At 69.3% G+C, this 52935-nt stretch carries 52 protein-coding genes and 1 riboswitch (1 of these 53 cut by a window edge); of the genes, 37 read left to right on the top strand and 15 right to left on the bottom strand.

The features are described from left to right. The 5 genes from CQ393_RS11650 to CQ393_RS11630 all read left to right on the top strand — a co-directional run. Nucleotides 1-2181 (top strand): TonB-dependent receptor (locus CQ393_RS11650; RefSeq protein WP_153191714.1); only part of this gene is annotated, 2181 nt, incomplete at its 5' end. Between the two features lie 168 nt (nucleotides 2182-2349). After that, complete coding sequence (locus CQ393_RS11645; RefSeq protein ID WP_153191713.1) at nucleotides 2350-2916, top strand: TetR/AcrR family transcriptional regulator; 567 nt, start codon at nucleotides 2350-2352, stop codon at nucleotides 2914-2916. Next, nucleotides 2913-4565 (top strand): MFS transporter, encoded by a 1653-nt coding sequence (locus tag CQ393_RS11640; protein WP_153191712.1) that lies wholly within the window; start codon nucleotides 2913-2915, stop codon nucleotides 4563-4565. Before CQ393_RS11645 ends, CQ393_RS11640 begins: the two co-directional genes overlap by 4 nt. A gap of 139 nt (nucleotides 4566-4704) precedes the next feature. Next, nucleotides 4705-5718, top strand: coding sequence for an HlyD family secretion protein (locus CQ393_RS11635; RefSeq protein WP_228114495.1), 1014 nt, complete (start codon nucleotides 4705-4707; stop codon nucleotides 5716-5718). 102 nt (nucleotides 5719-5820) lie between these two features. Continuing rightward, a complete protein-coding gene (locus CQ393_RS11630) occupies nucleotides 5821-7521 on the top strand; it encodes an amidohydrolase (RefSeq protein WP_153191710.1) in 1701 nt (566 codons plus the stop codon). Between the two features lie 363 nt (nucleotides 7522-7884). On the opposite strand, the gene CQ393_RS11625 is transcribed toward CQ393_RS11630, so the two are convergent. Continuing rightward, the gene (locus CQ393_RS11625; protein WP_153191709.1) at nucleotides 7885-8373 is read right to left on the bottom strand and encodes a Fur family transcriptional regulator; all 489 of its coding nucleotides are present in this window, start codon (nucleotides 8371-8373) and stop codon (nucleotides 7885-7887) included. 16 nt (nucleotides 8374-8389) lie between these two features. After that, nucleotides 8390-9793, bottom strand: a complete 1404-nt coding sequence (gltX, locus tag CQ393_RS11620; protein WP_153191708.1) for a glutamate--tRNA ligase — start codon at nucleotides 9791-9793, stop codon at nucleotides 8390-8392. 251 nt (nucleotides 9794-10044) lie between these two features. Here gltX and CQ393_RS11615 point away from each other — a divergent pair, with 251 nt between their 5' ends. After that, nucleotides 10045-10872 (top strand): trypsin-like serine protease, encoded by an 828-nt coding sequence (locus CQ393_RS11615; protein WP_153191707.1) that lies wholly within the window; start codon nucleotides 10045-10047, stop codon nucleotides 10870-10872. Nucleotides 10873-11092: 220 nt separating this feature from the next. Here CQ393_RS11615 and CQ393_RS11610 read toward each other — a convergent pair whose 3' ends face one another. After that, a complete protein-coding gene (locus CQ393_RS11610; protein WP_153191706.1) occupies nucleotides 11093-11533 on the bottom strand; it encodes a copper chaperone PCu(A)C in 441 nt (146 codons plus the stop codon). Between the two features lie 37 nt (nucleotides 11534-11570). On the opposite strand from CQ393_RS11610, the gene CQ393_RS11605 reads away from it, so the two are divergent. The 4 genes from CQ393_RS11605 to CQ393_RS11590 all read left to right on the top strand — a co-directional run bounded on the left by CQ393_RS11605 (nucleotide 11571) and on the right by CQ393_RS11590 (nucleotide 15239). Beyond that, nucleotides 11571-12353, top strand: a complete 783-nt coding sequence (locus CQ393_RS11605; protein ID WP_153191705.1) for an enoyl-CoA hydratase/isomerase family protein — start codon at nucleotides 11571-11573, stop codon at nucleotides 12351-12353. Between the two features lie 198 nt (nucleotides 12354-12551). After that, a complete protein-coding gene (gene tesB / locus CQ393_RS11600; protein WP_153191704.1) occupies nucleotides 12552-13451 on the top strand; it encodes an acyl-CoA thioesterase II in 900 nt (299 codons plus the stop codon). Nucleotides 13452-13453: 2 nt separating this feature from the next. Further along, entirely contained in the window at nucleotides 13454-13963 is a 510-nt protein-coding gene (locus tag CQ393_RS11595; protein WP_153191703.1) for a DUF2007 domain-containing protein, read from the top strand. A 67-nt stretch (nucleotides 13964-14030) separates the two neighbouring features. Further along, nucleotides 14031-15239, top strand: coding sequence for a sigma-70 family RNA polymerase sigma factor (locus tag CQ393_RS11590; protein ID WP_153191702.1), 1209 nt, complete (start codon nucleotides 14031-14033; stop codon nucleotides 15237-15239). A gap of 76 nt (nucleotides 15240-15315) precedes the next feature. Here the strand turns inward: CQ393_RS11590 and CQ393_RS11585 are convergent, their stop codons facing one another. Further along, nucleotides 15316-15882: an EF-hand domain-containing protein gene (locus CQ393_RS11585; RefSeq protein WP_153191701.1), complete on the bottom strand. Its 567-nt coding sequence runs from the start codon at nucleotides 15880-15882 to the stop codon at nucleotides 15316-15318. Nucleotides 15883-16078: 196 nt separating this feature from the next. On the opposite strand from CQ393_RS11585, the gene CQ393_RS11580 reads away from it, so the two are divergent. Next, the gene (locus CQ393_RS11580; RefSeq protein WP_153191700.1) at nucleotides 16079-16828 is read left to right on the top strand and encodes an arginyltransferase; all 750 of its coding nucleotides are present in this window, start codon (nucleotides 16079-16081) and stop codon (nucleotides 16826-16828) included. Nucleotides 16829-16876: 48 nt separating this feature from the next. Beyond that, nucleotides 16877-18076, top strand: a complete 1200-nt coding sequence (locus tag CQ393_RS11575; protein ID WP_153191699.1) for an endonuclease/exonuclease/phosphatase family protein — start codon at nucleotides 16877-16879, stop codon at nucleotides 18074-18076. 136 nt (nucleotides 18077-18212) lie between these two features. Here CQ393_RS11575 and purT read toward each other — a convergent pair whose 3' ends face one another. Then, the gene (purT, locus tag CQ393_RS11570) at nucleotides 18213-19397 is read right to left on the bottom strand and encodes a formate-dependent phosphoribosylglycinamide formyltransferase (protein ID WP_153191698.1); all 1185 of its coding nucleotides are present in this window, start codon (nucleotides 19395-19397) and stop codon (nucleotides 18213-18215) included. Between the two features lie 121 nt (nucleotides 19398-19518). Between purT and CQ393_RS11565 the strand changes: the two genes are divergently transcribed. The 9 genes from CQ393_RS11565 (at nucleotide 19519) to CQ393_RS11525 (ending at nucleotide 25492) form a co-directional block, all read left to right on the top strand. Continuing rightward, entirely contained in the window at nucleotides 19519-20400 is an 882-nt protein-coding gene (locus tag CQ393_RS11565) for an SPFH domain-containing protein (protein ID WP_153191697.1), read from the top strand. Between the two features lie 10 nt (nucleotides 20401-20410). After that, nucleotides 20411-20695 (top strand): hypothetical protein, encoded by a 285-nt coding sequence (locus CQ393_RS11560; RefSeq protein ID WP_153191696.1) that lies wholly within the window; start codon nucleotides 20411-20413, stop codon nucleotides 20693-20695. Beyond that, nucleotides 20695-20877: an Arc family DNA binding domain-containing protein gene (locus tag CQ393_RS11555; protein WP_343199945.1), complete on the top strand. Its 183-nt coding sequence runs from the start codon at nucleotides 20695-20697 to the stop codon at nucleotides 20875-20877. The genes CQ393_RS11560 and CQ393_RS11555 overlap by 1 nt, the downstream gene beginning before the upstream one ends. Next, a complete protein-coding gene (locus CQ393_RS11550; RefSeq protein ID WP_153191695.1) occupies nucleotides 20874-21056 on the top strand; it encodes a DUF4177 domain-containing protein in 183 nt (60 codons plus the stop codon). The genes CQ393_RS11555 and CQ393_RS11550 overlap by 4 nt, the downstream gene beginning before the upstream one ends. A gap of 1 nt (nucleotide 21057) precedes the next feature. Further along, on the top strand, nucleotides 21058-22353 hold the full coding sequence (locus CQ393_RS11545) for an alpha/beta fold hydrolase (RefSeq protein ID WP_343199944.1): 1296 nt from the start codon (nucleotides 21058-21060) through the stop codon (nucleotides 22351-22353). Next, nucleotides 22350-23147 carry a CPBP family intramembrane glutamic endopeptidase gene (locus CQ393_RS11540; RefSeq protein ID WP_153191694.1) on the top strand — a complete coding sequence of 266 codons (798 nt, stop codon included), beginning with the start codon at nucleotides 22350-22352 and terminating at the stop codon, nucleotides 23145-23147. The genes CQ393_RS11545 and CQ393_RS11540 overlap by 4 nt, the downstream gene beginning before the upstream one ends. Nucleotides 23148-23224: 77 nt before the next feature. After that, nucleotides 23225-23731, top strand: coding sequence for a PH domain-containing protein (locus tag CQ393_RS11535; protein ID WP_228114483.1), 507 nt, complete (start codon nucleotides 23225-23227; stop codon nucleotides 23729-23731). A 246-nt stretch (nucleotides 23732-23977) separates the two neighbouring features. Then, nucleotides 23978-24775 (top strand): M15 family metallopeptidase, encoded by a 798-nt coding sequence (locus CQ393_RS11530; protein ID WP_153191692.1) that lies wholly within the window; start codon nucleotides 23978-23980, stop codon nucleotides 24773-24775. Nucleotides 24776-24883: 108 nt separating this feature from the next. Then, complete coding sequence (locus CQ393_RS11525) at nucleotides 24884-25492, top strand: hypothetical protein (RefSeq protein WP_153191691.1); 609 nt, start codon at nucleotides 24884-24886, stop codon at nucleotides 25490-25492. Here the strand turns inward: CQ393_RS11525 and CQ393_RS11520 are convergent. From CQ393_RS11520 to CQ393_RS11500, 5 genes are all read right to left on the bottom strand, one after another. Continuing rightward, nucleotides 25426-26100, bottom strand: coding sequence for a DNA-3-methyladenine glycosylase (locus tag CQ393_RS11520; protein WP_153191690.1), 675 nt, complete (start codon nucleotides 26098-26100; stop codon nucleotides 25426-25428). The two genes, CQ393_RS11525 and CQ393_RS11520, sit on opposite strands and share 67 nt — an antisense overlap. Before the next feature lie 5 nt (nucleotides 26101-26105). After that, entirely contained in the window at nucleotides 26106-26477 is a 372-nt protein-coding gene (locus CQ393_RS11515) for a DUF423 domain-containing protein (RefSeq protein ID WP_153191689.1), read from the bottom strand. 172 nt (nucleotides 26478-26649) lie between these two features. Further along, on the bottom strand, nucleotides 26650-27780 hold the full coding sequence (locus CQ393_RS11510) for an SRPBCC family protein (RefSeq protein ID WP_153191688.1): 1131 nt from the start codon (nucleotides 27778-27780) through the stop codon (nucleotides 26650-26652). 341 nt (nucleotides 27781-28121) lie between these two features. Continuing rightward, nucleotides 28122-28763, bottom strand: coding sequence for a response regulator transcription factor (locus tag CQ393_RS11505; protein ID WP_054666964.1), 642 nt, complete (start codon nucleotides 28761-28763; stop codon nucleotides 28122-28124). Beyond that, complete coding sequence (locus CQ393_RS11500; protein WP_153191687.1) at nucleotides 28763-29959, bottom strand: sensor histidine kinase; 1197 nt, start codon at nucleotides 29957-29959, stop codon at nucleotides 28763-28765. Before CQ393_RS11500 ends, CQ393_RS11505 begins: the two co-directional genes overlap by 1 nt. Nucleotides 29960-30121: 162 nt before the next feature. Here CQ393_RS11500 and CQ393_RS11495 point away from each other — a divergent pair, with 162 nt between their 5' ends. From CQ393_RS11495 to CQ393_RS11475, 5 genes are read left to right on the top strand one after another with little or no spacing between them, the layout of a single operon-like run. Next, a complete protein-coding gene (locus tag CQ393_RS11495) occupies nucleotides 30122-30724 on the top strand; it encodes a GNAT family N-acetyltransferase (RefSeq protein ID WP_153191686.1) in 603 nt (200 codons plus the stop codon). A 1-nt stretch (nucleotide 30725) separates the two neighbouring features. Further along, nucleotides 30726-31496: a septum site-determining protein MinC gene (minC, locus tag CQ393_RS11490; RefSeq protein ID WP_153191685.1), complete on the top strand. Its 771-nt coding sequence runs from the start codon at nucleotides 30726-30728 to the stop codon at nucleotides 31494-31496. Nucleotides 31497-31531: 35 nt separating this feature from the next. Beyond that, entirely contained in the window at nucleotides 31532-32341 is an 810-nt protein-coding gene (minD, locus tag CQ393_RS11485; RefSeq protein ID WP_153191684.1) for a septum site-determining protein MinD, read from the top strand. Nucleotides 32342-32343: 2 nt separating this feature from the next. Beyond that, complete coding sequence (gene minE, locus CQ393_RS11480; RefSeq protein ID WP_153191683.1) at nucleotides 32344-32601, top strand: cell division topological specificity factor MinE; 258 nt, start codon at nucleotides 32344-32346, stop codon at nucleotides 32599-32601. Nucleotides 32602-32639: 38 nt separating this feature from the next. Continuing rightward, nucleotides 32640-33128, top strand: coding sequence for a hypothetical protein (locus CQ393_RS11475; RefSeq protein ID WP_153191682.1), 489 nt, complete (start codon nucleotides 32640-32642; stop codon nucleotides 33126-33128). 519 nt (nucleotides 33129-33647) lie between these two features. Here the strand turns inward: CQ393_RS11475 and CQ393_RS11470 are convergent. Together CQ393_RS11470 and CQ393_RS11465 are read right to left on the bottom strand one after the other, a co-directional pair. Further along, nucleotides 33648-34925 (bottom strand): HAMP domain-containing sensor histidine kinase, encoded by a 1278-nt coding sequence (locus tag CQ393_RS11470; protein WP_153191681.1) that lies wholly within the window; start codon nucleotides 34923-34925, stop codon nucleotides 33648-33650. Continuing rightward, on the bottom strand, nucleotides 34922-35614 hold the full coding sequence (locus CQ393_RS11465; protein ID WP_153191680.1) for a response regulator transcription factor: 693 nt from the start codon (nucleotides 35612-35614) through the stop codon (nucleotides 34922-34924). Before CQ393_RS11465 ends, CQ393_RS11470 begins: the two co-directional genes overlap by 4 nt. 291 nt (nucleotides 35615-35905) lie before the next feature. Here CQ393_RS11465 and CQ393_RS11460 point away from each other — a divergent pair, with 291 nt between their 5' ends. The 8 genes from CQ393_RS11460 (at nucleotide 35906) to CQ393_RS11425 (ending at nucleotide 45510) form a co-directional block, all read left to right on the top strand. Beyond that, entirely contained in the window at nucleotides 35906-37540 is a 1635-nt protein-coding gene (locus CQ393_RS11460) for a glycosyltransferase family 39 protein (RefSeq protein WP_228114493.1), read from the top strand. Nucleotides 37541-38438: 898 nt separating this feature from the next. Continuing rightward, complete coding sequence (locus CQ393_RS11455; RefSeq protein ID WP_153191721.1) at nucleotides 38439-39071, top strand: phosphatase PAP2 family protein; 633 nt, start codon at nucleotides 38439-38441, stop codon at nucleotides 39069-39071. After that, nucleotides 39068-40738: a phosphoethanolamine--lipid A transferase gene (locus CQ393_RS11450; protein ID WP_153191678.1), complete on the top strand. Its 1671-nt coding sequence runs from the start codon at nucleotides 39068-39070 to the stop codon at nucleotides 40736-40738. The genes CQ393_RS11455 and CQ393_RS11450 overlap by 4 nt, the downstream gene beginning before the upstream one ends. A 111-nt stretch (nucleotides 40739-40849) precedes the next feature. After that, nucleotides 40850-41284, top strand: coding sequence for an EamA family transporter (locus CQ393_RS11445; RefSeq protein WP_153191677.1), 435 nt, complete (start codon nucleotides 40850-40852; stop codon nucleotides 41282-41284). 162 nt (nucleotides 41285-41446) lie between these two features. After that, nucleotides 41447-43444 carry a M2 family metallopeptidase gene (locus CQ393_RS11440; RefSeq protein ID WP_343199943.1) on the top strand — a complete coding sequence of 666 codons (1998 nt, stop codon included), beginning with the start codon at nucleotides 41447-41449 and terminating at the stop codon, nucleotides 43442-43444. A 302-nt stretch (nucleotides 43445-43746) separates the two neighbouring features. Beyond that, on the top strand, nucleotides 43747-44079 hold the full coding sequence (locus CQ393_RS18240) for a hypothetical protein (RefSeq protein ID WP_153191676.1): 333 nt from the start codon (nucleotides 43747-43749) through the stop codon (nucleotides 44077-44079). A 553-nt stretch (nucleotides 44080-44632) separates the two neighbouring features. Continuing rightward, nucleotides 44633-44947, top strand: a complete 315-nt coding sequence (locus tag CQ393_RS11430) for a hypothetical protein (RefSeq protein ID WP_153191675.1) — start codon at nucleotides 44633-44635, stop codon at nucleotides 44945-44947. A gap of 200 nt (nucleotides 44948-45147) precedes the next feature. After that, the gene (locus tag CQ393_RS11425; RefSeq protein WP_153191674.1) at nucleotides 45148-45510 is read left to right on the top strand and encodes a GFA family protein; all 363 of its coding nucleotides are present in this window, start codon (nucleotides 45148-45150) and stop codon (nucleotides 45508-45510) included. Nucleotides 45511-45596: 86 nt separating this feature from the next. On the opposite strand, the gene CQ393_RS11420 is transcribed toward CQ393_RS11425, so the two are convergent. Further along, on the bottom strand, nucleotides 45597-46013 hold the full coding sequence (locus tag CQ393_RS11420) for a hypothetical protein (protein ID WP_153191673.1): 417 nt from the start codon (nucleotides 46011-46013) through the stop codon (nucleotides 45597-45599). Between the two features lie 83 nt (nucleotides 46014-46096). Then, nucleotides 46097-47320 carry a multidrug effflux MFS transporter gene (locus CQ393_RS11415; protein WP_153191672.1) on the bottom strand — a complete coding sequence of 408 codons (1224 nt, stop codon included), beginning with the start codon at nucleotides 47318-47320 and terminating at the stop codon, nucleotides 46097-46099. A 473-nt stretch (nucleotides 47321-47793) separates the two neighbouring features. Continuing rightward, nucleotides 47794-47902: riboswitch (glycine riboswitch) on the top strand. A 106-nt stretch (nucleotides 47903-48008) separates the two neighbouring features. Between CQ393_RS11415 and gcvP the strand changes: the two genes are divergently transcribed. The 3 genes from gcvP to CQ393_RS11400 all read left to right on the top strand — a co-directional run bounded on the left by gcvP (nucleotide 48009) and on the right by CQ393_RS11400 (nucleotide 51725). Then, nucleotides 48009-50894 (top strand): aminomethyl-transferring glycine dehydrogenase, encoded by a 2886-nt coding sequence (gcvP, locus tag CQ393_RS11410; protein WP_153191671.1) that lies wholly within the window; start codon nucleotides 48009-48011, stop codon nucleotides 50892-50894. 173 nt (nucleotides 50895-51067) lie between these two features. Then, a complete protein-coding gene (locus tag CQ393_RS11405) occupies nucleotides 51068-51289 on the top strand; it encodes an AbrB/MazE/SpoVT family DNA-binding domain-containing protein (RefSeq protein ID WP_153191670.1) in 222 nt (73 codons plus the stop codon). Nucleotides 51290-51296: 7 nt separating this feature from the next. After that, nucleotides 51297-51725, top strand: coding sequence for a type II toxin-antitoxin system death-on-curing family toxin (locus CQ393_RS11400; RefSeq protein WP_153191669.1), 429 nt, complete (start codon nucleotides 51297-51299; stop codon nucleotides 51723-51725). A gap of 39 nt (nucleotides 51726-51764) precedes the next feature. On the opposite strand, the gene CQ393_RS11395 is transcribed toward CQ393_RS11400, so the two are convergent. After that, nucleotides 51765-52935: the 3' portion of a M1 family metallopeptidase gene (locus CQ393_RS11395; protein WP_153191668.1), read on the bottom strand. It continues 1493 nt past the right edge of the window; only the last 1171 of its 2664 coding nucleotides appear in the window; the start codon falls outside the window, past its right edge — the gene reads right to left on this strand; it ends in the stop codon at nucleotides 51765-51767.

Genomic DNA, 52935 nt, shown 5'->3' with positions numbered 1-52935 from the left:
CGCCCCGCGCTGTTCCTGGCGCTCGCCGCGGCCCTTCCCGCCGCCCAGGCCGCCGCCGACAACGACGGGCAGAGCCACCACCTGACCGAACTCTCCGCGGTCAAGGTCACCGCCTCCCCGCTGCAGAGCGACGCCGAATCGCTGGCCCGCCCGGTGGCCGTGCTGACCGGCGAGGAACTGGACGCACGCAAGGGCGCCACGCTCGGCGACACCATCGCGCGCATGCCCGGCGTGCAGACCACCTACTTCGGTCCCGGCGTGGGCCGCCCGGTCATCCGCGGGCAGGAAGGCCCGCGCGTGGCGGTGGTCGCCAACGGCGTCGGCAACATGGACGCCTCCACGGTCAGCGCCGACCACGCCACCAGCATCGAGCCGTTCCTGGCCGACCAGATCGAGGTGCTGAAGGGCCCGGCGACCCTGCTGTTCGGCAGCGGCGCCATCGGCGGCGCGGTCAACGTGGTCGACGGGCGCATCGCCCGCGACCTGCCCGACCATCCCCTGAGCGGCCGCGCCGAACTGCGCGGCAACAGCGTCAACAACGAGCGCAGCGGCATGTTCCGCCTCGACGGGGTCAGCGGCGACAACCTGGTGCTGCACGTCGACGGCCTGGTGCGCAATGGCGACGACTACCGCATTCCCGGCTACGCGATCGACCCCGCCGCGCTGGACGACGGCCATGACCATGACGACCACGACGACCACGGCGACGAACTCGGCCCGCGCGGCCGCCTGGAGAACAGTTCCACGCGCACCCGCGCCGGCGGCGTCGGCGCCACCTGGCTGGGCGCGTCCGGCTTCCTCGGCGCGTCGCTGGGCACCTACCGCAGCAACTACGGCATTCCCAACGGCGCCCATGTCCATGCCGACGACGATCACGGCCACGATCATGACCACGACGACCACGACCATGGCGACGAGGAAGGCGAAGGCGAGCACGACGTGCGCATCGACATGGTGCAGAACCGCTTCGACGTGAAGGGCGGCCTCTACGATCCGCTGCCGTTCCTGCAGAGCGTGACCGTGCGCGCCGCCTGGACCGATTACGAGCACACCGAACTGGAAGCCGGCACGCCGTCCACGCGCTTCACCAACAAGGGCGTGGAAGGCCGCGTGGAAGCGGTGCAGCAGCCGCTGGCCGGCTGGAACGGCGCGTTCGGCCTGCAGTTCGGCGACAGCGATTTCGGCGCGCAGGGCGAGGAGGCCTTCGTGCCGGATACCCGCACCCGGACGCTGGGCCTGTTCGTGCTGCAGGAAAAGCAGTTCGGCCCGCTCAAGCTGGAACTGGGCGGCCGCCACGACCGCGTCCGGCTCAGCCCCGACGACGGCCTGCGCGGGCGCGACTTCGGTGCCACCAACCTGTCGGCGGCGGGCATCTGGACGGTCAACGACCACTTCGACCTGCGCTTCGGCGTGGACGGATCCGAGCGCGCGCCCACCAACGAGGAGCTGTACGCGGCCGGCGCCCACATCGCCACGCGCTCGCTGGAGATCGGCGACGCCAACCTGGACACCGAGCGCGGCCACCGCATGGAACTGGGCCTGCACGCGCACAGCGACCGCATCGACGTCTCGGCCGCGATCTACCAGACCAGGTTCAAGGACTTCATCTATCTGGCCGACACCGGCGTGGTCGAACAGGGGCTGCCGGTCCGGGTCTGGACCCAGCACGACGCCACCTTCAAGGGCGCCGAGGCCGAGGCCATGTTCCACCTGGCCGAAGGCGACAGCGGCGACTGGGACCTGCGCGTGTTCGGCGACTACGTCAAGGCCGAACTGGACGGCAGCGGCAGCCGCCGCGCGGACATCGCCGTACCGCACGGCAACCACAGCCACCGCTACAGCGTGGACCTGGCCAACGGCGGTTACCTGCCGCGGATCTCGCCGGCACGCGTCGGCGCCGACCTGCGCTGGGCACGCGACGGCTGGCGCGCCTCGGTGGGCGCGATCCGCTACGGCAGCCAGAAGGACGTGGCGCCGAACGAGGCGCCCAGCGCCGGCTACACCCTGGTCGACGCGCACCTGGCGTACCGCTGGGACCGCAGCGGCAGCAACGCCTACGAGCTGTTCCTGGACGGCAGCAACCTGACCAACCGCGAGGCCCGCCCGCACACCTCGCTGCTGCGCGACTACTCGCCGCTGCCCGGCCGCGGCGTCGCCTTCGGCATCCGCGCCTGGTTCTGACCGGAAGCGCCGCCGGAGAGTGCATGAGGAAGGGGCCGCAAGGCCCCTTCCTCTTTTCCGGGCCGGTGCATCCGGGCCGGCTCGCCGACCTGAATGGCCGCTTTGCCGGACACGGCGTTTCACATCGCGCTCATTGTAAGCGGACACTTTTGTCCGGATCATGTGCGCATGACCTCGATCCGTTCCGATGCCGCCGCGCGTCGCGCCCAGTTGCTGGACGCGGCCGACGCCGTGTTCGGCGAACACGGCATCACCGCGCCGCTGGACCTGGTGGTGGAACGCGCCGGCGTCGGCCGCGCCACGCTGTACCGCAATTTCCCCGACCGCGCCGCGCTGATCGAGGCGATGCTCCAGCGCACGGTCGAGAAGATCCAGGCGCACGTGGCCGAACTGGGCGAGCGCGAGGACGCCCTGTTCGAGCTGATCGGCGGCATGGCCCGGCGCATCGTGCTCTCGCCGGCACTGGCCGACTACTGGCGCGCCGTGGACCAGAACGACCCGCCGATCCGCGCCGCCCGCCAGCGGGTGCTGAAGCTGATGGAGCCGGCCCTGCGGCGCGCGCGCGCCGCCGGCCTGTGCCGGGCCGACCTGGAACTGGCCGACCTGTCGCTGGTATCGAGCATGCTCGGCGCCGCGCTGCGCGGACGCACCCGCGCCGACCGCGCCCGCCTCGCCACACGCGCGCTGGAGCTGCTGCGCCCCGGCCTGGCGGCATCCGCCGGAGCGGACGCATGAAACCGCTCAAGCCGATCCCCGACTGGGAGGAGCACGAAAAACCCACCCTGCCCGGCTCCGCCTCGATGCCCTGGCACCCGCCGCACCGGCGCGTGGCCTACGCGGCGGTGGCGGTACTGGTGGCGATCACCGGCGGCCTGGGCAACGCGCTGCTCAGCGCCAACCTGCCGTGGATCCAGGGGCAGATGGGCCTGCAGCCGGCCGAGGCGAACTGGCTGGTGGCCGCCTACATCATGGTCAACGTCACCGCCAACCTGCTGGTGTTCAAGTTCCGCCAGGAATACGGCATCCGCCTGTTCGCCGAACTGGGCCTGGGCGTCTATGCCGCGCTGGCGGTGCTGCACCTGGCCGTGGGCGGGCTGGCGACCACCATGCTGGTGCGCGCGGCCAGCGGGTTCGCCGGCGCGGCCTGCACCACGCTGGGCACGCTGTACATGCTGCAGGCGCTGCCACGGAAGTACGTGGGCAACCTGCTGGTGGTCGGCGTGGGCCTGTCGCAGCTGGCGGTGCCGCTGGCGTGGCTGGTCTCGCCGGGCCTGCTGGACCACGGCGAGTGGCACAACCTCTATTTGTTCGAGGCCGGGCTGGCGCTGTGCGCGTTTGCCGCGGTGGTGATCCTCAAGCTGCCGCCGGGCATCCAGATCAAGGTGTTCGAGCCGCTGGACTTCGTCACCTTCGCCCTGCTCGCGCCGGCGCTGGCGATGCTGGTCATCGTGCTCAGCCAGGGCTACCTGCACTGGTGGTTCGACACGCCGTGGCTGGGCTGGCTGCTGGCCGCGGCGACAGTGCTGATCCTTGCCGCGTTCCTGATCGAGCACTACCGCCGCAACCCGCTGCTGCAGATCCGCTGGCTGATGGGCCCGACGATGCTGCGCTTCATCGCCGGCGCGTTTCTGATCCGCTTCCTGACCAACGAGCAGTCCTACGGCATGGTCACGATGATGCGCACGCTGGGCATGGGGCCGGACCAGATGGCGCCGCTGTTCGCGGTGATCCTGCTCGGCGTGCTGGTGGGCATCGCCGCCGGCGCGCTGACCTTCGGGCCGAAGGCGCTGATCCCGCAGCTGCTGGCCTCGATCATCCTGCTCGGCAGCGCCGCCTTCCTGGACCAGCACCGCACCAGCCTGGACCGGCCGATGGATTTCGCACTGAGCCAGTTCCTGGCCGCAGTGGGCAGCGGCATGTTCATGGGCCCGCTGATGCTGATGGGCATCCGCCAGGCCATGGCGCGCGGGCTGGACCACATCGTGTCCTTCATCGTGGTGCTGTCGTTGACCCAGACCTTCGGCGGCCTGGCCGGCTCGGCCCTGCTGGGCAGCTACCAGCTGCACCGCGAGCATGTGTATTCCAGCCAGCTGGTCGGCCAGCTGGACCCGGCCGACCCGGTCGTCGCCCAGCGCCTGCGCACGCAGCAGCAGGGCTACGCCCGCCTGATCACCGACCCGGTACAACGCCAGGCGCAGGCCGCCGCGTCGCTGGCGCAGGCCGCCAGGCGCGAGGCCAACGTACGCGCGTTCAACGACGTGTTCGCGCTGAGCGGCTGGCTGGCCATCGGCTTCCTCAGCTGGCTGCTGCTGGAAGTGCTGTTCCGCAATCCCACCGTAAAAAAAGCGATACGGCCGGCCGCGGCCGCCACGCCCTCCAGATGAAGCAACCGACATGAGCGACAAGCAGGAAAACCCCGGCACCCCCGACGAGCCGATCACCGACGCCAGCGATGGCGAGGCGGCCGCGGCGTCGACGCCGGTCTCCAAATACAACACGCCCAGCCGCACCAGCGTGGTGGTGATGGTCGTCATCGCCCTGGTCGGGCTGACCCTGATCCTGCGCGCCTGGCAGCTGTGGCCGTTCAACAGCAGCCACGTGCATACCGACGATGCCTACGTGCGCGGCCAGGTGACGGTGCTGGCGCCGCAGGTCAGCGGCTACGTCACCGAGGTGCTGGTGAAGGACTTCGACCACGTGAAGCAGGGCCAGCCGCTGCTGCGCATCGACGAGCGCAGCTACCGGCAGAAGGTCGACCAGGCCGAGGCGGCGCTGGCCGATGCGCGCGCGCAGCTGGCCAACTCCGACCAGAGCCAGGCGCAGAACCGCGCGCAGATCGCCTCGGCGCGCGCCACCCTGTCGGCCGGCCAGGCCGAGCAGCAGCGCAGCCGCGCCGAACTGCAGCGCTACGAGACGCTGGCCGCGCAGCAGCTGGTGTCCAGCAGCGACCGCGACAGGCTGCGCGCCGGCGCGCAGTCGGCCAGCGCCGGCGTGGCGCAGTCGCAGGCGGCCATCCGCATCGCCGAGGAGAACCTCACCGCCACCCGCGTCGCCCGCCAGGGACTGGAAGCCAAGGTCGCCAGCGCCGAGGCGGCGCTGGAACTGGCGCGGATCGACTTGGACAACACCGTCATCCGCGCCCCGCGCGACGGCCAGCTGTCCGAGGCCTCGGTGCGGCTGGGCCAGTACGTCACCGCCGGCACGCAACTGCTGTTCCTGGTGCCGGACAGCCTGTGGATCGTGGCCAACTTCAAGGAAGGCCAGACCTGGAAGATGGCCATCGGCCAGCCGGCGACCTTCCGCGTCGACGCCTTCCAGGGCCAGCGCCTGCACGGCCGCATCGAGCAGATCGCCCCGGCCACCGGCTCGGAGTTCTCGGTGCTCAAGCCCGACAACGCCAGCGGCAACTTCACCAAGGTGGTGCAGCGCCTGCCGATCCGCATCGCCATCGATCCCGGCCAGCCGCTGGCCGCGCGCCTGCGCCCGGGCATGTCGGTGGTGGTGGAAGTGGATACGGCCGCCGAACCGCGGCGCTGAGGCCGGCCGCGCGCACCGGCAGCGCGGCCGGCGCGGCACTCACCGCGCGCATGCCGGCGCCGCGCTAGGCTGCCGCCTGGTCCGTCGCCGCGGAGCGCGTGCATGAAACCCCTGCTGGTCCTGCCGCTCCTGGCGGCATTGCACGGCGCCGCCGACGCGGCGGACACGCTGTATACCGGCGGGCCGATCGTCACGATGGACGACCGGCAGCCGCAGGCCGAAGCCGTGGTCGTGCGCGATGGCGACATCGCCTTCGTCGGCACGCGCGCGGACGCGCTGTCTTTCAGCCCGGGCGCGCGTCAGGTAGACCTCCAGGGCCGCACCCTGGTACCGGGCTTCATCGACAGCCATGGGCACGTCTCCGGCGTCGGCCTGCAGGCGCTGTCGGCCAACCTGCTGCCCGCCCCGGATGGCGACGGCAACGCGATTCCCGCGCTGCAGGACATCATGCGCCGCTTCCGCGCCGCGGCCACGCTACCCGGCGGCTACAGGGTTCTGATCGGCTTCGGCTACGACGACTCGCAGCTGGCCGAAAAACGCCACCCGACGCGTACCGAGCTGGATGCCATCGCCACCGATATCCCAGTGATCCTGATGCACCAGTCCGGGCACCTGGGCGCCTACAACAGCAAGGCGCTGGAACAGGCCGGCATCAATGTCGATACGCCCGACCCGGAAGGCGGGGTGATCCGCCGCGAGCCCGGCAGCCGCGTTCCCGACGGGGTGCTGGAGGAAAGCGCGCACACTCTCGCGCTCGCGCGGCTGATGCCTGCGTTGAGCATCGAACAGGCCATGGCCATGCTCGAAGCGGGCCAGGCGCTGTACATGAAACATGGCTACACCACCGCGCAGGACGGCAAGACCGACGCCGGCACGCTGGCGATGCTGCCGATGGCCGGCAAGGCGGGCAGGCTGAAGATCGACGTCGTCGCCTACCCCGACATCCAGGTGGCGCTGGACAGCCCGGCGATGCGCGGCCCCTATTACGGCCCGGACTACATCGACCACTTCCGCATCGGCGGGGTGAAGATCAGCCTGGACGGTTCGCCGCAGGGCAAGACCGCGTGGCTGAGCCAGCCGTACTACAAGGCGCCCGCGGGCGAGAAAGCCGAATACGCCGGCTACCCCGCCTACAGCGACGCGCAGGCCGATGCACTGATCGGCAAGGCCTGGGGCAACGGCTGGCAGGTACTGGCGCATGCCAACGGCGACGCCGCCATCGATCAGTTCATCCGCGCCGTGGCCGCCGCCGAAGCCGCGCATCCGGACAAACGCCTGCTACCGGTGCTGATCCACGGCCAGACCCTGCGCCGCGACCAGGTGGGCGAACTGCGCCGGCTCGGCATCTTCCCCTCGCTGTTCCCGATGCACACCTATTACTGGGGCGACTGGCACCGCGACTCGGTGCTGGGACCGAAGCGCGCGGAGAACATTTCGCCCACGCGCTGGGTGCTGGACGCGGGCATGGTATTCACCTCGCACCACGATGCGCCGGTGGTGTTCCCCGATGCGATGCGCGTGCTCGACGCCACCGTCAACCGCACCACCCGCAGCGGCCGCGTGCTCGGCCCGGCGCAGCGGGTCACGCAGGAACAGGCGCTCAAATCCATCACCCTGTGGGCCGCGCGGCAGTACGCGGAAGAGGCCCGCAAGGGCTCGATCGAAACCGGCAAGCGCGCCGACCTGGTGGTGCTCTCGGACAATCCGCTGACCATCGCGCCGGCCAACCTGCACACCATCCAGGTGCTGCGGACCATCAAGGACGGCAACGTCGTCTACAACGCCGAGGAGCGAGAGAAGTAAGGCCGCGGGTCGGCGCCGGGCATCGCATGACGAGCGGGATCGCCAGCCGCGCGCCTTCCGCGCAATCGTTCCCAGCGTGGCCGCCGGCGCCGCCCATCCCCACGATGACGATCACCAAGATCAGCGCCACCACACCGACCATCGCCGCGGTCGGCAGGGATGGCCGGTGATCGAACAGGCTGCGGCAGCCCGGAGCAGCACTGCCCAGGCTGGGGCACGAATCAAAGAACACGGCGAAGCAGACGACCCAGCACCATGGCAGCGGCCATCACACTCCACAGAACCCGCGGGCTCCGCGGGGAAATCCTCAGGGCGCGGCGCGCTGCCCGCGGCAGACCGCGCGTTCCGCCGCCCGACCGTCGCTCACCCGGCGCAGTCCGCGCACAGGCCGTGCACTTCCAGCGTCTGCGCCTGCGGCTTGAAGCCCAGTTCGCGGGCGCGCGTTTCTAGCTGGCGCACGATGTCGCGGTCCTCCAGCTCGACCGCGCTGTGGCAGCGGTCGCAGATCAGGAACGGCACCGAATGCTGGTTGCTGCTGGGGTGGTGGCAGGCGACGAAGGAATTGACCGAGGACAGCTTGTGCACAAAACCATTGGCCATCAGGAAATCCAGCGCGCGGTACACCGTGGGCGGGGCGTCGGCGCCGACGCCCTTGCCCTCGCGCACCCATTCCAGCAGTTCGTAGGCCTTGACCGGCTTGCCGGCCTCGGCGATCAGCCGCAACACGTTGGCGCGGATCGGCGTGAGCCGCAGGCCGCGCTCGCGGCACACCCGCTCGACCACCGCGATGAAGCCCGCCGCGTCGTCGACGTGGTGGTGGGGCGCGGTACAGCTGTGCTCGTGTGCGGTCATGTCTGCCTCGGCCGAATCAGCCCTTCGGAACCTTGATGAGTGCGGCGTCGATGCGTTTCAAGGCTTCCTCGCGGCCGGCCAGGTACACCGTGTGCGAGATGTCCGGACTGACCTGGGTGCCGGTGATGGCCACGCGCAGCGGCTGGGCGACCTTGCCCATGCCGATCTCCAGCGCAGCGGCGGTGTCGTGCAGGGCGACGCCGACGCTCTCGGCGGTCCACTGCGGCAGCGCCGCCAGCAGTTCGCGCGCCTTGCCCAGCGCCACCTCGGCGCCGGCCTTGAAATGCTTGGCCACGGCGGCCTCGTCGTACTCGGTCAGCGGCGTGTACCAGACCACCGCCTTCTCGGCCATTTCCTTCAGCGTCTGCACGCGCTCGCGCAGGGCAATGACCACGTCCGCCGGCGCCGGGCCGGCGGCCACGTCCAGGCCCAGCTTCTGCAGCTGGTAGACCAGGTGCGGCACGATGCTGGCCGGCTCCCCGGTCTTCAGGAAGTGCTGGTTGACCCAGCCGAGCTTGGCCATGTCCAGGCGCGAGGCCTTGGAGTTGCAGTTGGTCACGTCGAACAGGTCGATCAGCTCCTGGCGGCCGAACAGCTCCTGGTCGCCGTGCGACCAGCCCAGGCGCGCCAGGTAGCTCAGCAGCGCATCGGGCAGGTAGCCGGCGTCCCTGTACTGCATCACGTCGGCTGCGCCGGTGCGCTTGGACAGCTTGGCGCCCTGCTCGTCCAGGATCATCGGCATGTGGCCGAACTTCGGCACCGGCGCGCCGATGGCCGCGTACAGGTTGATCTGGCGCGGGGTGTTGTTGATGTGGTCGTCGCCGCGGATGACCTCGGTGATGCCCATGTCCCAGTCGTCCACCACCACCGCGAAGTTGTAGGTGGGGTAGCCGTCCGGACGGAAGATGACCATGTCGTCCAGTTCGCTGTTGGCGATCTCGATGCGGCCCTTGATCAGGTCGTCGAAGGCGACCACGCCGTCCAGCGGATTCTTGAAGCGGATGACGCGGTTCGGGTCGTCCCGGTACGGCAGGCCCAGGTCGCGCGCGGCGCCGTTGTAGCGCGGCTTCTCCTGCTTCGCCATCGCGGCCTCGCGCATGGCGTCCAGTTCCTCGCGGGTTTCGTAGGCGTAGTACGCCTTGCCGTCGGCGACCAGCTGTTCGGCCACTTCCCGGTAGCGCGCCACGCGGTCGGTCTGGTAGATCGGGCCTTCGTCGTAGTCCAGGCCCAGCCAGTCCATAGCCTCCAGGATGGCGTCGATCGCCGCCTGGGTGCTGCGCTCGCGGTCGGTGTCCTCGATGCGCAGCACGAATTCGCCACCGCGGTGGCGGGCCTCCAGCCAGCAGTACAACGCGGTGCGGGCGCCACCGATGTGCAGGTAGCCGGTGGGACTGGGGGCGAAGCGGGTGCGGACGGTCATGACGTACGTGGAAGTGGGAACCGGCGCATTTTACCGCGTGATCGCCGCGGCAAGCCTTTTCCCCTACGTGCCGGCGGATCGTGCGCCCGGATCCATGCCGCGCGGGACGGGCGCAGGGGCCGTGCGTCGCAGCGGCGCAGGAAATACGATGGCGGCGAAGGGCAGCCGGGAACGCCGCCGGCTCGATCCGGAGAACCGGCCCGCACCGGCCTCCTCGACGCTCCATCCCCGTCCGCCCCGGAATATCGCCCATGCCCCGATTCGCCTGGCTCCTGCTTCTGCTCGCCGTTTCTTTCAGTGCCAGCGCCGTCGTGATCCGGCACGACGTCGACGATGCGAAGTACCGCATACCCGCCTCCGACTTCCCCGCGCTCGTCGACATGCCCGGCGAAGGCCATGGCGTATTGATCGCGCCGCGCTGGGCGGTGACCGCCGCGCACACGCTCCCGATGCATTCCCGGCTCGGCCAGGTCGTGATCGACGGCCAGCCGCGCGAGGTCGAACGTGTCGTCGTCCATCCCGGGTACAGGACGCTGCCGCAGGCGCTGGTCGACCAGACCATGGCCAGCGGCGAGGCGATGCTGATCGTGGTGTTCCTGGCCGGCTCGGACGACATCGCGCTGATCGAGCTCCGGCAACCGGTGGCGGACGTTGCGCCGGTCGCGCTCTATGCGCGCGGCGACGAGCCCGGCCGGATCGCCCAGATCGTGGGCAAGGGCGCCACCGGCACCGGCGCGGCCGGGCACGATCCCGCCGGTCCGAACCGTACCGCGCTCCGGCGCGCCTTCAATACCGTCACCAGCGCCTACGACCGCTGGCTCTGCTATGTCTTCGACGAGCCGCCGGCGGCGCTGCCGCTCGAGGGCATGCTGGGGAACGGCGACAGCGGCGGCGCCGTGCTCATCGAGGACGGCGGCCAGTGGCGCGTGGCCGGCCTGGGATCGTGGAAGGTGATCGCGGGCGATCTGCGGACCGCGCGGCCCGGACGTTATGGCCAGACCGCCTGCAATGTCCGGCTGGGTCACTATGCCGGCTGGATCGAAGAGGTGATCTCCGGGCGGACGCACGCAGGAAACTGAGCACCGCGCCCGACTGCGCCGCGCTCTCCCGGTGTAAGCGCTTCCCGCTCAGGGCCTGCGCACCACCAGCTCGCCACGCACCTTAGTCAGACCACCTGCGATATCCGGCTGGGCCACTAATGCCGGCTGGATCGAAGAGGTGATCTCCGGGCGGACGCAAGCGGGAAACTGAGCGCCGCGCCCGGCTGCGCCGCGCTCTCCCGGTGTCAGCGCTTCCCGCTCAGGGCTTGCGCACCACCAGCTCGCCGCGTACCTCGGTGCCGTCGGACAGGCCCAGCCACAGCGGCACGCGCTGGCCTTCCTGCAGCGGGCCAGCGCCGTCCATCAGCATCAGATGCAGGCCGCCGGGCTTGAGCTCGACGCCCTTCCCCGCCGCCACCGGCAGACGCTCGACCTCGCGCATGCGGCTGACGCCATCGACCAGGGTGGTCTCATGCAGGGACACCGCCTTGAACGCCGCGCTGCGCACCGAGGTCACTGCCACGTCCGCCTTGCAGGTGTTGTCGATGCGGCCGAAGCCGCCGGCCATGTGTGCCATCGCCGGGTAGCGGATCCAGCCGTCGCTCAGGCGCACGCACGCGGACTCCGTCGCCTGCGCCGCGACGCTCGCGGCGAGGCTTGCCGCCGCCAACAGTACGCACGCGAATGGTTTGGTTATCATCGGACCATCGACTCCCTGCCGTAATCGAGGCCGCAGCATGACAACGCTCATCGACACGATCAACCACGGCCCCATCCGCGAACTGCGGCTGGCGCGGCCGCCGGTCAACGCGCTGGATACCGAACTGTGCCGCGCGCTCATCGCCGCGATGAACCAGGCCATGGCCGACGACGTGCAGGGCGTGGTGCTGTCCGGCAGCGAACGCGTGTTCACCGGCGGCATGGACGTGCCCTACCTGCTGCGCCACGGCGAGGACCGGCACAAGCTGCTGGACAGCTGGCAGGCGTTCTTCGGGGCGGCCCGCACCCTGGCCGAAAGCCGCATCCCCGTCGTGGCCGCGCTCACCGGGCATTCCCCGGCCGGCGGCTGCGTGCTGGCACTGTGTTGCGACTACCGGGTGATGGCCCGCAGCGTCGATCCGGCCAGGCCTTTTCTGATCGGCCTGAACGAAGTGCAGGTGGGACTGGTCGCGCCGGAAGGCATCCAGCGGCTGATGCGGCGCGTGGTCGGCCCCCATCGCGCCGGCGTGCTGCTGGCTGGCGGCCAGCTGGTCAGCGCCGAGCGCGCGCTGGAGATCGGGCTGGTCGACGAACTGGCCGATGGTGCTGGCGCCGTGGCCGCGCAGGCCATCGCCTGGCTGCAGGCGCAGCTGAAACTGCCGCGCCAGCCGATGCTGCAGACCCGCGCCATCGCCCGCGCCGACCTGCACGAGGCGATGCAGCCGCAGCACATCCAGCTGGAACGGTTCGTCGAGGCCTGGTATTCGGCCGACGCCCAGGCGGCGCTGCAGGCCCTGGCCGCGCGGCTGGGCAAGAGCTGAAGCTCCGCCTGCGTACGCACACGCATACCCGTAGGAGCGACTTCAGTCGCGATGGGGCGTTACCGGCAAAGCCCCATCGCGACTGAAGTCGCTCCTACGACGGCAACGGCAACAGCTAACGGCGGCGGGTTGCGCCGTGCCACGGCACGGCGGCCCCGCCCGCTATAATCCCGGCCCTCGCCACCCGGGCCCGCCATTTTGTCCACCAGCGCCGAACCCGTCGTCACCGAACTGATCGACCTGCTGTCGCTGGAGCGGCTGGAGGACAACCTGTTCCGGGGCCAGAGCCGCGACATCGGTACCAAGTACGTGTTCGGCGGGCAGGTGCTGGGCCAGGCGCTGGCCGCCGCCCAGGCCACCATCGACAACGGCCGCCACGTGCATTCGCTGCACGCCTATTTCCTGCGCGCCGGCAACATCGACCACCCGATCATCTACGACGTGGACCGCACCCGCGACGGCGGCAGTTTCTCGGTGCGCCGGGTCACCGCGATCCAGCACGGCAAGGTGATCTTCTTCTGCGCGGCCTCGTTCCAGCAGGCCGAACACGGCGCCGAGCACCAGCACAAAATGCCCGAAGTGCCGCAGCCCGAAGACATCGAACCCAACCGCCCGCTGCCGCCGGAAGTGCTCGAGCGCCTGCCGGTGAAGGTGCAGCGCTGGCTCTCGCGCGGCGGCCCGTTCGAGTTCCGCCACGTATACCCGCGCGACGAACTCAACCCGCCCAAGCGCCCGCCCTACCACCAGGTGTGGCTGCGCCTGAACGAACGCGTCGGCGATGCGCCGGAACTGCACCAGGCGCTGCTGGCCTACGCCTCGGACTTCCACCTGCTGGGCACGGCCACCTTTCCGCACGGCATCAGCTACTACCAGCCGCACGTGCAGATGGCCTCGCTCGACCACGCCCTCTGGTTCCACCGCCCGTTCCGCGTGGACGACTGGCTGCTGTATTCGCTCGACAGTCCCAGCGCACAGGATGCGCGCGGCCTGGCGCGCGGCCAGTTCTTCACCCGCGAAGGCGTGCTGGTGGCCAGCACCGCGCAGGAAGGGCTGATCCGCGTCGCGCCGCCGGCCGCCGGCGAAGGCGGCAAGGAATAAGCATGCGCAAGATATTCACCAGCCAGCGCGTGGAAAACGCCGAGGGCGTGGCCAACATGCTGCGCGAGGCCGGCATCGAGGTGCGCCTGACCAACGGCCGTTCGTACCACAGCAAGCGCCGCGGCCAGTTCAGTTACCTGGACAGGAAGAACGACGCGCAGCTGCCGACGGTCTGGGTGGTGCGCGCCGACGACCAGCCGCGCGCCCGCGAGATCCTGCGCGACGCGCGCCTGCTCGACACCACCCGCCGCGACCATCCGGTCGCCGAGTACGCCTTCCGCGACACGCCGGCGCCGTCCGGCGGCCGCGGCTGGGCCTGGCGCATCCGCATCGCCCTGCTGGTGGTGATCGCCGGCGTGGCGCTGGTGGTCATGCTGCGCCATCGCGGCACGCAGGCGCCGCCGCCCGCCCCGGCGCCGCAGGTGCAGCCGGCGCAGGACGAGGACGGCTTCCGCGTGCGCATCCAGCCCAGCGCGCCGGCACCCGCCCCGGCACCGGCCCCCAAACCCTGACCCGCGGCGGGGCGGTCACATCGGCCCGCGGCCTCCGTCCTGTCCTGCAGACCAACGGGAGCCGCCCATGACCGCCGCCACGCTCGAATCCCTGCTGCACCACGAACTGCCCGCCGCCCGCGGCGGCTGCACGCAGTCCTATGGACGCATCGTGCTCGCCTGCCAGAACACGGTGACCGCCATCGCGCTGGCCATCACCCGCGACGTGCAGGCCAGCGAGGACATCGCCCAGGAAGCCTTCATCAAGGCCTGGCAGCAGCTCAACCAGCTCAACAACGCGGCCAGCTTCCTGCCCTGGCTGCGGCAGATCACCCGCAACCTCGCCCGCGACTGGCTGCGCGCCAACCGCAACCGCCCGCTCAGCGGCGAAGCGGCCGAGATCGCCATCGGCATGGCCGCCGACCCCACACCCGGCGCCGCCGAGGCGATGGCGCGCGTGGAAGAGGAACTGGCCGCCGAGGAAATCATCTCCGCCCTGCCCGAGGACAGCCGCGAAGCGCTGCTGCTGTTCTACCGCGAAGGGCAGAGCTCGCAGCAGGTCGCCGCGCTGCTGGGGTTGAGTGACGCGGCGGTGCGCAAGCGCCTGTCGCGCGCCCGCGCCACCGTGCGCGAGGAAATGCTGCGCCGCTTCGGCGAGTTCGCGCGCAGCAGCGCGCCGGGCACCGCGTTCGCCGCGACGATCGGTTCGCTGCTGATGGTGGCCGCGCCGGGCACCGCCAGCGCCGTGGTGATCGGCAGCACCGCCGGCCTTGCCGGCGCCGGCAAGCTCGGTGCCGGCGGCATGGGCGCCACCGCCGTGGGCGGCGGGGCGGCAGGCGGCTCGCTGGGCATGCTCGCCAACACGTTGATGGCCGACGGCTTCCACTTCGGCCTGGCGCTCGGCGCCACGATCGGTGGCACCGCGGCCGCCTGGCTGGGCGGGTTGTACCTGCTGCGCTACGCCGAATCGTCGGCCGAGCGTGCCCGGATCCAGCATTTCATGCGCCTGCACACCACCACCGCCGCCGTGTTCTGCGGCAGCACGCTGCTGGTCGTGGTGCTGCAGTTGGGCCTGGTCACGTCGCTGACGTCGCTGCTGCTGGGCATGTGCGCGATCAACTACCAGTACCTCGTCACGCTGCCGCGGATCATGGGGCCGATGCTCGCCCGCGACGCCGCCCGCCATGGCCGCAGCGGTCCCACCCGTGTGTACAAGAGCCTGTTCGGCCGCAGCGCGGTGGCCATGTCCAGTGCGCTGGTCATCGCCGCGGTGCTGTTCGTGCTGCTCAAGCGCTGACGGCGCCCCCGACGCCTGTAAAGAAGAACGCCCCGCCGGCAGGCGGGGCGTTCTTCGATCGGCGACTGCGCGGCGGTTACTTCGCTGCCGGCGCCTGCACCGGGCGCGGACCACGCGCGCCCATCTTCGCGCGCGCGGCCTCCAGTTCGGCCGGGCTCAGCTTGCCGTCCTTGTCGGTGTCGGCGTTGCCGAACCATTCCTCGCGGCGCTGCTTGGCGCGTGCCTCGCGGTCGGCCTGGTCGATGAAGCCGTCCTTGTTCACGTCCATGCGCTCGAAGAAGGCCTGGTGCTCGGCGGCGCTGATGCGGCCATCGTGGTTGGTGTCCATCATGCGCAGGAAGCCCTCGCCGCGCTGCCCGCGATGATGGCGCGCCATGCCGCGGTGGCCGTCGCCGCCCCGGGCATGCCAGCGCGGCATCTCCTCGCGCGAGAGCTTGCCGTCCTTGTTCCTGTCCAGCTCGTCGAAACGCTGCGCCAGACGCGGATGGGCGGCGGCTTCCTGGCGGTCGATCGCGCCGTCGCCGTTGGCATCCAGCTGCGCCCGGGCCGGCTTCTGCTGCGGCGCGGTGGCGGCCAGGGCGACGCCGGTAACGGAAGCGGCCAGCAGCACGGCCAGCAGGATCAGGGGTTTGCGGTGGGTCATGGTCTGGCTCCGGTAGTGGATGAAAGGACGCATCGCTGCGCCTTGTCGACATCAACGTGCCAGCAGCCGCGGCGTTGACCGCGCACCGGACGCATTCATCGGGCGGACAGGTGACGCCCATCGGCAATCCTGCATGGCCGGCGGAAACAGCGGCGACGGCGCACGTCGTGAGACCGCCTGCCGCTATGCTTGCGGCATGGCTTTGCACGGCGACTCCACCGAAGAACTGCGCCTGTTCCAGACGGGCGAACACCCCTGCGGCTATTTCCCCGAACGGCGCGCGCGCGACCTCGTGCTCGACCCGCAGGACAGCCGGCTCGGCGAGCTGTACCCGATGGCGTTGGGCTGGGGCTTCCGCCGCTCCGGCGACCTGGTCTACCGGCCGCACTGCCAGCAGTGCCGCGCCTGCGTGCCGGTGCGGGTGCCGGTGGAGCGCTTCGTGCCCGACCGCAGCCAGCGCCGCTGCCTGGCGCGCAACGGCGACCTGGAATGCCGGGTGCTGCCGGCCGAGCGCACCGACGAACAGTTCGCGCTGTACCGGCGTTACCTCGCCGCGCGGCACGCCAAGGGCGGCATGGACGACCACGGCCCGCACGAATTCGACCAGTTCCTGATCGGCGGCTGGTCACACGGGCGTTTCCTGGAAATCCGCACCGCGGCCGGCCGTGGCCGGCTGCTGGCGGTCGCCGTCACCGACGTCACCCCGCTGGGTCTGTCGGCGGTGTACACCTTCTTCGATCCGGACGAACGCGCGCGCGGGCTCGGCACCTACGCGATCCTGCAGCAGATCGACTGGGCGCGGCGCACGCACCTGCCGCACCTGTATCTGGGCTACTGGATCGAGAACCATCGCAAGATGGACTACAAGCGCCGCTACCGGCCACTCGAGCACTTCGACGGCAGGCGCTGGCGCGAAGTGGACGCGCCCGGGGACGGCGCGCCCTAGCGCACCGCTGCCATCACGCCTTCATCGTCCGGATGCGAGAATGCCGGCATGAACAGACACACCCTGCTCCTGACCCTGACGATGCTCTGCGCCGCCTGCACCAGCACCGCCCCCGCCGCTCCGGACACACCCTCCGCCAAGCAGCTGCGGCTGGCGACCTACAACACCTCGCTGTACTCGGACGACGCCGGCGGCCTGATCGCCGAGCTGGAAGGCGACAGCGCGCATGCGCGCAAGATCGCCGCGGTGCTGCAGCAGGTCCGCCCGGACCTGGTGCTGCTCAACGAGTTCGATTTCGACGACGCCCACCGCGCCGCCGACCTGTTCCAGCAGCGATACCTGGAGGTGCCGCAGGCCGGCGGCGGCGCGGCGTTGCGGTATCCCTACCGTTACCTGGCCCCGGTCAACACCGGCGTGCCCAGCGGCCTGGACCTGGACAACAACGGCACCGTCGGCGGCAAGGGCCGCGAGCGCGGCAACGACGCCTGGGGCTACGGCCTGCACCCGGGCCAGTACGGCATGCTGGTGCTGTCGAACTACCCCATCGACGAGAAGGCGGTACGCAGCTTCCAGCTGCTGAAGTGGAGCACGCTGCCCGGCGCGCTGCGGCCGGTCGACCCGCAAACCGGCAAGCCGTTCTGGAACGACGCGACCTGGTCGCAGCTGCGGCTCTCCTCCAAGTCGCACTGGGACGTGCCGGTGCGCACGCCGCTGGGCACGGTGCACGTGCTGGCCTCGCACCCGACGCCGCCGGTGTTCGACGGCAGGGAGAGGCGCAACGCCGCGCGCAACCATGACGAGCTGCGGCTGTGGAAGGAGTATCTCGACGGCGGCGACAAGCCGTGGCTGTGCGACGATCAGGGCCGCTGCGGCGGGCTGGCGGCGGATGCGCGTTTCGTGATCGTCGGCGACCTCAACAACGACCCGGTCGACGGCGACGGCCGCCACGACGCCATCCTCGAACTGCTCGAACACCCGCGCGTGCTGCGCTACCCGACCCCGACCAGCGCCGGCGGCGAGCAGACCGGCCTGGCCTATGCGGAAAAGGGCCTCGTGCGCCGCGGCGCGCCGCAGCACGCCACCGGCGATTTCGGCCCGCGCTCGGGCACGATGCGGCTGGACTACGTGCTGCCCTCGACGGGCTTTGACTACATCGGCAGCGGCGTGTTCTGGCCGGCCGGCGACAGCCCGGAAGCGAAGATCGCCAACGGCAGCGACCACCATCTGGTGTGGGTGGACGTGCGCTGAGACTTCGCCGCCGCGATCCAAGCAATGGGAAACGCCGGCAACGCCGGCGTTTTTGCTTTTGCAGGAGCGCACCTCGGTGCGCGACGGGCATTACCGGGAAAGCCCGACCGCGCACCGAGGTGCGCTCCTACAAGTTTCAGCGCAGCTCGATGCCGATGGCCTCGGCCGCCTCGCGCGCGATCGCGCGGGCCTGGTCCACGTCGGCCGCGCGCGCCAGGGTGACGCCGACGCGGCGCTGGCCCTGCACCACCGGCTTGCCGAACAGGCGCAATGCCGTGTCCGGCACGCGCAGCGCGGCATCGACGCCACTGAACAGCGGCACGCCGTTGCCCTGCGCCAGCATCGCGCACGAGGCCGACGGGCCATGGTGGCGGATGGCCGGAACCGGCAGGCCGAGGATCGCGCGCGCATGCAGCGCGAATTCGCTCAGTTCCTGCGACGCCAGCGTCACCAGCCCGGTGTCGTGCGGACGCGGGCTGACCTCGCTGAACCACACCTCGTCGTTCTTCACGAACAGTTCGACGCCGAACACGCCCCAGCCGCCGAGGTCGTCGGTGATGGCGCGCGCCACGTCCTGCGCGCGCACCAGCGCCGTGGCCGACATCGCCTGCGGCTGCCAGCTCTCGCGGTAGTCGCCGTCCTGCTGCAGGTGGCCGATCGGATCGCAGAACGACGTGCCTCCGGCGTGGCGCACGGTCAACAGGGTGATCTCGTAGTCGAAGTCGATGAAGCCCTCGACGATGCAGCGTCCGGCGCCGGCGCGGCCGCCGGTCTGCGCGTAGTCCCAGGCCGGGCCGACGTCGGCCTCGCTGCGTACCGTGCTCTGGCCCTTGCCCGAGGACGACATCACCGGCTTGACCACGCACGGCAGGCCGATGGCCTGCACCGCGGCGCGGTATTCGGCTTCGGTGTCGACGAAGCGGTAGGGAGAGGTCGGCAGGCCCAGCGTCTCGGCCGCCAGCCGGCGGATGCCTTCGCGGTCCATGGTCAGCCGCGCGGCGCGTGCGGTGGGGATCACCCGCAGGCCCTGCGCGGCTTCCAGTTCCACCAGGGTCTGGGTATGGATGGCCTCGATCTCGGGCACCACCAGGTGCGGCTGCTCCTGGGCGATCACCGCGCGCAGCGCGGCCGGATCGAGCATGTCGATCACGTGGCTGCGGTGCGCGACCTGCATCGCCGGCGCATCCGCATAGCGGTCCACGGCAATGACTTCCACGCCGAAGCGCTGCAGTTCGATCGCCACTTCCTTGCCCAGTTCGCCCGAGCCGAGCAGCAGCACGCGGGTGGCGGAAGGCGACAGCGGGGTACCAAGCGAGGTCATCGGGCGGATCCGGGCGGGAACAGGGGCGCACATTCTAGCCGCGGCCCTCTCCATCACCCCCTCTTGCATGTTGATATCAATTTGATATCTTTCATCGCAACCACCACGGAAGACGCGCGCCATGAAAGAGAAAGCCATCGGTTCCCTGCCCGGTATCTCCACCCTGCTGGGCTCGCTCCTGCTGATGCTGGCCGGCGCCGCCGCCCTGGTCTACGCGGTGGTGCTGGCAAAGTCCGGGGCCGGGGGCGCCGGCCTGCTGGTCGCCGGCGGCGTCGTGCTGCTGATCGCCGGCCTGCTGTTCAGCTGCGGCCTGTACATGGTCCAGCCCAACCAGGCCGCGGTGCTGAGCCTGTTCGGCAAGTACGTGGGCACGGTCAAGGACAACGGCCTGCGCTGGAACAACCCCTTCTTCACCAAGAGGAAGGTCAGCCAGCGCGTGCGCAATTTCGAGAGCGGCAAGCTCAAGGTCAACGAACTGGACGGCTCGCCCATCGAGATCGCCGCGGTGATCGTGTGGCAGGTGGTGGACGCCTCCGAGGCGGTCTACAACGTCGACGATTACGAGAGCTTCGTGCACATCCAGTCCGAATCGGCGCTGCGCGCGATGGCCACCAGCTACCCCTACGACCAGCACGAGGACGGCCAGCTGTCGCTGCGCAGCCACGCCAGCGAGATCTCCCAGCACCTGAAGGACGAACTGGCCGAGCGCCTGGCCGATGCCGGCGTACAGGTGTTGGACGCCCGCATCAGCCACCTGGCCTACGCCCCGGAAATCGCCCAGGCGATGCTGCAGCGGCAGCAGGCCAACGCGGTGATTGCCGCCCGCCAGCGCATCGTCGCCGGCGCGGTGGGCATGGTCGAGATGGCGCTGGCCGAACTGCAGCGCAGCGGCGTGGTCGAGCTGGACGAGGAACGCAAGGCGCAGATGGTCGGCAACCTGCTCACCGTGCTGTGCTCGGACCGCGGCACCCAGCCGGTGGTCAATACCGGCTCGCTGTACTGAGGCACCGCGCATGAATGACGTGCTCGCCCCGCTGATCATTGCCCTCACCGGCCTGCCGGCGCTGGGCATCGCCGCCTGGAGCAGCCGCGACGGCAGCCGGCACGCGCGCGGCCTCGGGCTGCGCTGGGCGCTGATCGCGCTGAGCCTGTTCGTCGGCGCCATCGGCCTCTATCTGGCCGCCGGCAACCGCATGGCCACCTATGGCGTGGCGATCGCGCTGGTGGTGGCCGTCAACGCGCTGGGCGTCGCGCTGGTCCTGCACCTGCGCCGCGCACCGGCGGGGACGGGCCGGTAGTGAGCGAGAAGAAGGCCTACCCGCTGCGCATCAACGCCGACGTGCTGGCGGCGGCGCAGCGCTGGGCCGACGACGAGCTGCGCAGCCTCAACGCACAGATCGAGTACGTGATACGCGACGCCCTGCGCAAGGCCGGGCGGCTTCCCACACCGAAGAAAGAATCCAGCGAGGAAGAACCATGAGCACACATTGGAAGTATCTCGTCGTCAAAGTGAAGACCGGCATGCTTGGCGACGTGAAGATGGAAACGCTGCAGGAAGAACTGGACAAGCACGGCCGGCTCGGCTGGGAACTGGTCAACATCGTGCATGCCACGCCGACGATTTCCTCGCCAACCCTTGTCTTCAAGAAGGAAGCCTGAGGTGCGGCGCCTGCAGGCATGGATCGCCGGCCTCACGCTCGCGATATCGGTCACCGCATCGGCTGCCGAGTCTCCCGCCGCCCTGGCCATGCGCCTGCTCGACCAGCTAGACGCCGGCCAGTACGCGGCCGCCGAGGCGACGTTCTCGCCGCAGATGAAGGCCGCGGTCCCTGCGCACAAGCTCAAGGCCATGTGGGAGTCGCTGCCCGTGCTGCTGGGCGCGGCGGGTGCGCGCGGCGAAGCGACCGTCAGCGAGGCCGACGGCTTCCGCATCGTGGCCATCCCGCTGGCCTACGCACGCGACAACGTGCTGGCGCGCGTGGTGCTGGACAGCGACGACCGCATCGCCGGCTTCCTGGTGCAGCCCCCGCCGCCCCCGCCACCGCCGCCGGCCGCGGATGCGTCCTTCAGCGAACAGGCCATCACCCTGCCTGCGCTGGCGTCGGGCAAGCCCGGACTGCCGGGCACGCTGACCCTGCCGCGGGGCAAGGGCCCGTTCCCCGCCGTGGTGCTGGTGCATGGCTCCGGCCCGCAGGACCGCGACGAGACCATCGGCGGCAACCGCCCGTTCCTCGACATCGCGCGCGGACTGGCCGCGCACGGCATCGCCTCGCTGCGCTACGACAAGCGCACGCAGGCGCGGCCGCAGGATTTCCGCGGCGCATTCGGTATCGACGACGAAACCACCGACGATGCCGTCGCCGCCGTCGCGGCGCTGGCCGGCAACCCTGCCATCGACCGCGCGCGCATCCATGTCCTGGGCCACAGCCAGGGCGGCCTGCTCGCCGGCCGCATCGTAGGGAACAGCCACGGCCAGGTGGCCGGCCTGATCCTGCTGGCCGCACCGGCCCGCCCGATCCTCGACCTGCTCGGCGAGCAGAACCGCTACCTGGCCAATCTCGACGGCAGCGTCAGTGCCGAAGAGCAGGCGCACCTTGATGCGCTCGACGCAGCCATCGCCCGGGTCCGCAAGGACCCCGCGGCCAAGCTGCTGGAGCTGCCCGGCCGCTATTGGCAGCAGCTGGAGCAGGTGGATCCGGTCGCCGACGCGCGCGGTAGCGGGCTGCCGGTACTGCTGCTGCAGGGCGGCCGCGACTTCCAGGTGGTCGACGCCGACTGGCAGCGCTGGAAGCAGGGGCTGCAGGGGCCGCGCTACCGCTTCCAGTTCTATCCCTCGCTCAACCACCTCGGCATCGCCGGCGAAGGCAAGGGCACGCTGGACGAATACGGCAAACCCGGCCATGTCGATGCCACGCTGATCGAGGACATCGCCCGCTGGGTGAAGGCCCAGCCATGACTTCCCAGGTGGCGCCGTCGCCGTGGAAGATCGACCTGAAGATGGCCGGCGTGCTCGGGCTGGCCGCGGCGCTGGCCACGGCCGGACTGTTCCCCTATCTGCAGCAGCTCATGCCGGAGAAGCTGGAACGCATCCCGCTGCCGCTGCCCGTGCTGGTGGCCGCGCAGTCGCTGCAGGCCTTCGTGCTGCTCGGCGCGCTGTCGCTGCTGGGCCTGCGCATGGGCCACTGCCTCGGCCTCGGCGCACCGCTGCTGCAGCGCTGGCTCGGCGGTGAAAGCACTGCCGTGCAACGTGCTGCGCCCCTGCAGGCGATCCTGCTCGGCACCGCCTCGGGCGCGCTGGTGCTGCTGTGCACGCAGTGGATCGACCCGTGGCTGCCCACGATGATCAACCCGCCGGCAGCCACCGCCGCCGGCGTGTCGGCGTTCAATGGGCTGCTGGCCTCGTTCTACGGCGGCATCGCCGAAGAACTGCAGCTGCGGCTGTTCCTGATGACGCTGGTGCTGTGGGTCGTCGCCCGCGTGCGCCGGCGCATGCCGGGAAACGCGGCCTTCCATGTCGCCATCGTGCTGGCCGCCGTGCTGTTCGGCGTCGGCCACCTGCCGGCCGCCGCGCAGATCTGGGGACTGGACGCCATCGTCGTGCTGCGCACCATCGCCCTCAACGCGCTGGTCGGCTGCGTCTGCGGCTGGCTGTACTGGCGGCGCGGGCTGGAGATGGCGATGCTCGCCCATTTCAGCGCCGACATCGTGCTGCACGTGCTGGCGCCCCTGCTGGAGATCGGCGCGCCATGACCGTTCCCGGAAGAACCCGAGCAATGCCGACCGCGATACACGCAGCGAAGGACCACCCCGTCGCCCCGCCAACCGGCATGCCGCTGCTGATCCTGTGGGGAATCCTGGCGGTGGCGATCGGGCTGCCGCTGGCCTTGACGCTCGGCGACAAGGGCATGGCCTATCTGGCGGGCTACCGCGCCTGGCTGGGCCCGGGGCTGGTCGCGCTGACCGGCGTGGTGGTGAGCCTGGCCTACCTGCGCCGGCGCATCACGCTCGATGCCAGCGGCTTGACCGTCCGCTCCACCTTCTATACCCGTACCACCGCCATCGGCTCGATGCGGCTGGACCGGGCGCGCATCGTCGACCTGGCCGAGCACCGGGAACTGAAACCGGCGATCAAGACCAACGGCTACGGCCTGCCCGGCTTCCGCTCCGGCCACTTCCGCATGCGCGACGGCAGCAAGGCGTTCTGCCTGGTCACCGACAACAGCCGTGTGCTGGCGCTGCCGCTGCGCGACGGCTCGCTGCTGCTGCTTTCGCCGGAACATCCGCGCGCCCTGCTCGATGCGTTGAAACAAGCCGCCGATCAATCCACCTCCTAGAGAGGGTTTGCGCCGCTGGGGCGTGGCCGACAGGGTGCGGCGGAGCAAGCGTCGCCGCGCGGTGCATCGCCGCATCGTGGCCGTGGAGGCGCGGACCGGCGCCGCATTGGACTTCCGCGCAATGCGGAGCCTGCGGCTTCCTGCCGGCATTCCACATCATGCCGGCGGCCATGCTTCCACGGCGGTGCATTCGCGCATGTTTTCCGCGCAATCGACAGTCCCGCACCGATGCTCCAAGCTACCGCCATGCGCACCGCCCCACGCCTGCTGCTCAATACCCCCGACATCGAACTGTGGCCGGCGGGCCTGCTGCACGCGCGCGGCAGCCACGACGCGCGCCTGCTTTCCCGCGCGCGCACGGTGCTGCGACGCAAGCGCGACGGGCGCTATCTGGCGGCGCTGCTTCCCGAAGGCCTGATGCCGATGGTCGAACGCCTGGCACGCGAACCCGGTATCGACGAGGCCTTGCAGCGCCTCGAAGAACCGCTGCCACGGAGCGGCCCGCCGCCGGAAACGCAGCTGCCGCTGGATCGCCTCAACGAACGCCTGCACCGCCTCGGGCTGGACGAGCGCTATGCCGCGCGCAGCGGCCTGCCGCTGGTCGCCGAACCGGCGCATCTCCACTTCGCCGGCAGAGACCGCTACCGTCGCGCGCTATGGCTGACCCGCACCGCCGCGCGCGCCTGGGAACGCCTGCGCGCGGCCGCCGCGGCCGACGGTATCGCGCTGGACGCGATCTCCGGTTACCGCAGCCACGACTACCAGTTGGGCATCTTCGAACGCAAACTCGCGCGCGGCCTGCAGGTAGCGGATATCCTCACCGTCAACGCGGCGCCCGGCTACAGCGAACACCACGGCGGCAACGCGCTGGACATCGGCACGCCCGGCGAGCCGCCGGCGGAGGAATCGTTCGAGCGCACGCCCGCCTTCGCGTGGCTGCAGGCGAACGCCGGCGATTTCGGCTTCCGCATGAGCTACCCGCGCGACAACCCGCACGGCATCGTCTACGAGCCATGGCACTGGTGCCACGCGGCTGGTACCTGACCGCGGCGGACCAGAGCCGAAGGATCACGCAAAGGTTGCCCCACACGCGGGCATGGCCGCCGGCAGCGCGACGCCCCACCATCAATGCGCATGAACAAGGACGAGACCATGAGCGATTCCAATCCCTATACGCCGCCCACCACGCCCGTCTCCGCACCCGACGTCCGGCCCACCGAGCGGCAGATACCCGACACCATCGCCGCACCGATCCGCCATGGCTGGATCGCCGCCTGCGTGTCGTGCGCCATGACCCTGCTGGCCACGCTCCTGTCATTGCGCCAGAGCGGCGACGAAACCGTCTTCAGCGCCTTCAACCTCATCGACGTCGGCCTCATCGCCCTGCTGGCGTTCGGCATCCACAGGCGCAGCCGGACCGCGGCGACCTTCATGCTGGCCTACTTCGTGCTGTCCAAGATCCTGGTCATGCAGCAGACCGGCCAACCCACCGGCCTCGTGTTCGGCCTGGTATTCGCGATCTTCTACTTCCGCGCCATGACCGCGACCTTCCGCTACCACTGCTTCGTGAAGGAATGGAAGCGCAACCCGCCCGTTCCCGGGCCGGCCCTCAGCGAGAACCCGCTGTTCGCGCCTTCCAGGAACGACCGCGCGCCCTGGCGCGCATCCGGCGCCGCATCCGCTCCGTCGCCGTGTCAGTCCTGCGACCGGTTGGTCTTCGCGCCGCCGGCGTCGGCCAGGTCGGCGATCCGCCACAGGTAGAGACTGGCCCAGGTGCGGTACGGGCCCCAGCGTTCGCCGCGGGCCAGCAGTTCGCGCGGCGTCGGCATCGTCTCGCCGCCGTCGACCCGCTGCGCGCCCTTGCGGATGCCCAGGTCGTCGATCGGCAGGATGTCGGGCCGGCCGAGCCGGAACATCAGCATCATCTCCACCGTCCAGCGGCCGATGCCGCGGATCGGCACCAGCGCCTCGACGATGGCTTCGTGGTGCATCCACGCCATCTGCCGGGTCGAGGGAATTTCCCCGGCCAGTTCGCGCCGCGCCAGATCGCGCAGCGCCAGCGCCTTGTTGCCCGACACGCCGCAGGCGCGCAGGCCGGCGTCGTCGATGCGGGCGAGCGTGTCGGCGTGCAGGCGCCTGCTTCCGATGCCCGCTTCCACCCGCCCGACGATGGTCGAGGCGGCCTTGCCGCTGAGCTGCTGGAACAGGATCGCGCGCGCCAGCGCATCGACCGGGTCGAACGGCCCGCGCCAGCCCGCCGGCGCTTCCAGCGGGCCGATGCGCCGGATCCAGCCCGCCAGGCGCCGGTCGCGGCGCTGCAGATGCGCCAGCGCCTGCTCCACGTCGAAACCGCGCGCATGCCGGGGCATCGGGCTTACCGCCGCAGTGCGCTGAGCGCCAGCAGCACCCAGCCGGCCATCAGCGCGGTACCGCCGACCGGCGCCAGCCGCGTCGGCCACAGTCCCAGCGCGCCGCCGGCCACGCTGCCGGAGAACAGCAGCACGCCCAGCAGCAGGACATAGAGCGCCGTGCGCCCGGCCGCGTTCAGCGAGGCCGGGCCGAGCACCGCCAGCACGGCGCCATGGCCGAAGGCGTACAGCGCGGCGGTGCCGAGGTGCGACTGCGCCAGCGGATCGTCCACCGCATGCGAGGCGTACGCGGACAACCCCACCGCGGACGCCGCCAGCAACGCCCCGCAGAACGCCAGCAGCGACGGCTTGCGCACCCTCCGTTCCATTCCCAGCATCATCCTTCCCCCGGTTCGTCGGCCACCACAGCGTGGCCCATGATCGCCCGGACGCTGATCGCATCGCCTGCCTGGGCGCGTCCGGTTGCCGCCAGGCAGGGAGGCAACAAAAAACGCGCCGCTGTAGGCGGCGCGTTTTCTGTGCATCATTTCATCTTCCGCGACGGGCCGGTTACTTGACCGACCAGTACACGTCGTAGGTGCCGTCGGTGGTGAAGGCCTTGTCCACGCCGCCCTTCCACGATTCGTACGGACGGTCGACCACTTCGTAGCCGGCGGTGGTCGCCCAGGCGCGCAGCGCGTTGCGTGCGACATCCAGGCCCGCCATGTGGCCGGTGTAGGACGCGAACGCCGAACGATGCGCATCGGCATGCACGTAGGTGACCGGGTTGCCGGACGGGATCTTCACGCCGAGCTGGCCATCGGCGGCGGCGACCGGAGCGGCGTCGGCCTTGTCGGCATCGCCTTCCTTCTTGTCGCCGGCAGCGGCGGCACCGCTCTTCTTGCGGACCGGCTGGGCCACGTCGAAGGCGTACTTCTCGGCACCGAAGTCGGTGGTCACGATGCGCACCGGACCGGCGGCCTCCAGGCCGTTGGCTTCCATCGCGCGCTTGATCCACTCCTGGTTGTCCTGGATCGACTTGCGGATGCTCTCGTTGCTGCGGTCGATGTTGCCGGCGTTGACCACCAGCAGGTCCTCGGCCGGCACGTCCACGAGCTTCAGGTCGGTCAGCGGGGCTTCGGCGGCACGGTAGTCCACGTTCGGCACCGAGGCCAGCATGTTGGCCATGCGCGACAGGCCCAGCTTCAGGTCGTCGCCGATGTGGCGGCTGACGTACAGGCCGGCGTAGCGGCCGAACAGGTCGAAGCCGTAGTTGACCGAGTAGTCCTGGGTGATCTTGACGTTGCGGTCGTTCTTGCCCGTCGGCTCAAGGGTGAAGGTGGTGACCTTGTCCTTGCCCTTGGTCTGGTCCTCGATGGCGATCACGACGCGCTTGTTCTGCTCGCTGTCGGTGATCTTCCAGCTGCCCGAGCCCAGGTCCCTGGAGGTGTACTCCATGCGGGCACCCACGCCGGCGTCCGGACCGTCGTACTTCAGCTCGATGCCCTTGTCACGCAGCACCAGCGGGTTCCAGTCCTTGAAGCGGCGCAGGCTGTTGACCGTGTCGTACACGATCGTCATCTTGCGGTTGGTTTCGATGCTTTCGGAAATATGGCGCTCGCCCGGCAGGCACACGCCAATGATGACGAACAGGCCAGCCACGATCCCCAAGGCGATCAGGAACTCGATAATACGGGTCATTCAGGAGTCTCCGGGGCCGATCCCACGGCCGGGTTGATTGAAGCGAAGCGCCCATCCTATCAGGCTTCGCGCAGGTTGTTGACGGATTTGGCGCACCGGTTTCCGTGTCCGGTGCGGGCATGCGGGCCGAAGGGCGTCAAGGGTAACCCATCGCCTCCACGGCCACGCGCGATGCCGCGCAGGAACCGCGATGGCCAGGGGGCCGACGCGGGTCATTTTCCCTCCACACGCCGCCTTCACACCAGTCACCAGGAAAGATCCAGTCGAAAGCCGGTTCCGCCATGTCCACGCCGGCGGCGGCGCCCTCCACATCCGGACCCGGCCGTATGGCGCGCCACGGCTCAGACCAGCTGCAGCTCGAAGGCCTTGAGCACCGCCCGGGTGCGGTCGCGCACGCCGAGCTTGCTCAGGATGTTGGAGACGTGGTTCTTGATGGTGCCCTCGGCCACGCCCAGCGAATTGGCGATCTCCTTGTTGGAGAAGCCGCTAGCCATCAGCCGCAGGATCTCGGTCTCGCGGTCGGTCAGCGGGTCGGGCCGGTCGAGGCTGACGAATTCGTTGCGCATGTGCTCCAGCCCGGACAGCAGGCGCTGGGTCACCGCCGGCTGCACCAGCGACCCGCCCTCGGCCACCGTGCGGATCGCCCCGACCAGCTGCTCCAGGGTCACGTCCTTGAGCAGGTAGCCCTTGGCGCCGGCCTTGAGCCCGGCCAGCACCAGCTGGTCGTCGTCGAAGGTGGTCAGGATGATCGCCGGCGGCAGCTGGCCCAGCCGCGACAGGGTCTGCAGCGCCTCCAGGCCCGACATCACCGGCATGCGCATGTCCATCAGCACCACGTCCGGCGCCACCTGCGGGATCATCTCCACCGCCTGGCGGCCGTCGGTGGCCTCGGCCACGACCTCGATGCCGTCGTCCAGCGCCAGCAGCGAACGGATGCCCTGCCGTACCAGGGTTTGGTCATCGACCAGACAGACGCGGATCATCAGTTCACTCCTTGCGGCCCGGAGGCCAGCATCATATGGGTTGCCACCGGCAGCGAGGCGCGAAGGTGGAAGCCCTCGCCACGCCGTGCCGACACGTCCAGCTCACCGCCATACTGCGCCAGGCGTTCGCGCATGCCGCGCAGGCCGTTGCCGGGCAGGATGTCCTCGACCTCGCCGCCGACGCCGTCGTCGCGGGCGTCGATCACGATGCGCTCGCGCTCGCGCTCGACCCGGATCCACAGGTTGCGGGCGCCGGCATGGCGCACCGCGTTGGTGATGACTTCCTGGGTACAGCGCAGCAGCACATGCGCGCGCTCGGGGTCTTCCACGCTGAGCGGGTCTTCCATGTCCAGGTGGATCTCGAGCGAGGGCACCCGCTCGGCCAGCGGCCGCAGCGCCGCGGCCAGGTCGATCGCCCCGCTCTCGCGCAGCTGGCTGACCGCCTCGCGCACGTCGGTGAGCAGCAGCTTGGCCAGGGTATGCGCCTGGCGCACGTGCTCCTGCGCCTGGCCCTCGGTGATGTGCCCGGCCACCTCCAGGTTCAGGCTCAGCGCGGTCAGGTGGTGGCCGAGCAGGTCGTGCAGCTCGCGCGAGATGCGGGTGCGCTCGTTGATGCGGGCGCTCTCGGCCAGCAGCAGGCGCGTGGCGCGCAGCTCGGCGTTGAGCCGGCGCTGCTCCTCGCGGGCCTGGGTCTGCTGCCGCGCCACCAGGCTGGTCACGAAGATGAACATCGAGAAGCCGCCATACAGCAGCGACTGCATCAGCGCCTCGAACATCGAGAAGCCCAGCATCAGGTACACCGGCAGCACCGTCAGCTGGCTCAGCAGCAGCCACAGCACGCCCATCCGCACCGGCAGCAGCCACGGGATGACCCCGGCCGCGACCATCATCAGGATGCTTCCCAGGCCCGACCCGTTGAGGAAGCTGACCGCCAGCGCGCACAGGGTCAGCACCACCAGCAGCAGGCGGTCGTACCAGTGCGCATGGCCGCCACTGTTGAGCCGGCGGGTCAACCAGAAATAGCAGCCGCCGAACGCGGCATAGACCACGAACAGCCACAGCACCTCGCCCGGCCATCCTGGCACGGCCTCCTCGTCCAGTGCGTACTGGCTGTAGATGAGCGGCAGGCTGACGATGGCCCAGGTGAACAGGCCGGCCAGGCGCAGGACGCGGGTATGGCTTAGGTATCCCAACATGGGTGCATGGTACGGAGCGCGGCGCCTGCGCGCCCTCCCACGGAAGTCATGCATCGGCCCGGGTCATGCCGCCGGCTCGCCCGGTCCGCGCCGGCCATGCGATAATCGCCGGCCAGCCCCATCCCCCCGCTTGGGGCCGACCGTTTCACCCACGGAGTCACAATGTCGATCGTCATCCGCGACGTGCGCGAGCACGAGCTCGATTCCGTCCTGGCACTGAACAACAACGCCGGCCTGGCCATCCTGCCGCTGGATGCCGCCAAGATCCGCCGCTTCTACGAGACCGCCGAGTATTTCCGCGTCGCCGAGCGCGACGGCAACATGGCCGGTTTCCTGGTGGGCTATGGCAGCGACAGCGAGCACGACAGCTGCAACTTCGCCTGGTTCCAGCAGCGCTATCCCAGCTTCTTCTATATCGACCGCATCGTGGTCGCCAGCCGCCGCCGCGGCGGCGGCGTCGGCCGTGCGTTCTATGCCGACGCCCAGAGCTATGCCGAACTGCGCTACCCGCAGATGGCCTGCGAGGTGTTCCTGGACCACGGCGCCGATGCCGCCCTGCTGTTCCATGGCAGCTTCGGCTTCCGCGAGGTCGGCCAGAACACCATGCACAACGCCCAGGGCGAGGTGGACGTGCGCGCCAGCATGCTGCTCAAGGACCTGTGCAGCTACGAGTGGGTGAAGGAAACCTATGGCGACAACCTGCCCGACGTCCCCTGGGTGGGCCACACACGCCGGCCCCTGCAGCAGCGGCCGACGGGAACCTGAGATGGCAGTGAATCCGGATTACGAACAGGCAGGCGAACTGAAGATCGGGCAGGTGGGCATCGCCAACCTGCGCATCCGCACCCTCGACGTGGAGCGGCTGGTACAGGAAATGCGCGAGCGCGTGGCGCGCGCGCCCAAGCTGTTCGGGCGCGCGGCGGTCATCCTCGATTTCGGCGGGCTGAGCCGCGTGCCCGACCAGGCCAGCGCCCAGGCCCTGCTGGACGGGCTGCGCGATGCCGGCGTGCTGCCGGTGGCGCTGGCCTATGGCACCACCGAGGTCGAACAGCTTTCGGTCCAGCTCGGGCTGCCGCTGCTGGCCAAGTTCCGCGCCCAGTACGAGCGCGCCGATGCCGCACCCGCGGCGCCACCGCCGCCGCACCCCGCGCCGGCGCGCCGCGCGCCCGAACCGGCGCCCGCTCCCGCATCCGCCGCTCCCGCCGCGCAGCCCGGCCGCATGCAGCTGGGCGCGGTGCGCTCGGGCCAGCAGCTGTACGCCGAGAACTGCGACCTGACCGTACTCTCAACGGTGGGTGCCGGGGCCGAGGTGATCGCCGACGGCAGCATCCACATCTACGGTACCCTGCGTGGCCGCGCCCTCGCCGGCGCGCAGGGCAATACCGGCGCCCGCATCTTCTGCCGCGACTTCCACGCTGAACTGGTCGCGATTGCGGGACGCTACAAGGTGCTGGACGATATTCCCGACACCCTGCGCGGCAAGGCCGTGCAGGTCTGGCTGGAGCAGGACCAGATCATGATCGCTGCGCTGGATTGACGCGCAGCCCCCACGGAACATTCAGGAGAAATCCTTTGGCTGAAATCATCGTAGTCACCTCCGGCAAGGGCGGCGTCGGCAAGACCACCTCCAGCGCCAGCATCGCGTGCGGCCTGGCCCGCCGCGGCAAGAAGGTCGCCGTCATCGACTTCGACGTCGGCCTGCGCAACCTGGACCTGATCATGGGCTGCGAGCGCCGGGTGGTGTACGACTTCGTCAACGTCGTCCATGGCGAGGCCACGCTGAAGCAGGCCCTGATCAAGGACAAGCGCTTCGACAACCTGTACGTGCTGGCCGCCTCGCAGACGCGCGACAAGGACGCGCTGAACAAGGAAGGCGTGGAGAAGGTGCTCAAGGACCTGGCCGCCGACGGTTTCGACTTCATCATCTGCGACTCGCCGGCCGGCATCGAGAAGGGCGCGTTCCTGGCGATGTACTTCGCCGACCGCGCCGTGGTCGTGGTGAACCCGGAAGTGTCCTCGGTGCGCGACTCGGACCGCATCATCGGCCTGCTCGACTCCAAGACCGCCAACGCCGAGGCCGGCAAGAACGTGCCCGCCTACCTGCTGCTGACCCGCTACAGCCCCTCGCGCGTGGAAAGCGGCGAGATGCTCAGCATCGGCGACGTGGAGGAAGTGCTGGGGCTGAAGGCCATCGGCGTGATCCCCGAGTCCGGCGACGTGCTCAACGCCTCCAACAAGGGCGAGCCGGTGATCCTGGACAGCGAATCGATGGCCGGCCAGGCCTATGAGGACGCGGTCGGCCGCATCCTCGGCGAGGAGCGCCCGATGCGCTTCACTTCCGTGGAGAAGAAGGGCTTCTTCAGCAAGCTGTTCGGAGGGTGACGATGGGACTGTTCGACATCTTCAAGGCCAAGAAGACCACCGCCGAGACCGCCAAGAACCGCCTGCAGATCATCATCGCGCAGGAGCGCAGCACCCGCGGCGGCCCGGACTACCTGCCGCTGCTGCAGCGCGAGCTGCTGGAAGTGATCAAGAAGTACGTCAACATCGACGCCGACGCGGTCAAGGTGGACCTGGTCAAGGACGGCGAGCACGACGTGCTCGACATTTCCGTGGCCCTGCCCGAAGACCCGCAGAACTGAGCCTTTCCGGGGCCGCCGGCGCGGCTCCCGGGGTACCGATGCCCGACGCTCCCGCCACCGAAGCCGCCCCGGCCGTCACCCGCGTCGGCGACATCGCCTGGGACGACGCGGCGGCCCTGCTCGCCCGCCACGGCCTGCGCCTGCACCGGGTCGAGGACGGGCAGAAGATTCCCGGCAGCTACTGGGGCGAGCCGGAAGCGGGCATCATCGCCAGCGACGTCTACGTGCGCGCCGACACCCCGGTGCACTCGATGCTGCACGAAGCCTGCCACCTGATCGTGCTGCCGCCCGAGCGGCGCGCCCTCGTGCACACCGACGCCACCGATTCGGTGCCCGAGGAGGACGCCACCTGCTACCTGCAGATCGTGCTGGCCGGGCAGCTGCCCGGCGTCGGCAGCGCGCGGCTGATGGCCGACATGGATGCGTGGGGCTACACCTACCGGCTTGGCTGCACGCAGGCGTGGTTCGCGCAGGACGCCGACGACGCGAGGCAGTGGCTGATCGAACGCGGCCTGCTGCCGGTGTGAGAGAGCTCCTCTCCATCCGGGAGAGGGGTTGGAGTGAGGGCAGAGCCGCCTGCATTGCACGGGAACTCGCTTGATCGCGGTGATGGCTCGGGGCTACATATCCATCCGGAAACCTGGCTGTTCGGGCAGCAGGCTGCATGAGGCTTCGCCCGGACCTTCATCCGCCCCTGCGGGGCACCTTCTCCCGCAGGGAGAAGGGAAAGCAGCGCGTCCTCCGACAAACCTAAGTGCGTGCTCTGACAGACCTGAAGCCACTCTCCCGCCGGGAGAGGGGTTGGGTTGAGGATGGAGCGGCCCGTATTGCACGGGAACTCGCTTGATCGTGGCGATGGCCGGTGGCTACGAATCCATCCGGAAACCTGACTGTTCGGGCGTCAGGCTGCTTGAGCTTCGCCCTGTCCCTCATCCGCCCCTTCGGGGCACCTTCTCCCGGTGGGAGAAGGGAAGGCATTGCGTCCTCTAACAGACTGCCCCCCTCTCCCTGTGGGAAAGGAGCTGGAGTCACGACGCCCTTCTGCATTACGGCTGCGACGCCCCCATGTCCAGCGTGACCCGCGTACCGCGCTCCGGGCCCGAGTGGATGTCCAGTTTCCAGCCCAGGTGCTCGCACAGCCGCCCGATCAGGTCCAGGCCGATGCCGGTGCGCATGTTGCGCTCGCCGCGCGCGGTCTTGGCGTAGGCCGCGGCCACTTCCTCCGGGCTCATGCCATGGCCCGGGTCGTCGATGGTCACCACCGCGCGCGCGGACAGCGCGATGCGGATCACGCCACGGTCGCTGTTCTCCAGCGCGTTGCGCAGCAGGTTGCCGACCGCCGCCTGCACCACCCCCACCGGCGCCACGATCGTGCAGGGCGCGGCGTCCACCACGTCGACCGTCAGCTCCTTGCCGCTGGCCAGGTACGCGTGGTCGGCCACGATCTCCGCCAGCAGCTGCTCCAGCGCCAGCGGTTCGCTCAGCGCCGCCAGCCGCGCCGGATCGCGCGCCAGCACCAGCATCAGCTGGATCAGCTGCTCCACGCTCGACGCCGTGCTGCGCACGCGCTGCAGCTGCTGGCGCGCGCGCGGCGGCAGGTCCGGCTGCTCCAGCGCCAGTTCGGCCGCGCCGGCGATCACCGCGACCGGGGTGCGCAGTTCGTGGCTGGCTGTGCTGATGAAGACGCGCTCGCGCTCGACGAAACGCTCGTTGCGCTCCAGGTAGTCGTTCACCGAACCGGCGATCACTTCCATCTCCGCGCTGCCGCGCGCGTCGACCTGGATCCGCTGGCCGCTGCGCTCGGGCTGCAGCGCGGCGATGTCGTCGGCCAGGCCGACCAGCGGGCGCACCAGCCGGTCCATGCCGATCCACGCCATCAGCAGGGTGACGATCGCCATCGCGATGCCGGCCAGCACGGCCCAGCGGGTGGTGAAGTGCTCCAGCGCCGCGAAATCGGTGATGTCCAGCGCCAGCATCACCCGCCCGAAGTCGCTGGTCTGCCGCACCATCACCGCGTTGCTGTGCCCCTCCAGCCACACGCCGTCGTGCAGGCCCGGCATCAGGTGCGCCAGCTCGTCCGGGACGCCATGGGCGTCATGCTCGCTGAAGAAATGCAGGGTGTCCGAGTCCTGCCAGCGGTAATGCGGATCGCTGCGCTTGTTGGCGATCACACTGTCCAGCTCGGAGTTGAGCAGCGCGCGCCACACCGAATGCTCGGCGCGCTCGTGCACGTAGTTGGCCGCGCTGAACACCACCAGGGTCAGCAGCGCCAGGTAGCTGGCCAGCCAGCCCAGCAGCTTGCGCCGCAGCGTCAGTCGCTTCATTGCGCCTCCGTCGCGCCGGGCGCGCTCAGGCGGTAGCCCACCCGCGGCAGGGTGTGCAGCAGTTTCTGTTCGAACGGGCCATCGACGCTGCGGCGCAGCTCGTAGATGTGCGAGCGGAGCATGTCGCCGTCGGGCGGTTCGTCGCCCCACAGCGCGTATTCCAGCTGGTCGCGCGGCACCGCCGCCGGGCTGGCGCGCATCAGCACTTCCAGCAGCTTGCGGCAGGCCGGGTACAGGTGCAGCGGCTGCCCGGCGCGCTGCACTTCCAGCGTCGCCAGGTCCAGGCGCAGGTCGTGCACTTCCAGCACCTTGCGCGGATTGCGGCCGCGCGTGCGCGCCAGCACCGCGTCCAGCCGCACTTCCAGTTCGGGCAGGGCGAAGGGCTTGGTCAGGTAGTCGTCGGCGCCGGCACGGAAACCGGCGATCTTGTCCGGCAGCTCGTCGCGCGCGGTGAGCATGATCACCGGCACCTCGGAGCGGTGCTCCTCGCGCAGGCGCCGCAGCACCTCCGGCCCCTCCAGCCGCGGCAGCATCCAGTCCAGCAGGATCGCGTCATAGGGCTGGGTCGCGGCCAGGTGCAGCCCGGTCACGCCATCGGGGGCGACGTCGAGCACATGCCCGCGCGCCTCGAAATAGTCGAAAAGATTGGCGATCAGGTTGCGATTGTCTTCGATGACCAGCAGCCGCATGAGGGAATCCCGGGAGGAACGGTGCGCCCCCGTCGCCGGCGGCGGCCGGCCAAGGCGCGGGCGGCGGCGACGGCCGGCGCCGAAGGTGCGCCCATCGTAGCCATATCGATGGTCGGAGCGGTGTCGAAACAGCGACAATGCGGCTCCGACGCGCTTCCCACGCCGGCTGCGCGATCCTCCCCGCCGACACTTCCAAGCGAGCCTCGCGTGCGCCCATCCAGCCTCCGATCCACCGGCCCCTGGCTCCTGCTGCTGGCGCTGGTCGTGGCCAGCCTGCTGGCCGGGCTCGGCATGCGCGACCCATCCCCGCCGGACGAACCGCGTTTTGTACTGGCCGCCCGGCAGATGGTGGAGACCGGGCAATGGCTGCTGCCGCACCGGGGCAGCGAGCTGTACGCGGAGAAGCCGCCGACCTTCATGTGGATCCAGGCCGCCACCTATTCGCTGCTGGGCAACTGGACCGTCGCCTTCCTGCTGCCGTCGCTGCTGTCGGCGCTGCTGACGCTGTGGCTGACCTGGGACCTGGCGCGGCGGCTGTGGAACCGGCGCGTGGCGCGCTACGCGCTGCTGGGGCTGTTCGTCGTCATCCAGTTCGGGCTGATGGCCAAGCGCGCGCAGATCGACATGGTGCTGGTGGGCATGACCACGCTGTCGCTGTGGGCGCTGCTGCGGCACCTGCTGCTGGGGCCGGACTGGAAGCTGCTGGCGCTGGGCGCGTTCGCCGCCGGCGTCGGCACCGTGACCAAGGGCGTAGGCTTCCTGCCGCTGCTGGCGCTGCTGCCCTGGGCGGCCTGGCGCTGGCGGCATGCCGGCGCGGCCGTGCCGGGTCGCAGCTGGAAGTGGTGGCTGATCCTGCCCGCGTTCCTCGCCGGCACGGCGGTATGGCTGGGACCGCTGGGCATCGCCCTGCTGCACAGCGCCGATCCCCACCTGCAGGCCTACGCCCACGAACTGCTGTTCAAGCAGACCGGCACCCGCTACGCCAACGCCTGGCACCACGTGAAGCCGGCCTGGTACTACCTGCAGGTGATCGCCACGCTGTGGCTGCCGGGCAGCCTGCTGCTGCCGTGGCTGGCACCGGCCGGGTGGCGCCGCCTGCGCCGCGCCGACCCGCGCTACATCGTGCTGCTGGGCTGGGCGCTGCTGGTGCTGCTGTTCTTCAGCGCCAGCCCGGGCAAGCGCGAGGTCTACATCCTGCCGATGCTGCCGGCGCTGGCGGTGGCGGCCGCGCCGCTGCTGGCGGGCCTGCTGCGCCGTACCGGCGTGCGCTGGGCGCTGCTGCTGTACGTGCTGCTGCTGGCGCTGGCGACGCTGGCCATCGGCTACGGCGCGCTGCATGGCGACGGCTGGGCGCAGCGCCAGGCGGCCCGGCGCGCGATCGACCCGTGGGTTCTGCCGCAGGTGGGCGCCTGGCTGCTGGGCTTCGGTATCGCCGCGCTCGCGCTGGTGGCGTTCCTGCGCCTGCGCCATGCCGGGCTGGCGGTGGTGCTGACGACCGTACTGCTGTGGACGATGTACGGCGCCGGGCTGATGCCGGCGCTGGACCCGTACAGCTCGGCCTCGGCGGTGATGGCCAAGGCGCGCGCGCGCATCGGCGCCGATGCCGAACTGGGCATGGTCGCCTGGCGCGAGCAGAACCTGCTGCAGACCTCGCCGCAGGCCACCGACTTCGGCTTCAAGCGCCCGGTCGCCGAGCAGTGGCAACAGGCGGCGCAGTGGGTGGCGGCCGATCCGGGGCGGCGCTGGCTGTTCGTGCTGAAGCCGGCGATGACGCCCTGCGCCGACCCGGCCCGGGTCATCGACGTCGGCAGTGCCAACCGCAACGACTGGCAACTGCTGCCCGGCACCGCGCTGGACACCGCCTGCGTGGCGCGCAGCCACGGCGCGGTGAGCGGCAACGTCGGCGATGCCGACGACGAGGACTAGGCAAGCTGTCCAGGAAACGGAACGGCCCGGATGCAAAGGGCGGTGTCCCTGCCTGACAAACGCTGGTTACAGCGCGCCTGCCGACGATGACGCGGGCGTCGCCTGGATTCCATAGTTAGGCAGCGCAACGCCGGTGACGTTGCCATCGCATCGGGTGCGGGTGCGACGCTGCAAGCCGTACATTGGCCCGGGCGATGCACGCTATAGACGGGCAGCAGCGTTCATCGCCGCGATGGCTTGATTCGCCTGCCGCACAGCTCCACCGGCTTTCGCGCTGATTGCCGGTCGCATCCCCCGTCCCGACCGTTGAAACCGGCATCGGCATGCCTTGCCGGCGGCGCACAGGTGACGGCAGCCCGACACGAGAAAGCGCTTAACACGGACACCGCTCTGACCCGTCTTCGACCGCGCGGTTCCGCCGGTTTTCCGCTGCCTGCCTGTCGCATCCTCCAAGCCGGACCGCTACAACCGGCATCCGCATGCATCGCCGGCGGCGCACAGCTGACGGCAGCCCGACACGAGAAAGCGCTTCGCACGGACACCGCTCTGCCTCGTCTCCGACCGCGCGGTTCAGCGGGTTTTCCGTTGCTTGCTTGTCGCGTCCTCCAGGCCCGGACCGATACAAGCCGGCACCGGCATGCCTCGCCGGCGGCGCGCAGCTGACGGCCACCTGACCCGGATGAACGCTTAACACGGTTCGGACAAGGCTCCGACCCATCTCCGACACAGCGGCAACGACGATGCGCCCACGTTCCAACGGCGTATTGCTCCCGTGCCTGTCGCTCCTGTTTCCCCCTACACACTTCCGGCGGTTCTTCCCGCCGCGACCCGCGGCGATTTCCTGCGCCGCCACCTGCTGCTGCCGTTGCTGGCGCTGGCCGCCATCGGCCTGGTGCTGATGGCCGGCAACGGCGACCAGTGGCTGGCCGACCTGCTCTACCGCTGGGAAGGCGGCCAGTGGGCGCTCAGGGATGCGTGGTGGACCAGTCATGTGATCCACCGCGGCGGCAAGAACCTGAGCACCCTCGCCGCGCTGCTGGTGATGCTGGCCCTGCTGCGCGCCTGCGTCGACGCCCGCTGGAAGCCGCTGCGCCTGCCGCTGCTGTACCTGCTGCTGGCGGTGGGCCTGTCCACCGGCATCGTCGCCCTGCTCAAGTCGATGACGCAGATGGATTGCCCTTGGGACCTGCAGCGCTACGGCGGGCTGCGGCCGTTCATCGGCCTGTTCCAGCCGCGCCCGGTCGTGCTCGGCCATGCCGCCTGCTTCCCGGCCGGCCACGCCAGCGCCGGCTATGGCTGGGTGGCGCTGTATTTCTTCGCCCTGCGGCTGCGCCCGCACTGGCGCTGGCCGGCGCTGGCGGCGGCGCTGGCCACCGGGCTGGTGTTCGGCCTCTCCCAGCAGCTGCGCGGCGCGCACTTCCTCTCGCACGACGTGGGCGCGCTGGCGATGGGCTGGACGGTGGCCGTGCTGCTCTACCTGTTGATGTTCCCGCCGGCAAAACACGCCCGCCGTGCGGAGGGCCAGGCATGAACGCCGCGTCCCCGCAGGTCGCCACCACCGCCACCGCCTTCGCGCGGCTGCGCCGCTGGCAGCCGGAAATCAGCACCGAAACGCTGATCCTGCTCGCCAGCGCGTTCTTCGCGCTGGCCTGCAACGGCCTGTTCTGGCGCAACGCCATGGCGACCAATCCCGGCAGCGTGCTGTTCGCGGTGTCGTTGTTCGCGCTGCTCATGGGCGTGCACGCCCTGCTGTTCGGCCTGCTGGTGTGGCGCTGGAACGCCAAGGTGCTGCTGACGGCGCTGCTGGTCGCCACCGCCTTCGCCACGCACTACATGAACAGCTTCAACGTCTACCTGGACGCGGACATGCTGCGCAACGTGCTGGCCACCGACCACAAGGAATCGCGCGAGCTGATGACGCCGGCGCTGCTGCTGCCGCTGCTCGGCTACGCACTGCTGCCGTGCGTGCTGCTGTGGCGCGTGCGCCTGCGCCGCCGCGGCTGGGGCCGCACCCTGCTGTGGCGCCTGCTGTTCCTGGTCGGCGTGGCGGCGGTGGCCGGTGCCGGCACGCTGGCCTCGTTCCAGAACGTCTCGGTGCTGATGCGCAACCACCGCGAGGTGCGTTACCTGGCCACGCCGGTGAACTACCTGGTCGCGCTGAAGCAGAACCTGGCCAGCTCCAACCCGATCAAGAACCAACCCAAGCTTCCGCTCGGCACCGATGCCAAGGCCACGCCGCGCGCGGCCACCAGCCGGCCGCGCCTGCTGGTGCTGGTGGTCGGCGAAACCGTGCGTGCGCGCAACTGGGGCCTGAACGGCTACGCCCGCCAGACCACCCCGGAACTGGCGCAGGCCGGCGTGATCAACTTCCCCGACATGCATGCCTGCGGCACCAGCACCGAGGTGTCGCTGCCGTGCATGTTCTCGCCGTTCGGTCGCCACGACTACGATGAGAAGAAGATCCGCGCCCACCAGTCGCTGCTGCACGTGCTCGAACACGCCGGCATCGCCACGCTGTGGCGCGACAACCAGTCCGGCTGCAAGGGTGTGTGCGAGGGCCTGCAGATCCAGCGCCTGGACGATGCGACCAAGCCCGGCCTGTGCGCCGACGGCCGCTGCATGGACGAGATCCTGCTCGACGACCTCGCCGCGCAGGTGCGCGCCAGGCCGGGCGACCGCGTCGTCGTCCTGCACCAGCTGGGCAACCACGGCCCGAGCTACTTCCAGCGCTATCCGGCGCAGTTCCGCCAGTTCGCGCCGACCTGCGACACCCCCGACCTGGGCAAGTGCAGCCGCGAACAGATCGTCAACAGCTATGACAACGCGGTGCGCTACACCGACCACTTCCTCGCCCGCACCATCGCCGCCCTGCGCGGCCTGGACGACTACGACACGGCGATGATCTACCTTTCCGACCACGGCGAATCGCTGGGCGAGAAAGGCCTGTACCTGCACGGCGTGCCGTATGCGATCGCGCCAGACGAACAGACCCGCGTGCCGATGGTGATGTGGTTCTCCCCGCAATTCGCCGCCGACCGCGGCCTGGACCTGCAATGCCTGCGCGAGCGCGCGCACCGCCGCACCGACCAGGACAACCTGTTCCCCTCGGTGCTGGGCCTGATGCAGGTCACCACCCAGGTTTACGCGCGCGACCGCGACCTGTTCGCCAGCTGCGCACGGCAACCCCGCCCTGCGTAGGAGCGGCTTCAGCCGCGATGCTTTTCGCCGGGAAAGCCCAGGAGCATTCGCGGCTGAAGCCGCTCCTACGATGGTGGGAAGACGGATCCGCTCGCACCCGGAGACCCCACCATGGCCACCTTCCCGCAATGGCTCCCCTGGGCCCTGCTGTCGGCCGCCTTCGCCGCGCTGACCGCCATCTTCGCCAAGCTCGGCCTGCAGCAAGTCGATGCCGACTTGGCGATGCTGCTGCGCACCGTCGCCATCGTCGCGGTGCTGGGGTTGTTCGTGGCCGCCACCGGCAGATGGAGCAACCCGCTGACCCTGCCGGGCAGGACCCTGCTGTGGCTGCTGCTCTCGGCGCTGGCCACCGGCGCCTCATGGCTGTGCTACTTCCGCGCCCTGCAGCGCGGCCCCGCTGCCCAGGTGGCGCCGGTGGACAAGCTCAGCGTGGTGCTGGTGGCGGTGTTCGCCGTCGCCTTCCTGCACGAACGCCTGGCCTGGCGCGAATGGCTGGGCGTGGCGATGATCAGCGGCGGCGTGCTGCTGATGGCCCTCAAGCGCTGAGAATCCCGCCCCGCGTAGGAGCGGCTTCAGCCGCGAAGGGGCTTTCCCGGCAAAGCCCCATCGCGGCTGAAGCCGCTCCTACGCACGCCCGCACGCCGCTCCACTTGCCGCCGTCGTCGCGGCCCTCTAGCCTTCGCCGGTCAATCACCACCGGGGAATCGCGTGAAACAACGTCACCTGCTGCTGGCCCTCGCCGTGAGCGCCGGCGTGCTGTCGCTGGCCGCCTGCAAGAAGGAAGCCGCCACCGAAACTGCAGCGCCCGCGGCGCCGGCCGCGCCGGCCGAGAGCGCCGACCAGTTCATCGCTCGGGTCAACGCCGAGTACAAGGCCATGTACCCGGAAATGACCTCGGCGCAGTGGCTGTCGTCCACCTACATCAACGACGATTCCGCGCGCGTGGCCGCCAAGGCCAACGAGCGCTGGCTGACCACCCTCAACGGCTGGATTGAACAGGCCGGCAAGTACGAAGGCCAGCCGATGAGCGAGGACACCCAACGTGCCCTGCACCTGCTCAAGCTGATGACCGCCATGCCGGCCCCGCGCGACCCGGCCAAGCTGGCCGAGCTGGCCGGCATCGCCACCAAGCTGGAAGGCGACTACGGCGCCGGCACCTACTGCACCGGCGAAGGCGACCAGCAGAACTGCCGCCAGCTCGGCGAGCTGGAACAGGTACTGGCGCGCTCGCACGACTACGACAAGCAGCTCGACGCCTGGCAGGGCTGGCACTCCACCGCCGTGGCCTCGCGCAAGCCGTACCAGCGCTTCGTCGAACTGGTCAACGAAGGCGCGCGCGAACTGGGCTACACCGATGCCGGGCAGATGTGGCGCGCCGGCTACGACATGCCGGCCGAACAGGTCGGCCCGGAAACCGACCGCCTGTGGGAGCAGGTCAAGCCGCTGTACGAACAGCTGCACTGCTACACCCGCGCCCGGCTGGACAAGGAATACGGCAAGGACAAGGCCGAAGTCGGTGGCGGCCTGATCGCCGCGCACCTGACCGGCAACATGTGGCAGCAGGACTGGAGCAACCTGTGGGACCAGCTGCAGCCCTACCCCGGCGCCGGCAGCCTGGATATCACCGCCGCTCTGGAGAAGCAGCACCAGGGCAACCTAAGCGCTGCGCTGGCCAAGCCCGGCGCCAACGCCGACGTCGCCGCCCGCTTCAAGGCCCAGCGCGAGGCCGAACTGGCCACCGCCAAGCAGATGACCGAGCGCGCGCAGGACTTCTACGTGTCCCTGGGCATGCCCAAGCTGCCGCCGAGCTACTGGCAGAACACCCAGTTCATCAAGCCGCTGGACCGCAACGTGGTCTGCCATGCCAGCGCCTGGGACATGAACATGGGCGGCGACGGCAAGGACGTCGGCGCGGACGTGCGCACCAAGATGTGCATCACCCCCACCGAAGAGAACTTCACCACCATCTACCACGAGCTGGGCCACATCTATTACGACCTGGCCTACAACCCGCTGCCGCCACTGTTCCAGGGCGGCGCCAACGACGGCTTCCACGAAGCCATCGGCGACACCATCGTGCTGGCGATGACCCCGCAGTACCTTAACTCCATCGGCCTGGTCGACAAGCCGCAGGAAAGCCGCGAGGCCACCATCAACGCGCAGATGCGCATGGCGCTGAGCGGCGTCTCGTTCCTGCCGTTCGGCCTGATGATCGACCGCTGGCGCTGGGGCGTGTTCGACGGCTCGATCAAGCCCGAGCAGTACAACCAGAAGTGGTGGGAACTCAAGGCCCAGTACCAGGGCGTGGCCCCGGCTAGCGCGCGCGGCGAGGACTACTTCGACGCCGGCGCCAAGTACCACGTGCCGGGCAACACCCCGTACCTGCGCTACTTCCTGGCGCGCATCCTGCAGTACCAGTTCTACAAAGGTCTGTGCGACGCGGCCGGTTACACCGGCCCGCTCAACCAGTGCACCTTCTACGGCAACAAGGAAGCCGGCCAGAAGTACTGGGCCATGCTCAGCAAGGGTGCCAGCCAGCCGTGGCAGGCCACCCTCAAGGAACTGACCGGCACCGAGAAACTCGACGCCGCGCCGATGCTGGAATACTTCGCCCCGCTGCAGGAATGGCTCAAGCAGCAGAACGAAGGCCAGATGTGCGGGTGGCAGGCGGGGAACCCGCAGCCGGTGAAGCCGGCGGCGCCGTAAAAGCTGGTTGGGGTATGGACACGAAGGGCGCCTTGGGGCGCCCTTCGTTCTTCTGTCGGGAGTTATGCGCGCGAGCCAGCGCATTGATTGCGGCGCGCAGCCGTCATACCAGTATGTCGAGGGGTATAACCGCTACCTTCGTTTGTGCGGCATCACGCCCCTTGCCGCGCCTTTTAGCGGCCGATCAACTGATTGAAGCGCAGGAGGAGTTCCACGCATTGCCAGCAACATGGAAGTCGGCCATGATCGGCGCCACGCGCAGTTAGGCGGTCCAATAAGCGTCAGCACTCAGACCAAACAGTATGGCAAGCGGGAAGAAGGCGACGATTGCATTTGGGGTGGTCGGGCTAGCGCTACTAGCAGCCGGCCTTGTTTCAGCGAGCGCTTACCAATCCAGCATAGAGCACGAGCTTCGGCAGGAGATCGTTGCGGAGCGCGTGAGTGGGCGCGATCTCGATGGAAAGATCATTCCAACTGCTCAAATTGAGATCACGTCCCGTATCAAGTGGCCGTTTGTGGTTGAGGCGTCATATTTCGTGCCTATAGATCTTCACGGCAGGCATCATCAGGCACTGTACCTGGCGTTGCCTTGGGGCTATCGGCGGCTCTCCAGCAAAGACTTTCTCCCTGTCTAGCCACCGAGTATTAACCACTCATTCCAGCCGACGCCGCTTCGCGGCACCGCCCAATTCAGGCATTAGACCTGCATGCAAGAAAATCCCTGCTCGGCACCAAAAACAATCAACAACAAACGTTGCGATACGCCTCGTCGACCGGCGTCGCTGAAGCTCGCGGCGGCGTTCATTATTTGCAGCCTTCTGGCGGGCCACTCCAAATTCCTCTTCATAGATACTCCGACCAATGGAGTCATGACTGCCGTTGCGTTTGCCCTTACCGCTGGCCTCACCGCGCTATTTATCGCAGCCGCTCTCTCGCGATTTAACTGGGCCCGCTGGGTAGTTGCGGCTCTATTGGCGGCCAATGTTTCGCTTTTCCCTTTTGCTATTGCGCACGCCCTTCTACCAGCGCTTAAAATCATCCTGGTCGCACAAGCCACCTTTCAGCTTGGGACTCTTGTACTCATGTTCGTGCCGCCGTCCCTTAGGTGGTACAGATCTAGCAATTCATCCAGGTCGACACCACTTCGCGGCCCGACTTAATTCAGGCGACAGACCGCCCGGAGAGTTTATGCACCCGTTGACTTATGTGCCTTTAGTCCTTTTCGCTGCCGTCATAGCAAATGACTGGCTGCTCGTTCGCCGGCTCCGCAAGGCAGTGGTGGCACATCAGTTAAAGCCCGGTGAATTGGAAGACTTTCGCTCCAGCGGCTCGCCCCTTGAGATCGTCATCAACTTATTCCGCCTGCGCAAGATTCCTGCAACCAATGATTTGTCAGACCCTGATCACATTGCCATTAGACGACACTATCGTGCTCAACAAATTCTCGTCGGCTTGTTGGGCACTTGCATCGTCGCGCTCTTGATCCTCCGAGCAGCGGCCTAACAATTCATTCATGCCGCCGAGGTGTGTTGATCACCTACGGCGTACGCGGCGGGCAACAGGCAAAAACGTCAATCGTCGCGCCAGCATGGTGTGCAGGACAGAGAAACACCTGTATTGCCAGCGCAATGGCTGACGGCCGGCCAGGACCTGAAGGCGCTTTGGCCTTAGTCTTGTTCGACCACATCCATCCCTGCACGCACATGCCCACCCGCCCCCGCACCACCTGCACCGGCAGCTGCCATTGCGGCGCCGTCCGCTTCGAGATCACTAGCGACTTTCCCGAGCTGACGACCTGCGACTGCTCCATCTGCCGGCGCAAGAACGCGTTGATGGTGAAGGTGCACGAAAGCGACTTCCGCCTGCTCTCGGGTGAGGAGCACCTGTCCGCGTACCAGTTCCACAGCTTCACCGCCACGCATTATTTCTGCAGGACCTGCGGCATCTATCCGTTCCACCGCAAGCGCGTCACGCCGGACCACTACGGCATCAACGTGTTCTGCCTGGAGGATTTCGACCCGGCGGGCATCCCGGTGCGGGCCACGGTGGGCGCGGGCATGCCGTAGCACGGCCGGGGCCACAACGCGGCACTTCCGTAAAACGACAAGGGCGCTCGAGGCGCCCTTGTCCGTTCAAGCCGTGCCACCGAAACTCAATGCGTGGCCGCAGCGTCCTTCGCGCCGAGGCCCAGTTCCGTGGCCAGGTTGCGCTTCCAGGTATCGAAGTCGACTCCCTGCTCCGCCGCTTCGGCGTGCGCGGCGTCCTTCAGCGCGTCGGAGTACATCAGCCGTACCGGGGTACCGCTGCGCTCGTGCAGTTCCGCAGCCTGCATGATCAGCGCCAGCACGCGGGCGGCGCTGGGGGTTTCACCGGCAATTTTGCCGTCCATGCCCAGCACCCATTCGCCGTCGCGGCGGACGATGCCGGCCAGCAGGGTGCGCTGCTGGTCACGCAGTTCGGCATGCGGTTCCACCGCGGGCTTCGGCGCCGGGTTGGCGGCGGCCTGGTTGCGCTCGCGCTCGGCCAGCTTCTTCTTCGCCTCGCGACGGCCCTTGGATTGGATGGACATGGTGGCAGCTTCCGGTGACGGCCGTGGCGGCCGGTAATGGGGAGAGTGACGCAGGTGGAGTGATGCGGGAATGGACGCCGGGCCTAGATGTGCATGTGCGGGCCGGCCAGGTGGCGCTCGCGGCGGTGTTCCCAGTACCAGAACGCGAAGCCCAGCAGCATGAAGCCGGCCATGCCCAGCGCCAGGTGCAGCGGCCGGCCGCTGAGCAGCGGCGAGACCACGCCGGCCACCACGGTGCTGATCATCAGCTGCACGAAGGCCTGCAGCGACGAGGCCAGGCCGCGCTGCTGCGGATACATGTCCAGCACGGCCAGCGCCAGCACCGGGAAGATCAGCGCCATGCCCAGGCCGCCGAGGAAGATGGGTAGCACCGCCCAAGGCAGCTGCAACTGCTCCACCGATGCCGCGTAGGCGATGTTCAATACCGCCGACAGCGCGCAACAGGCAAAGCCGATGCCGATCTGCCGCACCGGCAAGGTGCGCCCGGCCATGCGCCCAGACAGGAACGCGCCGGTGGTCATGCCGCCGATGGTGGGGATGAACAGCCAGGCGAAGCCGCCTTCGCCCAGGCGCAGGTGCTGCATCACGAACACCGGCGCCGAGGAGATGTACAGGAAGATGCCGCCAAAGTTGATGCTGCCGGCCAGCGCCAGGCGCAGGAAGCGCGGGTTGAAGCCGATGCGCAGGTAATCGCGCAGCAGGCCGCGCGGGGACAGCGCGGTGCGTGCCTCGACCGGATGCGTTTCCGGCAGCCAGCGCGCGGTGGCGACGACCAGCAGCAGCGAGAACACCACCAGGAACCAGAAGATCAGCGGCCAGTCGCCGCCGCCAAGCAGGATCCAGCCGCCGATGATGGGCGCGATGGCCGGGGCGATGCCGAAGATCATCGACACCTGGCTCATCAGCCGCTGCGCGTCGGGACCGTGGTACAGGTCGCGGATCACCGCGCGGCCGACGATCATGCCCACCCCGGCGGAAACGCCCTGCAGCGCGCGGAACACCAGCAGCGTGCCCAGGTGGGTGGACAGCGCGCAGCCGACCGACGCGGCGGCGAACAGCACCAGCCCACCGAGGATCACCCGCTTGCGCCCCCAGGCATCGGACAGCGGGCCGTGCGCCAGGCTCATCAGGCCGTAGAACAGCAGGTAGACGCTGATGGTCTGCTGCACCGCCACTTCGTCCACCGCCAGTTCCCGCGCCAGCAACGGGAACGCGGGGAAGATGGTGTCGATGGAGAACGGCCCGAACATGGACAGCCCGGCGAGCAGCAGGGCCAAGCGGCGGGTGGAGGGCGAAGCGGCGGTCATGGGGTATCCGGCGGGGCGTGCGCGAGGACGCACGACGGGCGCCGGCCCTGCACGGGCGGCGCCTTGGGGGAAACGGGAAGGCTGCACATGATAAGGGGGTGGGACTGCCATCGGTAGCGCGTAGCTGAACGCTGGCGCTTGCAAGCCCCTCTCGCTGCGGGGCGAGAAGGCACAGCCTGCGCGCCGCTGGCGCGCGTGCCTTCGAGCGCCCACACCGCTGGCGTGGGCCGGGACGCGGAGCGGGGTTGGGGTGAGGGCCGGGGCGAAGCACTATCGATGTCTGGGTACAAGAGGCTTCGCCATACCCTCATCCGCCCCTTCGGGGCACCTTCTCCCGGAGGGAGAAGGAACCAACAGCGGGCACCGCCCAGCCGGGCCAGCCGCTATAATCGGTCCGCTACACGGTGGGAGAAGCGGTTCATCGCTGCCGAAGGCGCAAACGCCCGCAATCGCTCAGGCCCCGATACCACCTGCGTCAAAACTCTGGAGAGACCGGTTCAATCCGGCGCCGAAGGTGCACGAGGCGCGCGACCCGCAGGTCGCGCCTTCCAAACTCTCAGGCAAAAGGACAGAGGGGCACGAGGCGAGCCGCCGGCTTGCCGGCCATGGTTCCGCGCGCGCGGAACCGTTGCCGGAACGCATGGGGTTCGCCGAACCAGCCCCGCACGCCACCCTCCGGACGTCCGTCATGCCCCAGAACTCGCCCTCGCTGCGCGAACTCGAACACGCCTCCGCCTTCGTCGACCGCCACATCGGTCCCAACGATGCCGAAATCGCGCAGATGCTGCGCGTGGTCGGCCATGACTCGCTCGATGCGCTGACCGATGCCATCGTCCCCGGCGCGATCAAGTCGCCCGCCCCGCTGGCCCTGCCCGAGTCGCTGACCGAAGTGCAGGCGCTGGCGAAGATCCGCGCCATCGCCGGCAAGAACAAGGTGCTGCGCAGCTTCATCGGCCAGGGCTATTACGGCACCCACACGCCGAACGTGATCCTGCGCAACATCCTCGAGAACCCGGCCTGGTACACCGCCTACACCCCGTACCAGGCGGAAATCTCGCAGGGCCGCATGGAAGCGCTGATCAACTTCCAGCAGATGGTCGCCGACCTGACCGGCATGGAGATCGCCAACGCCTCGCTGCTGGACGAAGCCACCGCCGCCGCCGAGGCGATGACCCTGGCCAAGCGCTCGGCCAAGTCGAAGTCGGACGTGTTCTTCGTGCACGACGCGGTGCACCCGCAGACGCTGGAACTGCTGCGCACCCGCGCCGAGCCGATGGGCATCGTGCTGCGCGTGGGCACCCCGGCCGAAGCGCTGGAAGCCGATTCCTTCGGCGTGCTGCTGCAGTACCCGGACAGCTTCGGCCACATCGGCAACCACAAGGCGCTGGTCGAGGCCGTGCACGCCCGCCAGGGCCTGGTGGCGGTGGCCAGCGACCTGCTGGCGCTGACCCTGATCGCCGCGCCCGGCGAATGGGGTGCGGACATCGTGGTCGGCAACAGCCAGCGCTTCGGCGTGCCGTTCGGTTTCGGCGGCCCGCATGCCGCGTTCATGGCCTGCCGCGACGCCTACAAGCGCTCGATGCCGGGCCGCCTGATCGGCGTGTCGGTCGATGCCGAAGGCAAGCCGGCCTACCGCCTGACCCTGCAGACCCGCGAGCAGCACATCCGCCGCGAGAAGGCCACCTCCAACATCTGCACCGCGCAGGTGCTGCTGGCGGTGATGGCCTCGATGTACGCCGTCTACCACGGCCCGGAAGGCCTGACCCGCATCGCCCGCCGCACCCACCGCCTGGCCGCCATCCTGGCCGCGGCGCTGCGCAAGAACGGCGTGGACGTGGGCGAGCACTTCTTCGACACCCTGCACGTGCGCAACGTCGACGCAGCCGCGCTGCAGGCCAGGGCCGTGGCCGCGGGCATCAACCTGCGCGTGATCGACAGCGAGGCCGTGGGCATCAGCCTGGATGAAACCGCCACCCGCGAAGACATCGTCGCGCTGGGCGCGGTGTTCGGCGCCAGCGTGGACGTAGACGCGCTGGACGCGGCTACCGCCGATGCGCTGCCGGCCGCCCTGGTGCGCCAATCCGCGTTCCTGACCCACCCGGTGTTCAACACCCACCACAGCGAGCACGAGCTGCTGCGCTACCTGCGCTCGCTGGCCGACAAGGACCTGGCGATGGACCGCACGATGATCCCGCTGGGCTCGTGCACCATGAAGCTCAACGCCACCGCCGAGATGATTCCGGTGACCTGGCCGGAGTTCGCCAACATCCACCCGCTGGCCCCGGCTGACCAGGCGCAGGGCTACAAGGAACTGATCGACGGGCTGGAAGCGATGCTGGTGGAATGCACCGGCTATGACGCGGTGAGCCTGCAGCCGAACTCCGGCGCGCAGGGCGAGTACGCCGGCCTGCTGGCGATCCGCGCCTACCACGCCTCGCGCGGCGAGAGCCATCGCGACATCTGCCTGATCCCGGATTCGGCGCACGGCACCAACCCGGCCTCGGCGCAGATGTGCGGCATGAAGGTAGTGGTCACCAAGACCGACGCCAACGGCAACATCGACGTCGAGGACATCCGCGCCAACGCCGAGAAGTACAGTGACCGCCTGGCCGCGATCATGATGACCTATCCGTCCACGCATGGCGTGTTCGAGGAAGAGGTGGTGGAGATCTGCGAGATCATCCACAAGCACGGCGGCCAGGTGTATACCGACGGCGCCAACATGAACGCCCTCGTCGGCGTGGCCAAGCCCGGCAAGTGGGGCTCGGACGTGTCGCACCTGAACCTGCACAAGACCTTCTGCATCCCGCACGGCGGCGGCGGCCCGGGCGTGGGCCCGTGCGCGGTCAAGTCGCACCTGGCGCCGTTCCTGCCGGGCGCGCTGGTCACCGACGGCCTGCGCACGCAGGGGGTGGGCAACGGCGCCATGGTCTCGGCTGCCACCTTCGGCAGCGCCTCGATCCTGCCGATCAGCTGGATGTACATCGCGCTGATGGGCGCGGCCGGCCTGCGCAAGGCCACCCAGGTCGCCCTGCTCAACGCCAACTACATCGCCAGTCGCCTGATCCCGCACTACAAGACTCTGTACACCGGCCGCAACGGCTTGGTGGCGCATGAGTGCATCCTCGACCTGCGGCCGCTGGAGAAGACCTCGGGCATCGGCGCCGAGGACGTGGCCAAGCGCCTGATCGACTTCGGCTTCCACGCCCCGACCCTGAGCTTCCCGGTCGCCGGCACGCTGATGGTCGAGCCGACCGAGAGCGAATCGCAGCACGAGCTGGACCGCTTCATCGACGCGATGATCCAGATCCGCGCCGAAATCCAGGCGATCGAGGACGGCCGCCAGGACCGCGAGGACAACCCGCTCAAGCACGCCCCGCACACCGCCACCGCGGTATCGGCCAGCGAGTGGACCCACGCCTACCCACGCGAACTGGCAGCGTTCCCGCTGCCGTCGCTGAAGCAGTCCAAGTACTGGCCGCCGGTGGCGCGCGTGGACAACGTGTACGGCGACAAGAACATCATGTGCGCCTGCATTCCGGTGGATGCCTACAAGGAAGACGTCGAGGCCTGACGGGCCACGACAGGGGAAAACAGACGGCCCGCGCAAGCGGGCCGTTTGTTTTTCCGCATCCGCGCTGCCAGCGGGAACAGGAACTGGACGCCCACGGCCACGCCGCCGGCCGCCCGCTTGCCCGCGCCCCCACCGAGTGGTAACGTTCGTTATAACAATCGCGAAGTCCCGCCATGAAGCTCAAGATCACCAGCATCGGCAATTCGTCCGGCATCATCCTGCCCAAGGAACTGCTTGCGCGCCTGCGCCTGGAAAAAGGCGACGAGCTCTACGCGCTGGAAACCCCCGACGGCATCCGCCTGACCGCCTTCGACCCGGAACTTGCCGCGCAGATGGAAGTGGCTGAGGCGATCATGCGCGAGGACCGGCAGGTGCTGCACAAGCTGGCACAGTGAGGTGGCCATGATTCGCTGGATCAGCAAACCCCTCGCCTTGGCCATCCACGACCGCCAGCTTGCCGAACATGGCGGCGCCAGCGGCGTGCGCGACGATTCCCTGCTCGACTCCGCGCTCGCCCGCCCGCAGCAGCTGCATGCCTATGGCGACCCGCCACCGGACCTGGCCGACCTTGCCGCCAGCCTGGCATTCGGCCTGGCCCGCAACCACCCGTTCGTTGACGGCAACAAGCGCACCGCGCATGTCTGCTACCGCGTGCTCATCGCCCTCAACGACGGGCAGCTGGTCGCGAGCGACGAAGAGAAATACATCGCCATGCTGCGCCTGGCCGAAGGCTCCACCAGCGAAGCCGAATTCGCCGCCTGGCTGCGCCCGCGCATCCGCATCGATGCCGGTGGCCGCGTGCAGGAACCGTGCGCGAACTACACCGGCTGAGGCGCGGCACCACCGCCGCGCCCCAGCCCGCCAACGGCCTCAGTAACCGTTCTTCTTCAGCCAGGCATCGATCTGCGGCTTGCGCTCGGCGCGCAGCTTCAGCCGGGTCTGGATGCCGGTGATGGCGGTCTCCGCGTCGCGGCGCGAGGTCGGGGCGATGTGCTGCTCGGCGAACGTGCGGATCTTGTCCACCATGCGCGGGTCGTCCGAACCCATCGCCAGGCCCGGGTAGTAACGCGCGCGCGAGGTGCTGTCCACCAGCGTGTCCACCTTCTCGCGGTGGGCCACGGCGAAGTCGAAGGCCATGTCCGCATGCTCATGCGCCACCAGGCCGATCATCTCGGCGGCGTTGGTCGCACCCGGCTCGTCGGTCAGCGCCATGTCCAAGGCGCGCTGCGCCAGCGCCTTGTCCTTCGCCTGGGCCAGCAGCCCGTAGTACTGGTCGCGCACCATCGACGAGGTTTCCTTCTTCGCCAGGGCGTGCAGCTTGTCCCAGGTGGCGGCATCGGCATTGCGCGCGACCACGCCCAGCACGGTGCGGCGCAGGTCGGCCGGCAGCGATTCCGGGTTGGCCAGGAAGGCGTCGAAGCGGCGCCGCGCCTCGGCAATCACCTGCTCGTCGCCCATCGTGCTGAGCATGCGGATCAGGCCGCTGCGCAGCTGCCGGGTCTGCGCCGAATCGTCCTCGCGCGCGTCCCAGCCCAGCGACTGCAGTACCGGCGACAGCCGCGAACGCGCGTACCTGCGGAATGCCGCCTGGCGTGGCGCATCGCCCTTGAACAGGACGTCGATGCCGCCCAGCGTGCCGGACACCATTTCCCACAGGTCCGACGGCGCATCGGCCGGCACCTGCGCGGTCAGGTCCAGCACGTCCGATTCCGGCTGCAGGCCCACCGCCGCCAGCGCGCTGGCATCCATCATCATGCCCAGCTGGTCCACCACCGGCAGGCGCGCAAAGCCCTGGCCCAGCGCCTTGAACTGCTCCGGCGCGTACAGCGTGCGGTAGTAGCCCTTCTGCCCGGCGTTGACCAGCACCGGTCCGGCGCAGCCGGGCAGTTCCAGCGCGCCGTTGCCGTCCACCAGCGTGCGCGCCACGGTACCGTCGGCACCACGCACGGTCACCGGCACGCGCCAGCGCAGCGGCACCTTGTCCTTGCGGTCGAGGGTGTATTCGCCCTGCGTCAGCATCACCTGCGTCCTGCCGTCCACG

It is taken from the genome of Stenotrophomonas sp. MYb238 (assembly GCF_009496535.1).
Lineage (GTDB): Bacteria > Pseudomonadota > Gammaproteobacteria > Xanthomonadales > Xanthomonadaceae > Stenotrophomonas.
The sequence above is the reverse complement of the archived record's forward strand: the minus strand, read 5'-3'. Positions and strand labels throughout refer to the sequence as shown.

Coding starts and splice junctions, on each gene's coding strand:
- CQ393_RS11645 (WP_153191713.1), top strand. CDS start 2,350: ATGACCTCGATCCGTTCCGATGCCGCCGCGCGTCGCGCCCAGTTGCTG.
- CQ393_RS11640 (WP_153191712.1), top strand. CDS start 2,913: ATGAAACCGCTCAAGCCGATCCCCGACTGGGAGGAGCACGAAAAACCC.
- CQ393_RS11635 (WP_228114495.1), top strand. CDS start 4,705: ATGGTCGTCATCGCCCTGGTCGGGCTGACCCTGATCCTGCGCGCCTGG.
- CQ393_RS11630 (WP_153191710.1), top strand. CDS start 5,821: ATGAAACCCCTGCTGGTCCTGCCGCTCCTGGCGGCATTGCACGGCGCC.
- CQ393_RS11625 (WP_153191709.1), bottom strand. CDS start 8,373: ATGACCGCACACGAGCACAGCTGTACCGCGCCCCACCACCACGTCGAC.
- gltX (WP_153191708.1), bottom strand. CDS start 9,793: ATGACCGTCCGCACCCGCTTCGCCCCCAGTCCCACCGGCTACCTGCAC.
- CQ393_RS11615 (WP_153191707.1), top strand. CDS start 10,045: ATGCCCCGATTCGCCTGGCTCCTGCTTCTGCTCGCCGTTTCTTTCAGT.
- CQ393_RS11610 (WP_153191706.1), bottom strand. CDS start 11,533: ATGATAACCAAACCATTCGCGTGCGTACTGTTGGCGGCGGCAAGCCTC.
- CQ393_RS11605 (WP_153191705.1), top strand. CDS start 11,571: ATGACAACGCTCATCGACACGATCAACCACGGCCCCATCCGCGAACTG.
- CQ393_RS11595 (WP_153191703.1), top strand. CDS start 13,454: ATGCGCAAGATATTCACCAGCCAGCGCGTGGAAAACGCCGAGGGCGTG.
- CQ393_RS11590 (WP_153191702.1), top strand. CDS start 14,031: ATGACCGCCGCCACGCTCGAATCCCTGCTGCACCACGAACTGCCCGCC.
- CQ393_RS11585 (WP_153191701.1), bottom strand. CDS start 15,882: ATGACCCACCGCAAACCCCTGATCCTGCTGGCCGTGCTGCTGGCCGCT.
- CQ393_RS11580 (WP_153191700.1), top strand. CDS start 16,079: ATGGCTTTGCACGGCGACTCCACCGAAGAACTGCGCCTGTTCCAGACG.
- CQ393_RS11575 (WP_153191699.1), top strand. CDS start 16,877: ATGAACAGACACACCCTGCTCCTGACCCTGACGATGCTCTGCGCCGCC.
- purT (WP_153191698.1), bottom strand. CDS start 19,397: ATGACCTCGCTTGGTACCCCGCTGTCGCCTTCCGCCACCCGCGTGCTG.
- CQ393_RS11565 (WP_153191697.1), top strand. CDS start 19,519: ATGAAAGAGAAAGCCATCGGTTCCCTGCCCGGTATCTCCACCCTGCTG.
- CQ393_RS11560 (WP_153191696.1), top strand. CDS start 20,411: ATGAATGACGTGCTCGCCCCGCTGATCATTGCCCTCACCGGCCTGCCG.
- CQ393_RS11550 (WP_153191695.1), top strand. CDS start 20,874: ATGAGCACACATTGGAAGTATCTCGTCGTCAAAGTGAAGACCGGCATG.
- CQ393_RS11540 (WP_153191694.1), top strand. CDS start 22,350: ATGACTTCCCAGGTGGCGCCGTCGCCGTGGAAGATCGACCTGAAGATG.
- CQ393_RS11535 (WP_228114483.1), top strand. CDS start 23,225: ATGCCGCTGCTGATCCTGTGGGGAATCCTGGCGGTGGCGATCGGGCTG.
- CQ393_RS11530 (WP_153191692.1), top strand. CDS start 23,978: ATGCGCACCGCCCCACGCCTGCTGCTCAATACCCCCGACATCGAACTG.
- CQ393_RS11525 (WP_153191691.1), top strand. CDS start 24,884: ATGAGCGATTCCAATCCCTATACGCCGCCCACCACGCCCGTCTCCGCA.
- CQ393_RS11520 (WP_153191690.1), bottom strand. CDS start 26,100: ATGCCCCGGCATGCGCGCGGTTTCGACGTGGAGCAGGCGCTGGCGCAT.
- CQ393_RS11515 (WP_153191689.1), bottom strand. CDS start 26,477: ATGCTGGGAATGGAACGGAGGGTGCGCAAGCCGTCGCTGCTGGCGTTC.
- CQ393_RS11510 (WP_153191688.1), bottom strand. CDS start 27,780: ATGACCCGTATTATCGAGTTCCTGATCGCCTTGGGGATCGTGGCTGGC.
- CQ393_RS11505 (WP_054666964.1), bottom strand. CDS start 28,763: ATGATCCGCGTCTGTCTGGTCGATGACCAAACCCTGGTACGGCAGGGC.
- CQ393_RS11500 (WP_153191687.1), bottom strand. CDS start 29,959: ATGTTGGGATACCTAAGCCATACCCGCGTCCTGCGCCTGGCCGGCCTG.
- CQ393_RS11495 (WP_153191686.1), top strand. CDS start 30,122: ATGTCGATCGTCATCCGCGACGTGCGCGAGCACGAGCTCGATTCCGTC.
- minC (WP_153191685.1), top strand. CDS start 30,726: ATGGCAGTGAATCCGGATTACGAACAGGCAGGCGAACTGAAGATCGGG.
- minE (WP_153191683.1), top strand. CDS start 32,344: ATGGGACTGTTCGACATCTTCAAGGCCAAGAAGACCACCGCCGAGACC.
- CQ393_RS11475 (WP_153191682.1), top strand. CDS start 32,640: ATGCCCGACGCTCCCGCCACCGAAGCCGCCCCGGCCGTCACCCGCGTC.
- CQ393_RS11470 (WP_153191681.1), bottom strand. CDS start 34,925: ATGAAGCGACTGACGCTGCGGCGCAAGCTGCTGGGCTGGCTGGCCAGC.
- CQ393_RS11465 (WP_153191680.1), bottom strand. CDS start 35,614: ATGCGGCTGCTGGTCATCGAAGACAATCGCAACCTGATCGCCAATCTT.
- CQ393_RS11460 (WP_228114493.1), top strand. CDS start 35,906: ATGCGCGACCCATCCCCGCCGGACGAACCGCGTTTTGTACTGGCCGCC.
- CQ393_RS11455 (WP_153191721.1), top strand. CDS start 38,439: ATGGCCGGCAACGGCGACCAGTGGCTGGCCGACCTGCTCTACCGCTGG.
- CQ393_RS11450 (WP_153191678.1), top strand. CDS start 39,068: ATGAACGCCGCGTCCCCGCAGGTCGCCACCACCGCCACCGCCTTCGCG.
- CQ393_RS11445 (WP_153191677.1), top strand. CDS start 40,850: ATGGCCACCTTCCCGCAATGGCTCCCCTGGGCCCTGCTGTCGGCCGCC.
- CQ393_RS18240 (WP_153191676.1), top strand. CDS start 43,747: ATGGCAAGCGGGAAGAAGGCGACGATTGCATTTGGGGTGGTCGGGCTA.
- CQ393_RS11430 (WP_153191675.1), top strand. CDS start 44,633: ATGCACCCGTTGACTTATGTGCCTTTAGTCCTTTTCGCTGCCGTCATA.
- CQ393_RS11425 (WP_153191674.1), top strand. CDS start 45,148: ATGCCCACCCGCCCCCGCACCACCTGCACCGGCAGCTGCCATTGCGGC.
- CQ393_RS11420 (WP_153191673.1), bottom strand. CDS start 46,013: ATGTCCATCCAATCCAAGGGCCGTCGCGAGGCGAAGAAGAAGCTGGCC.
- CQ393_RS11415 (WP_153191672.1), bottom strand. CDS start 47,320: ATGACCGCCGCTTCGCCCTCCACCCGCCGCTTGGCCCTGCTGCTCGCC.
- gcvP (WP_153191671.1), top strand. CDS start 48,009: ATGCCCCAGAACTCGCCCTCGCTGCGCGAACTCGAACACGCCTCCGCC.
- CQ393_RS11405 (WP_153191670.1), top strand. CDS start 51,068: ATGAAGCTCAAGATCACCAGCATCGGCAATTCGTCCGGCATCATCCTG.
- CQ393_RS11400 (WP_153191669.1), top strand. CDS start 51,297: ATGATTCGCTGGATCAGCAAACCCCTCGCCTTGGCCATCCACGACCGC.